The following is a 57,671-nucleotide window of genomic DNA, read 5'->3' as shown; positions in this document are numbered from 1 at the left end:
ACATTCAGCTGGGTAAATTGCAAAAAGGAGACGAAGTTATTGTGCCCGCGAATACTTATATAGCAAGTATTTTGGCGATTCTAGAAGCCGATTTAGTTCCAGTTTTAGTCGAGCCAAAGTTGGAAACCTACAATCTTAATCCTGACTTGATTGAAGAAAAAATCACTTCAAAAACCAGAGCCATTCTAGCTGTTCATTTATATGGGCAACTAGCAGAAATGAATCAGATAAATGAAGTCGCTTTTGCTAATGATTTATTGGTAATTGAAGATGCTGCTCAGTCTCATGGTGCTTTTTTTGAGGTCGAAAGTCAAAAGTCGAAATTCGAAAGCGGGAATACCCAAGCGTACAGTTTTTACCCAGGGAAAAATCTAGGCGCTTTGGGAGATGGAGGGGCGGTAGTTACTAATGACGAAGAACTGGCAAAAGTAGTTTCAACACTTAGAAACTATGGTTCTGAAACTAAATATTATACTGATTATATAGGAGTAAATTCAAGATTGGATGAATTACAAGCCGCTTTTTTGAATGTGAAATTACCGCATTTAGATGCTGAGAATGATAAGCGAAGAGCAATTGCCAAACGCTATTTATCAGAAATTAAAAACGATAAAGTTGTGCTTCCATTTTGGGATTTGTCTACTAATCATGTTTTTCATTTGTTTGTTATTCGAACAAAAAATAGAGCCGAATTACAAGCTTATTTATTGAAAAACGGAATTGAAACCGTAATTCATTATCCTATTCCAGCACACAAACAAAAAGCTTTGAAAAACTGGAATGAATGGTCATTTCCTATTACGGAGAAAATTCACAATGAGGTTTTGAGTTTGCCTTTAAATCCTGCTTTAACAATGAAAGAAATTGATTTTGTTATTGCAACTCTAAATAACTATTAGAGATGACAGACCAAAAATCTTCCTATCTCCAAATTTTAAAAACGACCTCGCTTTTTGGTGGTGTACAGTTTTTAAATATTATCATTTCGATAATTCGTACTAAGCTGATTGCTGTTTTTATTGGTCCAGGAGGAATGGGAATTATTACATTGCTAAATTCAGCTTTAAACACAATAAATGGTGCTACTAGTTTAGGAATTGAAACGAGCGCGGTCAAACACATTTCTGGAGATTATAAAGAGAATGACTTAAAAAGTGTTTCAAGAATTGTGACAATTGTTAGAAAATTGGTTTTGATTACGGGAATATTTGGAACGTTATTAACTGTGGTTTTTTCTTCTTGGTTGAGCACACTTACTTTTGGGAATACCCACTATGCGACTGCTTTTATTTTTATTTCCATTACAGTTTTGTTCAGGCAACTTAGCTCGGGTCAATTAGTAGTTTTGCAAGGATTGAGAAAAATGCGTCTTTTAGCCAAAGCCAATTTTTATGGCAATTTATTGGGGTTGTTGGTCTCAATTCCGTTGTATTATTGTTATCGAATTGACGCTATAATACCCACAATCATAGTGGTGTCTTTATCAGCTTTAGTGTTTTCATTTTACTTTTCGAACCAATTGGGAATACAAAAGGAAGTGATAAATACCAAGCAAGTAATTAGCGAAGGAAAAAATGTTGTTAAATTAGGAATTCTATTAACCATAAGTGGATTACTCACTTTAGTGACAACTTATTTAATTCAAATTTATATTGGGAAAACAGGCGGATTAGAGGAAGTAGGATTTTACAATGCAGGTTTTACGTTACTAAACTCCTATGTTGGGATTATTTTTACAGTCATGAGCACCGATTATTTTCCAAGACTATCTGCCATAAGTGAGGATAACGAGAAAGTAAGAGAAAGCGTAATGCAGCAATCTTATATTTCGATTTTAATAATAACGCCAATCATTATTTTGTTCCTCACCTTTGTTCCTTTGATTGTAAAAGTGATTTATACCGAATCATTTAATTTGATAATTCCGATGGTTTGTTTTGGAATAATAGGGATGCTTTTTAGAGCGGTTTCTTGGTCTATGGGATTTGTTTTAATTGCAAAAGGAGATTCCAAAATGTTTTTGCGAACAGCTATTGGTTTTAATGTTATATCTTTGTTATTGAATATTTTAGGTTATACGTACTATGGATTGGAAGGACTTGGTTTCAGCTTTTTAATCTATTATATCATTCATTTTGTAGGATTAAAAATCATTTCCAAAAAAAGGTATGGGCTGTATTTTGAAAAAGATTTTTACCTTACTTATCTCGTTTGTATTTTTCTATGCGGTATTACTTTTTTATTGAGATATATACCAAATCCGATTGTAAAATACAGTTTAATGTTTATCATGATTTTGGTTTCCGTTAGTTATGTGTTGTTTCACATCAATAAAAAAATGGAGTTGAAATCCGTTTTTAATGCTTTAATCAAGAAAAAAAATGGCTGATATTATTAAAAATCAATATGATAAATTGCGATTGTTTTTTTACAAAATACGATTTTACTATTCCGTAAATTGGACAAAAACACTCTATTTTAATTTTAAAAAATTCCCTTTTGCAACAGCAAAAAAGTTACCTGTATTTTTTTATGGAAAAGTAAAACTTACTTTGATTACTGGCGAAATTGAAATTGCGGCACCCATACTAAGAGGAATGATTGGTTTTGGTCAAGATTATGAAATGAATACAGTGGCTAGCGGAATCGCAGAAATTAATATCACTGGTAAATTAGTTTTTAAAGGGCAGGTGCAATTTGGTAAGGACTATTTCATTTATGTGGGTAAGGATGGGTATTGTGAATTAGGGCATATGGCTTCTTTAGGTTCGAATTCAAAATTAACCTGTATAGAAAAAGTGGTTTTAGGTGATTATGCTCGTTTTGGACCGGAATCTCAGATTATTGATACTAATTTTCATCAAATGATTGACACAAGTACAGGTGAGCGCTACAAAATCACTAGTGCCATTCATATTGGGAATTATAATTATGTAGGAGGAAGAGTTTCGGTTATGGCGGGGACCAACACGCCGGATTATTGTACAATTGCTTCTAATAGTTTGTGCAATAAGGACTATTCGCAACTCGAGCAAAATTGTTTATTGGCAGGAATGCCAGCAAAATTGATACGAACTAATATTTCAAGAGATTGGGATGGAGAACGTATGGCTTTGGAGGCATTTTTAACCGTTCATTAACGCTTTATATAAATGAAAATCGAAGTCTTATTTCTAGATAAATATATTTAGATAGTAAGGCGAAATCTTGATTTTTATAGGCCAAAATCATCTCGAAATGAACGCGTTTTAATAGCGCTTTATTTTCTGTTTTGGAGCGATTGAGGTACATTGCTTTTTTCAAAATAACATAAGTCGAATGGTTGATTTTATTTTTTTTCTTATAAAAATCGGTTCCCATAGAATTGGATACTATTCTTTTTTGAATCAGAATTTCATCAATAAAATCGAATGAATAGTTTCGAGAAGAACGAATCCAAAAATCCAAATCTTCATAAGCTAGGGTTTCATCATATCCTTTTAGATCCTCAAAAACTGATTTTTTAATCATACTGCTAACAGAACAAATGCTATTTCCACCAATAAGAACTGAGGCGTAAATATCGCCAGTAACTCGTTTTTGAATTACTTTTTTATCTTGGTTTACTGCAAAATAATAGGAGTCAAAAAGCCCTTTTTCAGTAATCAAAGCTGCATTACCATAGACAACTCCTAGATTTTTATAGTTGCTATTTTTAAAAGTATTGACTTGAAGACTTACACAATTGGGAAGCAAAACATCATCAGCAGCCAAATCAATAATGTAGGTGCCTTTGGCAAGTTTCAACCCTTTATTAAATGCTTTTGTAATCCCTAAGTTGGTTTTATTAGTTATAAATTGTACCTCTGGATGGTCAACTATCCATTTCTCAATTGTAGTTTTAGAATTATCGGTACTGCAATCATCAATAATAATAAGTTCAATGTTTTTGTACTCTTGTTTGATAACAGATTCTAAGCTTTCCAATACAAACGCTTCCTGATTGTAGCACAAGCAAATAATGGTAACTAATGCTTTATCTTGCATATCTTTTTAAAAGAGTTATATATTTGATACGAAAATAAGAAATCGATAATGATATTGCCTAACAAAAAATATAAAATTGCTTTAATTGGTTACCGTTTGAGCGGTGGCGGAGGTGATAAAGTGATGGCGAATCTGTCTCTTTTTTTCGAAAGTAAAGGAATTGAAGTGCATATTATTACGGTTATCGATGAAGTCTCTTTTCCGTATGCAGGGAAGTTGGTGAATTTAGGTTTGTTGAAAAATAGTTCTAATGGTATTTTCAATAAATTCAAACGATTAACGGCATTGCGAAATTATTTAAATAGCAATGATTTTGATTTTATAATTGATTTTAGGTTTAGAACTAAAGTCATTCAAGAGCTTGTGATTTCGCGATGGATTTACAATACCAAAACCATATTTACGGTTCATAGTTTTTTAATTGATCATTATATGCCTAATATTTCAGGGTTGACACGATTCATGTACAATCATTGTTATGCAAATGTGGCGCTTGTTCCTGATATGAAATCGCTAATCGAACAAAAACATAATTTAAAAAATGTTGTTACGATTCCTAATCCCGTTAACATTGTTGAGGTTAATGAAAAAAGTATAGAAAAGATTGATATAACCTTTGATTATATTATTGCTATCGGCCAGTTTGAAAATCCCATTAAGCAGTTTAATCAGTTGATTTCAAGTTATGGGAATTCTGTTTTGCCTGAAAAACAAATTCATCTTTTAATTTTGGGTGAAGGTGATAGAACTGATTTGGAAATGGCAGTTAAAAAAGTAAAAATGGAAGGTTTCGTTCATTTTTTAGGGTATCAAGACAATCCTTATAAATATTTGAAAGCAGCAAAATTCCTAGTATTGAGCAGTAAAAATGAAGGAATGCCAAATGTTATCTTAGAATCATTGGCTTGTGGCACTCCCGTTGTTTCTTTTGATTGTCCTTCTGGTCCAAAAGAAATGATACATCATCACAAAAATGGAATTTTGGTTGAAAACCAGAATTGGCAAAAACTGACTAGTGCCATTAATGAAATGGTTACAGATGATTCTTTATATCAAAATTGCAAACAGAACACTATAGAAAGTATTAGTCCGTTTCTATTAGAGAATATCGGGCAACAATGGTTAGATTTGATGCAAATAAGTACCAACTAAAAAATGACAAAAATAGAAGCAATTCAATTAATAAAAATTCCTGTCGTAGAAGATGTGCGTGGGAATTTAGGGTTTATTCAAAAAGATGTTTTACCGTTTGAATTCAAGCGGGTGTACTATCTTTTTGATGTGCCAAGTAATGCTTTTAGAGGAGGACATTCGCATATAGAGCAACAGGAAGTATTAATCGCTTTGAGTGGTAGTTTTGAGGTAGTACTCAATGATGGATTCGAAAAGAAATCATTTGGATTAAATAAACCTAATATCGGATTATATATTCCAAACGGGATTTGGAGAGAATTGGAAAACTTTTCCTCTGGCGCTGTTTGTTTGGTTTTGGCCTCGGATGAATTTATTGAGCAAGATTATATTAGAGATTATGATGCATTTATGAGTTCTAAAAAATGAGACTTCTATACATCGTTCCCAGTTGTAATACTGAAGGAGGCGTGGCACGAGTGCTTTCGGTAAAAACAAATAGTCTTATTGAGAAATGGGGATATGACATTCATATTCTTACCCAAAATGATGGAAATACGAGTCCTTTTTATAATTTTAATTCTGGAATTGTATTCCACGATATGATTTTAAAAGGTAGTGTTTTTCAGTTTTTTAAGGATTATATAAATAGTTTAAAACTCCAAATCTCAATTATAAAACCAGATATTATTATTGTTTGTGATAATGGGTTGAAAGCATTTACAATTCCATTTTTTCTCAATTCAAATATACCTTTGGTGTTTGAGTGTCATGGTTCAAAATACATACAAGAAAATAAAATGAAGGCTTCCTTTTTTTTTAAAGGAATTCAATTTTTTAAATATAAATTCAAAAACTTGGGAGCACAAAAATACAAGCGATTTATAGCTTTATCCAATGAGAGTTTACAAGAATGGGATGTGTTGAACTACACCATTATTCCTAATCCATCTTGGTTGAAAGTGACCGCCGATAATCCATTAGAAAATAAGAAAGTAATTACAGTAGCTAGAAATTCGTATGAAAAAGGGCTAGATCGATTGCTGTTGATTTGGCAAAAAACAGCAGTAAAACACCCTGATTGGATTCTAGAAATATATGGTGATGATTTAAAACCATTGGAGACTGTCGCTGAAAAATTAAATATTAATGCTACGGTACGATTCCATAAACCAGTAATGAATATTGAAGAAAAATATAATAATGCTTCTCTGTTTGTAATGACTTCCCGTTTTGAAGGATTTCCCATGGTGCTTATTGAAGCTATGGCGTCCGGTTTACCTTGTGTTGCATATGATTGTCCAGTAGGACCAAGAGCAATTATAACAAATAGAGAAAATGGAATTCTTGTACCGGAAGGAAAGGAGCAGCTTTTTGTAGAACAACTTAGTGTACTTATTGAAGATGCTGTTTTACGAAGACAACTAGGTAAAAAAGCCCGTGAATCAGTTGCCGATTATGATTTGGATATTATAATGTTACAATGGAATGCACTTTTTGAAAATATTATAAAAAATAATTAGCTTCTTTTAATTGTACAGAAATAACCAATTCTAAACAATGTAAAAACAACTAAATTAGGATTGTTTCCTTTCAAGTTTTTGATTAACCTTTTTTCGAAAAAAAGATAGCACTGAGATATTAAATAGGTTAATTTTAAATTGCTCAGCCACTCAAATAAAAAAATTAATTTCACAAACTTTCCGTCAATTTGTCGATTCTCATATAGGAGCATTAAATTTTCTAAAGCTTCTTTTGTTTTTTTTAAATAAACTAAGTTTGTATCGATGTCACCGTGTTCAACAGGGTTTTCAATATGGTTAACTTTGGCTTGTAATAAAGCTAACTGGAAAGAAAGTTGAGTATCGTCATGACCATATTTAATGATGCTTTTGTCAAATTTTACTTTGTTAAAACATTTTTTTTTAATCAAAGTGTTATTAAAAAGTAATGATTTGTAGGGAGTTTTTTTTCGATTTAAGGTTGGTTGATCTTCAATAAATTTACCGTATTTCCATCTTAGTTTTTGAAGATTTGAAGGGCATTTTTCAGGATGTAATCGGCCACCATAAATTACATCACTATCATGAATATTCTCCACGTAATTATGGATATAATTGGTATTCAAAATTATGGAATCACCATCTATGAAAAGTAAATTATCGAATTTAGATTTTTTAGCTAGCGAATTTCTGTTTTCGCGATGGGCAATATTTTTATCTAATGACATAAAATTACAATTTGGGAGTAAATTTATATTTTCATTAAACTGGTTTAGTGGGGATTGAGAGGCATCATCTTGGCAAAGAATTTCAAAATCAATTTCACATTTCATGCATTGCTTTTGCAATTCCTGAACTAAAGGATAGGCATTGTAATTGTATATTGGAATAAGAATGGAGAGCATTACACTGTTCTTTGAACTACTTCAAAGATTTTAGTGTCTTCACATTTCAATGTTTTCGATGGAAATTTCATTAATAAGGCATAATCATGCGTTGCCATTATAATCGTTTTTCCATTAGCATTAATGCTTCTTAAAACTTCTAGAACTTCAGCACTTGTTTGTGGGTCAAGGTTACCAGTAGGTTCATCTGCAAGGATCAACTCAGGGTCGTTAAGTAAAGCTCTAGCAATAGCGACACGTTGTTGTTCACCACCCGAAATTTGATGTGGCATTTTCATTGCGTAGGCTTTCATTCCTACTTTGTCTAAAACCTCGTCAATTTTACGATCCATTTCATTTTTATCAACCCATCCTGTCGCTTTAAGGACAAATAACATGTTGTCTTTGATTGAGCGATCGGGCAATAATTTGAAATCTTGAAATACGATACCAATTTTTCTTCTTAAAAAAGGAATGTCATCTTCTTTTAATGTAACTAGATCAAAATCGACTATATGTCCTTCGCCTTCAGTCAAAGGCATATCAGCATAAAGTGTTTTCATTAAGCTACTCTTACCTGATCCTGTTTTTCCGATGATGTATAAAAATTCACCATGGTTTACTTCCAAGTTTACATTAGATAAAATTACTTTATCTTCTTGATAAATGGTTACGTTTTTTAAAGACAGTACAGTTTGAGACATAATTGAAAAATTGTTTATTGGGTAAAAGTAATTATCAATTGTCAATTATCAATTATCAATTCTAATTTTTTTTATTTTTTGTTAAAACATTTGTTCATAATAAAAGGGAATAACAATTCGTTATACCCGTTAGTTATAATACTTTTGAATATCAAAAAAAAACAAACAAAATGCGTAAACTCTCTTGGCTTTTTCTTTTAATGATTTTTGTTGGCACTTTTACTGTTTCTGCTCAAAAATCAATAATATATACCCATGAATTAAAAGATTTTAATAAGGCAATTTCCTTATTTAATGACAATCAATTTGCTTCAGCCCAAATTATTTTTGAAAAAGTAAACTTGGAAACTACAAATGAAGAAATCAAATCAGATTGTTCTTATTATGATGCATCTTGTGCTATTCGTTTGAATCAAGCGAATGCGGATGTTTTGATGGAGAAATTTGTTGAAGACTATCCAACAAGTGCTAAGAGCAATCAAGCTTTTATAGAAGTAGCGCATTATTATTTTGAACAAGGAAATTATCCTCAAGCCCTAAAATGGTTTGAAAAAGTAGATGAGAGCCAATTAACATATAAAGAGCGCGATAAATTTAATTTCCAAAAAGGGTATGCTTTTTTTAATTCTAAAAATAAAAAAGAGGCTACCACTTATTTTAATAAAGTGGTAAATTCAGCTGAATATGGTTCTCAAGCTAAATACTACTTGGGTTTTATAGCCTATGAAGGAGATGATTATAAAGAGGCGACCAAATATTTTGATGCGGTTTCAGGCGAAGAAAAGTACAAAGAAAAACTGTCGTACTATCAGGCCGATATGAATTTTAAATTAGGAAATTTTCAAAAAGCAATTGATTTAGGACAAAAGGCAATGTCAAAGTCGAACGCATTGGAAAAGTCTGAATTAAATAAAATCATTGGAGAAAGTTATTTTAATTTAAAACAATATGATAAAGCCATCCCTTATTTAGCGGATTATAAAGGTAAAAAAGGAAGATGGAACAATACTGATTTTTACCAATTGGGATACGCGTATTACAAGCAAAATGATTTTGAAAATGCGATTTCTCAATTCAATAAAATCATAAATGGTAAAGATTTTGTAGCGCAAAATGCCTACTACCATTTAGGGCAAAGCTATTTAAATTTAGATCAAAAACAACAAGCGTTGAATGCGTTTAAAAATGCTTCCGAAATGACATTTGATGCTTCTATCCAAGAAGACGCTAGTTTGAATTATGCGAAATTGAGTTATGAAATAGGGAATTCATATCAAACTGTTCCTCAGGTTTTACTGGATTTTATAAAAAAATACCCAAACAATGCAAGTCGTCCAGTAGTCGAAAAACTGTTAATCGATTCTTATATTTCTTCTAAAAACTACAAAGAAGCCTTGGTTTTATTAGAAAAAAATAGAGGGCCAGAAAATAAATTGGCGTATCAAAAAGTGACTTTCTATAGAGGTTTAGAGCTTTATGCAGACAGAAATTATCAAGAAGCGGCCAAGATGTTTAAGAAATCAATAGACGGTCAAATTGATGCAGATTTTACGGCCAGAGCTACTTTTTGGAAAGCGGAAACGGAGTACATTCAAGATGATTACAATAATGCTTTGTTGAGTTATAAGCAGTTTGTAAATGGGCCTCGTGCGTCTTCGGCATCAGAATATAAAAACAGCAATTATAATATTGCTTATACTTATTTTAAATTGAAAGAGTACGATCAAGCGGCTACCTATTTTCAAAATCAAATTGATAAAGTAAAAGACGATAAAGTGAGATTGAATGATTCTTATTTGCGTTTAGGTGATTGCCGATTTGTTAGTTCTAAATATTGGCCAGCAATGGAAGCGTACAATAAAGTAATTGAATTAAAAGGTGTTGATGCAGATTATGCTTATTATCAAAAAGCAATTTGTTATGGTTTTGTATCCAAAAATGACACGAAAATTGAAGAATTAAATTCGTTCTTACAAATGTATCCAAAATCAAGTTACCGTGATGATGCCATGTATGAATTGGCTAATACTTATGTAGCGGCAAACAAACAAGATTTGGCTTTAAAAACATTTGATCGATTAATTGGGGAGTACAAAAACGGAAGCTATACTGCCAAATCAATATTGCGTCAAGGACTGATTTACTATAATTCGGATAAAAGTGAACTAGCTTTAACAAAATTTAAAAAAGTAGCGGCTGATTTTCCTAAAACTCCCGAAGCACTTGAAGCCGTTTCAACTGCTAGATTGATATATGTTGATGGTGGAAGAGTTAATGAGTATGCTACTTGGGTGAGAACCTTAGACTTTGTGGCGGTTACTGATGCGGATTTGGATAATGACTCGTATGAGTCAGCTTTGAAACAATTTGAGCAAAATAATAATAAGCAGGCCATTTCTGGATTTAGTGCTTATATTTCTAGTTTTCCAAGAGGAATTCATTCACTTCAAGCTAATTTTTATTTGGCGCAAGCCTATTTCTCTGAAGGACAAAAAGACAAGTCAGTGGCTAATTATCAATATGTAATTAGTGAACCTAGAAGTGAATTTACGGAACAGTCTTTGGCTAGATTATCCCAAGTGTTGTTAGATAACAATCAAAAAGATAAAGCAATTCCAGTTTTAGTTCGTTTAGAAAACGAATCGGATTTTCCTCAAAACAAAGTATTTGCTCAATCAAATTTGATGAAGTGTTATTACGATAAAAAGGACTATGGAAATTCTGTTATTTATGCGGATAAAGTATTAAATAATCCTAAAACAGATGATAATGTTCGTTCGGATGCGCAAATTATTATTGCTCGTTCAGCAATGCAAACAGGTGATGAAGCTAAAGCGAGAGCGGGATATGCAAAAGTGCTGACCATTGCTAAAGGAGAACTAGCCGCTGAAGCATTATATTATGATGCCTATTTTAAAAATAAAGATTCAAAATATGAAGCTTCAAATGTGACGATTCAAAAATTAGCAAAAAACTATTCTAGTTATAGATTTTATGGATCGAAAGGATTGATTCTAATGGCGAAAAACTTTTATGGACTAAAAGATAGTTTTCAAGCGACTTATATTTTAGAAAATGTGATTAAAAATTTCACTGATTTTTCAGATGTAGTTGCTGAGGCGCAAAATGAATTAGATAGAATTAAAGCCGAAGAGTCTAAAACAAATTCATCAATAACCAATTAGGAATATTTAAAACAACTGTGATGATGCCGTTGTTGTGAATTTAAAATTATTAAAAAATGACGATTCCTTTTTATATTGTAGATGTATTTACCAAAAAAAAATATGCGGGAAATCAACTGGCAGTTTTTTTAAATGCGACTGATTTAACGACTGATCAAATGCAGCAAGTGGCACGCGAAATTAATTTTGCCGAAAGTACATTTGTAACTGCTATAGCACCTGAGAATAATAAAGCAACAATTAGAATTTTTACTCCAGCGCATGAAATGCAATTTGCTGGGCATCCAATAATAGGAACTTCATGGGTTTTGATGAATAAAGTATTCAAACACCATCCTAAGGGGATTAAATTAAATGTTCCAATAGGAGAAATTCCGGTTAGGCAAACTCCGGATTTAGTTTGGTTGAAAGCCGCACAGCCTGATTTTCTAGATGTTTTAATGAAGGAAGATTTTGCTTCATTTAGTAATTTAAGTGTAACTGATTTTGATACTCGTTTTGAAATTCAAGAAGTAACTACTGGAAGTGCTTTTGTCATGGTGCCTCTAAAAAATAGAGAGACATTAAAAGCAGTTGAATTGGATAAAGATAAAACAGCCGAGTGGCTTAAAGCAAAATGTAAAACGGAACATAGGGCTTTGTATTTTTTTAGTTTAGAAAATGAAGTGCTAACCAGTAGAATGTTGTGTATTGAAAATAATCAGCTTATAGAAGATGCAGCGACAGGAAGTGCTAGTACTTGTTTGCAAGCTTTTTTATTGAAATACCATGCAGATGAAATAAATATGGTGAATAACCAGGGAGAATATATCAATAGAAGTTCTCAAATATATTTTGAAGGAAAACGAGAAGAGCCTCTTTTTGACATTAATATCGGTGGAGAAACTCAGTTTGTAGCACAAGGTGAATGGGAAGTAGATTAAAAAAATAAAAATAGTAGTAAAAAAAGATAATGTATAAAATGCAGGAGAGGGTAAATAACTTTTAATCGCCTTTTTTATAATAAAACAAAAAAATATGAAATTGAATTTCCAAAATAAAATTACAATTGTACTACTTTTAGTAGCTTTTCAGTTTTCGTTTGCTCAAAAAAAAGAGGACAACATAGGATCTGAAGTAGTAAATGTAGTGAAGCCATATACTCCAACTATTTCGGATGCTTTCAAAGTACAAGAAACTCCAGTGCTGGATGATGAAGGTAATGCTAAAAAAGAAACAATTAAGTACTCTATTTTTTCTTTCCCAGTAGCTTCTACTTTTACTCCTTCAAAAGGAAAAGCAGAAGGCGTTGACAAAACAAAGCAAGCGCATTTATATAATAATTATGCAACATTAGGATTTGGGAATTATAGAACGCTGAATGCCGAGTTGTTTGTTAATCAAGAGTTAGGGAGTAATGATTATGTAGGCGGAATGTTTCGCCATCTTTCATCTCAAGGTGGAATTAGTGGAGTAGAATTAGATGACCGTTATTATGATTCTGCTATTGATTTGACTTATGGTGCTAATTATAGCGATATGTCATGGAATGTTGATTTAGGATACCAAAACCAAATTTATAATTGGTATGGATTGCCAACAGAGTTTGGTAGTAGACTTTCTTCTTCAGATAGAGCAATGTTAATTGATGGTATAAATCCGCAACATGTTTACAATACCTTTTCGTTAGGTTCAAAAATTGATTTTAATGAAGGAATTCTAGACAATGCAAGTTTGAAATTCAATCATTTTACAGATACTTTTGGTTCTGCTGAAAATCGTTTTTATGTTAAACCTTCGTTGAAGTTCAATATAATGGACGAAGCGATAAAAACAAATATAATTGTGGATTATGTGGGTGGAAGTTTTGATAAGAATTACCAAAACACCAATTCACAAGTTATAAAATACGGTTTCACTAACTTTGGTATTTCACCTACTTTTGTAATGCAAGAGAACGATTGGACTTTGAATCTGGGTGCTTCTTTATTTTATAGCTTAGACAATGAGCATAGTAATAATAAGTTTTTTGTCTATCCTCAAATCAACGCTTCTTATAAAGTGGTTGGAGACTTAATGATTTTTTATGCAGGAGCCGAAGGAAATTTAGAGCAAAATTCTTATATGGATTTTGTGAATCAAAACTCATTTTTATCTCCTACTTTAAATATTGCGCCTACAGACAAACAATATGATATTTTTGCTGGATTAAAAGGGAAAATTACAAATAATGTGAGTTATAACATTAAAGGGTCATATGTGAACGAAAGAAATAAAGCGTTGTTTAGAAGCAATGATTACAATGAAAATGCTTCCAATGAAAATTATGCTTTTGGGAATTCAATGCAGGTGGTTTATGATGACATGAGAACATTGAGTTTTACGGGTGATTTAAAAGCTAATTTTTCAGAAAATGTTACTTTTGGTATCAGCGGAACGTATAATAGTTATACGAATGATTTTCAGCAAGAAGCATGGAATTTGCCAGAACTGAAATTAAATTCAAATATTGATTTTAATATTACACCACAATGGTTTGCAGGTGCTACTGTTTTCTATGTTGGGGAACGTAAGGACATGAAATTCAATACTAATTTCACGGTGGATTCTACTCCAATAACTTTAGATAGTTATTTTGATGTTAATGCACATGTAGGTTATAAATACAATGAGCAATTAACTGGGTTTATAAGAGCTAATAATATTACGAATCAGTCGTATCAAAAATGGTTGAATTATCCTGTTCAAGGTTTTCAAATCGTAGTTGGAGCTAATTATAAATTTGATTTTTAATCGATTTAATTTCTAAGACAAATAAAATAGGCTTCCTGATAAGGAAGCCTATTTTTTTAGGTTTAATAAATTATTATTCTGAGAAAGGAATAGCAATTCTCACTTTGTCCCAACCCATATTCAATTCAATTCCCTTATCCGTTTTGGTAAAAACCATAGAAAGTGATTCAAGTGATTCTTTTCCTTCGGTTACAGGAACGGTTAGTCTCGCTACATCATTTTCTTCTTTATAAAAATAAGCTCCCCAAACATTTAAGTCTTTGTTGATAATAACAGTGTACTTGTCTTTTTCAGGAATGGTATATAATGTATAAGTACCCGCTTTAATTTTAGTGCTTCCTAGAGTTACATCCTTAAAAAAAGTAATTTCTGTAGCTTCATTAGCACCAGTTCTCCATACTTTTCCGTTTGGAGCTAGTTCGTCTAAACTACGTCCTTTTAGTTGAGGTCTGCTGTAGGTTACTTTAGCAATTTTGGCAGGATTTTTATAATCAGTAGGGAATGAGGCGACGTCCATCGGACTTTTATCTAGGTCGGGAAATTTTTGAGCATTTGCATTCGAAGATAAAAGCAATGTAAAAGCAAAGGCTACTGTAGCTACAAGTGTCGATTTTTTCATAGTATGTATTATAAAGTTATATGATTAGAATGTTAAAATTATCAATTGTCTTTTTATAAAGTTAAAAATTCATGTTAAAATTTAGTAAATAAATGAGTTGGAGTTTGGAAAATATGGCGCAATTTTGGAATAATACGTTAACTTTGGTCGCATGAAGTAGCGAACTCAGTGATATTTCAATTAGTGCTCTATCTATTATAAATTTAAAAAGAAACATGACATTTAAACAAAAAATACATCAGTACTACTTACAATTGGTTCAAGATAGAATGGATGTTTTTAGAGATATGATAACGGCACTTACTGAAGATTCTAAGAATGATGCCAAAGGATCTGCTGGGGATAAACATGAAACAGCGCTGTCCATGATGCACATCGAACAAGAAAAACTCAATACTAAATTGAAGGAAGTGCTTACTCAAAAAGCAGTACTGGATAAAATTGATTCGACTAAAACCGCTGAAACTATTATTGTGGGTAGCTTAGTTAAAGCCAATGGGATTTATTTGTATCTCAGTTTAGCACTGCCAAAAATTACTATTGAAGGAGTTAATGTAATTGCTTTGTCACCTCAATCACCATTGGGAAGTAAACTAATGGGGAATAAAGTAGGGTTTGGGTTTGAGATTAACACTACAAAGTATTTGATAGAAGCTATTTCATAATGATAAATTATGATTTTTAACTTGCTAACGATTTTTAATAGCTTTTGATTACTAATTTAATTTAAAACATCGATTTAAGTTTTAATTTATAACTATAATTGCTGTTAGTGTTTTTCAAATGTAACTGTTATTGCATCTTTGCTTCATCAAAAAAAATAAAATCAAAAAAATTATAAAAATATAGTGTTATGTGTGGAATCGTATGTGCCTTTGATCTAAAACAAAAAGCAGAAGTTTTAAGACCGCAAGTATTAGAAATGTCTAAAATTATTCGTCACCGTGGACCGGACTGGAGTGGAATTTATAGCAATGAAAAAGCGATTATGTCTCATGAGCGTTTGGCGATTGTGGATCCAGCTTCAGGAAAACAACCATTGTTTAGTGAAGATGGTAAATTAGTTTTGGCTGCCAATGGAGAAATCTATAACCATAGAGCATTACGCAAACAATTTGAAGGGAAATATAACTTTCAAACAGAAAGTGACTGTGAAGTTATTCTAGCACTTTACAAAGAAAAAGGGCCTCATTTTATAGATGAAATGAACGGGATTTTTGGATTTGCAATTTATGATGTAGATAAAGATGAGTATTTTGTAGCTCGTGACCATATGGGGATTATTCCATTATATATTGGTTGGGACCAACATGGGACGTTTTATGTGGCTTCTGAATTGAAAGCTTTAGAAGGATATTGCACAAAAATACAATTGTTTCCTCCAGGACATTATATGACAAGTAAAGATGGTGAATTTGTGCAATGGTATAAAAGAGACTGGACAGAATATGATGCTGTAAAAGACAATGAAACAAACATTCAAGATATCAAAGTAGCGCTTGAAGCTGCGGTTCACAGACAATTAATGAGTGATGTGCCTTACGGAGTATTACTTTCTGGAGGATTAGATTCATCGATTACTTCGGCTGTAGCTAAAAAATATGCTCAAAAACGTATAGAATCAGGAGATACTGCTGATGCTTGGTACCCACAATTGCATTCTTTCTCTGTAGGACTAGAGGGTTCTCCAGATTTAGCAGCTGCTCAAATAGTGGCAGATCATATTGGAACCATTCATCATGAAATTAAGTTTACTATTCAAGAAGGTTTAGATGCTGTTAAAGATGTAATTTACAACTTAGAAACGTATGATGTAACTACGATTAGAGCATCGACACCAATGTGGTTAATGGCAAGAGTGATTAAATCAATGGGGATCAAAATGGTATTGTCAGGTGAAGGTGCTGATGAGTTGTTTGGAGGGTATTTATACTTCCATAAAGCACCAAACGCACAGGAATTTCATGAAGAAAACGTACGTAAATTAGGAAAACTACACATGTACGATTGTTTAAGAGCAAACAAAAGTTTAGCAGCTTGGGGAATTGAAGGGCGTGTGCCATTCTTAGACAAAGAGTTTATGGATGTGGCAATGCGAATCAACCCACAAGATAAAATGATTAACAAAGAACACCCAATGGAGAAATGGGTAGTACGTAAAGCATTTGAAGAGATGTTGCCACCAAGTGTAGCTTGGAGACAAAAAGAACAGTTTAGTGATGGTGTTGGATACGGTTGGATTGATAAGTTAAAAGAAGTAGTAGCTGTTGAAGTTTCTGATGAACAATTAGCAAATGCTAAATATAAGTTTCCATTACAAACTCCAACATCAAAAGAGGAATATTACTACCGTTCTATTTTTACAGAACATTTTCCAAGTGATGCAGCCGCTTTATGTGTACCACAAGAAGCAAGCGTAGCTTGTAGTACAAAAATTGCATTAGAGTGGGATGAAGCATTCAAAAACATGAACGATCCTTCTGGAAGAGCAGTGGCTAATGTTCATACTGATTCTTATGTAAAAGCATAATTTTAAAATTATTTATTGATTAAAAAATGCTCCCAAATTTTGGGAGCATTTTTTATTTAGCCATTTTAGAAAATAATTTAAGAGCATTTTTTTATATAAGTCTTCTTTTTTATATTAGCCAATCTAAAATACACACCATGAGACGTTTTGTTGTCATCCTTATATTGTTTTCCCTTAGTTCTTGTTTAAAAAACATGAAGACTTCGGTTGATTTGATTGTTACAGACGCAACTATTTATAAAGTTGACAAAGCTTTTGACACTGCTCAAGCTATGGCAATCAAGAATGGTAAAATTGTTGGAATAGGTTCGAATGCTCAAATACAAAATAATTTTCAATCAGATAAAAATGTAGATGCAAAAGGTAAATTTATTTATCCAGGTTTAATCGATGCGCATTGTCATTTTTATGGTTTTGGACTAAGTCTGCAAGAAGTTGATTTACGTGGGACAAAAAGTATGATAGAGGTGATACAGCGCATTCAAGCTTTTCAAAAAGAAAAAAAATCAAATTTCATTGTTGGAAATGGATGGGACCAAAACGATTGGAGTGTAAAAGAATTTCCTTCCAAAGCTATTTTAGATAAATATTTCCCTGATACGCCTGTGGTACTGAATAGAGTAGATGGTCATGCAATAATTGTAAATAGTAAAGTTTTGGCATTGGCTGGAATTACAAAACATACAAAAGCGGTGGGTGGTCAAATTGAAATTAAAGACGGTGAGCCTACAGGGATTTTAATTGATAATCCGATGGAGTTGGTTTTTAATATAATTCCAAAACCAAGTCGTAAAACTCAAATTGCTGCTTTACTAGATGCTGAAAAGGTAATGTTTGATTATGGATTAACTACAGTAAATGATGCGGGTTTAGATCCAGATATTATCAATTTAATGGATAGCTTGCAAAAGGCAAAAGCGATGAAATTAAATGTTTATGCTATGGTTACCGCTAATCAAAAAAACATTGATTTGTATTTGAAAAAAGGAATATACAAAACAGATAATTTAGATGTTCGTTCTTTTAAAATGTACGGTGATGGTGCTTTGGGATCTCGTGGTGCTTGTTTACACAAAGCATATTCGGATATGCCGAAGCAGTTTGGAGCATTGCTTTCGTCGATAACTCAGTTGAAATCAGTTGCGCAACAAATAGCTAATTCAGACTTTCAATTGAATTCGCATGCTATAGGTGATTCGGCAAATACAGTTTTGCTGAAAATCTATAAAGAAGCATTAACAGGTAAGAAAGATCGCAGATGGAAGATAGAACATGCTCAAGTTTTGAGAGAACAAGATTTTGATTATTTCAAGACGGGAATTATTCCTTCGGTACAACCCACACATGCAACTTCAGATATGTATTGGGCAGGAGATCGTTTAGGAAAAGACCGATTAAAGAATGCATATGCTTATAAAAAATTATTGGACAAAGCGGGAGTTATTGCATTAGGTACTGATTTTCCGGTTGAAGAGGTAAACCCCATGTTGACTTTTCATGCAGCGGTAGCAAGAAAAGACAGTAAGGGATATCCAAAAGGAGGTTTTCAAATGGAAAATGCATTGACTAGAGAAGAGACTTTGAAAGGAATGACGATTTGGGCTGCTTACTCTAATTTTGAAGAAAAAGAAAAAGGAAGTCTAGAAGTTGGGAAATGGGCAGATTTTGTTATTTTTGATAGAGATATTATGAAGATTATTGATAGCGAAATTCTGGAGATGAAAGCATCTAGGACGTATATAAAAGGGGTTAAAGTAAAATAAAATGCAGTTTGTAAAAAGAGGTTGAGAGTAGATAACATAATGATCGATTTTGCATGCTTTTGTATTACATATTTGATGTAAATCTACTTTTTTTGTAATTTTTTATAATTAAATACTAGTATTGTCTTTTGTATTTGTAACTGATGGTACATCTTTGTTTTATTAAGGTGAATTAAAATATTAATAAATAGATTTATGTGCGGAATATTAGCCATTATAGGGAAAGGTAAAGAGGAGAAACTTGTTATGGAACTTTCTAAAAGAATGTCACATCGTGGCCCTGACGAAAGCGATTTGCATGTTACTGAAAAAGGACATATTTTAAGTCATGAACGTTTGTCTATAATTGACCTACATTCAGGGAAACAGCCTATACAAGGAACTAAATCAGCGTATATGATCCATAACGGAGAGATATACAATCATCAAGAATTGAGAGATGGTATTTTGAAAAATCATACTTTTAGAACTAAATCCGACTCGGAAGTAATTGTTCATTTGTATGAAGAGTTTGGTTATGACTTTTGTAATATGCTTGATGGAGACTGGGCATTTGTAATTGTTGACGGAGATGACTATATCGCTGGTAGAGATCCTATGGGTGTAAAACCGTTATATTATGGATTAGATGAAAGGGGAAGAATTTATTTTTCATCTGAAATGAAATCTATCTCAGATCAATGTAAAACATTTGCAACATTTCCTCCGGGACATTATTATACAGGAAAAACAGGTTTTGTAAAGTACTATCAACCAGAATATGAAGATTATTTAAATGCAGATCAGAATTTAGATTTGATTGCAATAAGAGAATCTTTGACAGAAGCAACCCGCAAGCGTTTAATGAGTGATGTGCCTATTGGGGTATTGCTGTCAGGCGGTTTGGATTCCTCATTAACTTCAGCAATTGCTTCAAGATTATTGGCGGAAAGCGGAAAAAAACTGCATTCGTTTTCTATAGGTTTAGATGTTAATGCACCAGATACCGTTGCTGCAAGAAAAGTAGCTGCTTTTTTAGGGACTGAACATCATGAAATTTACTTCACTGTAGAGGAAGGCTTGGAAGTGTTAGAGAAATTAATATGGAATTTAGAAACCTATGATCTAACTTCGATCAGAGCGAGTACTCCAATGTATTTCTTGTCGAAGGCTATTACGGATTTAGGTGTAAAAGTGGTACTTTCAGGAGAAGGTGCTGATGAGATTTTTGGAGGGTATTTGTATTTTAGAAATGCGCCGTCAGCCGAAGATTTTCAAAAAGAAACAATCGAAAGAGTTCAGAAATTATTTACTGCCGATTTATTAAGAGCGGATAAATCGACAATGGCACATGGATTAGAAACTAGAGTTCCTTACCTGGATAAAGCATTTTTAGATGTTGCTATTCGAGTAAAAGCAGAAGAAAAAATGCCTAAAACATATGATGGTAAAGAAAAATATATTTTAAGAAAAGCATTTGATACACCAGATGATCCTTATCTTCCAGATGATGTTTTATGGAGGCAAAAAGAACAGTTTTCAGACGGGGTGGGTTACAATTGGATTGATGAATTGATAAGTTATTGTTCTTTACAAGTGACTGATGAGCAATTAGCTGGAGCTGCTACAGAGTTTCAATATAATGCTCCAACAACAAAAGAAGCGTATTTTTACAGGTCTATTTTTCATAAATATTTCCCACAACAAAGTGCTGCTCAAACAGTGAGAAAATGGATTCCAAAATGGCAGGAAAATGAAGATCCAAGCGGAAGAGCAAATGCGGCTCACGTAAAAGCAGATATAGAAATTGCAAAAACAAGAATTATTGTTTGATAAAACAACTTTTCATGAAAATAAAGACGTTCTCAGTTTTGAGAGCGTTTTTTTATGTTAAAAAATCAACATTATGTTAATAACTTAACCGCTTAAAACATGATTTTAACGGTTATATAGTTTGTGTTTTTATATATTTGCGTGTTAGACAAATAGTACATTTTTTTTAGAATAAAATATATGAGCGAAGAAATCAAGAAGGACAATTATTCAGCAGATAGTATTCAGGCGTTAGAAGGTATGGAGCACGTAAGAATGCGACCATCAATGTATATTGGGGATGTAGGTGTTCGAGGATTACATCATTTAGTTTATGAAGTAGTCGATAACTCTATCGATGAGGCTATGGGAGGTCATTGCGACACCATAAGAGTAGATATTAATGAAGATGGTTCAATTTCTGTTGAAGATAATGGACGTGGTATTCCAGTAGGAATTCATAAAAAAGAAGGGGTTTCGGCATTGGAGGTTGTAATGACTAAAATTGGTGCCGGAGGTAAATTTGATAAAGATTCTTATAAAGTTTCTGGAGGACTTCACGGTGTTGGGGTTTCTGTTGTAAATGCACTTTCAAATCACTTAAGAGCTACGGTTCATAGCAGTGATGGAAAGGTTTATGAGCAAGAATATGAAAAAGGAAAAGCGCTTTATCCAGTGAAACAAATTGGAGAAACGACAAAAAGAGGAACTATTGTAACTTTTTATCCGGATCCAAGTATTTTTACTCAAACAATTGAGTATTCGTATGATACACTTTCGGCACGTATGCGCGAATTGTCGTATTTGAATAAAGGAATTACAATTACATTTACCGATAAGAGAGAAAAAGATAAAGACGGAAATTTTGTTTGTGAAATTTTTCATTCCGATGAAGGTCTAAAAGAATACATTCGTTATTTAGATGGGAATCGTGAGCCAATTATTGCTCATGTAATCTCTATGGATCACGAAAAAGGAGAGATTCCTGTTGAGGTTGCGTTAATTTACAATACCAGTTATACAGAGAATATTTTTTCATATGTAAATAATATTAATACACACGAAGGAGGAACACACCTGCAAGGTTTTAGAACGGGTCTTACGAGATCATTAAAGAAATATGCAGATGCTTCTGGAATGTTAGATAAATTGAAGTTTGATATTTCAGGGGATGATTTCCGTGAAGGATTAACAGCAATTATATCAGTAAAAGTAGCAGAGCCACAATTTGAAGGGCAAACTAAAACGAAGCTTGGAAACAGGGAAGTAGTTTCGCCGGTAAGTCAAGCGGTGAGTGAAATGATTGAAAATTATTTGGAAGAAAATCCAAATGATGCTCGAATCATTGTTCAAAAAGTTATTCTTGCAGCACAAGCGCGTCATGCAGCTAAAAAAGCGCGTGAAATGGTACAACGCAAAACCGTAATGGGTGGTGGTGGATTGCCAGGAAAATTGTCTGATTGTTCAGAACAAGATCCAGCTAAATGTGAAGTATATCTTGTCGAGGGAGATTCGGCAGGAGGAACGGCTAAACAAGGACGTGATCGTGCTTTTCAAGCGATTTTGCCATTGCGTGGTAAGATTTTGAACGTAGAAAAAGCAATGCATCATAAAGTATTTGAAAACGAAGAGATTCGAAATATTTTTACGGCTCTTGGAGTCACAATTGGTACAGAAGAAGACAGTAAAGCTTTGAATATTTCAAAACTACGTTACCATAAAGTAATTATTATGTGTGATGCCGATGTCGATGGTAGTCATATCTCTACTTTAATCTTAACATTTTTCTTCCGTTTTATGAAAGAACTAATTGAAGAAGGACATGTTTATATTGCTGCTCCACCTTTGTATTTAGTTAAAAAAGGGAATAAGAAAGAATATGCTTGGAATGACTTACAACGTGATCAAGCCAATGAAAGAATGGGTGGAAGCGCAGGAATTCAGCGTTATAAAGGTCTTGGAGAGATGAATGCGGAACAATTGTGGGAAACGACAATGGATCCAAGTTTTAGAACATTGCGTCAAGTGAACATCGATAGTTTAGCTGAGGCAGATAGAGTTTTCTCTATGTTGATGGGTGATGAAGTACCACCAAGAAGAGAGTTTATAGAGAAAAATGCAGTGTATGCAAATATTGATGCATAACCATAAAAACAATTAGTATTGTTTTAGATTAAAATAAAATTAACAAACAACCGATAAACCATAAAATATGAAAGTTACTATTGTAGGGGCAGGGAATGTAGGTGCTACTTGTGCGGATGTGATTTCTTATAGAGGAATTGCAAGTGAAGTAGTGTTATTAGATATTAAAGAAGGATTTGCTGAAGGAAAAGCGTTGGATATTATGCAGTGTGCTACCAATACGGGTTTTAATACTAAGGTATCTGGTGTTACTAATGATTACTCTAAAACTGCTAATAGTGATGTAGTAGTTATTACTTCTGGAATTCCTAGAAAACCAGGAATGACTCGTGAAGAATTAATAGGAATTAATGCGGGAATTGTTAAGACAGTTGCCGAAAATGTACTTGAATTTTCTCCAGAAGCAGTTATTGTAGTTGTTTCTAATCCAATGGATACTATGACATATTTAGCATTAAAATCAACTGGATTGCCTAAAAATAGAATAATTGGTATGGGTGGAGCATTAGATAGTTCTCGTTTTAGAACTTATTTGTCTATGGCTTTAGGTAAACCAGCAAATGATATTTCAGCAATGGTTATAGGAGGACATGGAGATACGACGATGATTCCATTGACTCGTTTGGCTTCTTATAATGGTATACCTGTTTCTCAATTTCTTTCAGAAGAGGCTTTGCAAAAAGTAGCTGCAAGTACTATGGTTGGTGGAGCAACACTTACAGGTCTTTTGGGTACATCAGCGTGGTATGCTCCTGGAGCATCAGTTGCTTTTTTAGTAGATAGTATATTAAACGATCAAAAGAAAATGATTGCTTGCTCTGTATTTGTTGAAGGAGAGTACGGTCAAAATGATATTTGCATCGGAGTACCTTGTATTATTGGGAAAAACGGAGTAGAAGAAATTCTTGAAATTGAATTGAATGATGCCGAAAAAGCATTGTTTGCAAAAAGTGCAGATGCTGTTAGACAGATGAATGATGCCTTAAAAACAATTTTAGCTTAATATTTTAGTCATATAATAGAGAAGACTGCACTTATGCAGTCTTTTTTTTGAGATTAATCAATAAATAAATTGGTTAATCTTAACCTTAATTATATATTTGCTCGGTTTAAAATAAATATCATAATTATTGGGTTTCTATTTTAAGATCAAAAAAATGTTCAAGACTTGTCTTATAGGGGTTAAAGCAAAAATAAATAAATATAAAATAATTAATTTTTAGTAATAATGCAGAATAAAGGACTTATTAAATTTTTCGCAATTCTATTTGCATTGGTAAGTATTTACCAACTTTCTTTCACTTTTGTTGCAAGCAAAGTAAAAAGTGATGCAAAATCTTTTGCAAATGGAAACTCTGAAAAAGAAGTAAAATATTTAGATTCTATTGGTAAGGAAAGTGTATTTAACTTAGGTTTTACCAACTTTACTTTTAATGAAGTAAGTGACAAGCAAATCAATAAAGGTCTTGACTTAGAAGGAGGAATCAACGTGATTCTTCAAATTTCAGTTAAAGATATATTGAAAGGATTATCTAATAATTCTAAAAACCCAGTTTTCAATAAGTCATTAGCTGACGCTACTGCAGATGTTGAAGGAAATAAATCTTTTACAGATAAGTTTTTTGATGCTTTTGAAGCAAATTCTAAAGGAACTGTAAAATTAGCTTCGCCGGATATTTTTGCTAACAGAAGTTTGCAAGGTGAAGGTGGTGTAGATTATCAAATGACAGATGCACAAGTACAAAAAGTAATCAAAAGAAAAATTGATGAATCTGTAGAAAGTGCTTTTGGAGTATTGAGAAAACGTATTGATAAATTTGGAGTAACTCAACCTAATATTCAAAAATTAGGAGAGACTGGAAGAATTCTTGTTGAACTTCCTGGAGCTAAAGATGTAGATAGAATAAAAAAGTTATTACAAAGTACTGCTCAATTAGAGTTTTGGGAAACGTATAAGATTGATGAAATGGGAAGTTTTTTAATGGCTGCAAATGAGTCATTAAAAAATACTGAAGTTTCAAAGGTAGAGACAAAAGCAGTTGTTAAAGATTCTTTGAGTGCTTTATTAACGGATGGTAAAGATTCTGCTTCTACTAAAAAAGGAAATAATCCTTTATTGGATAAAATAATTGGTCAAGGTGGAGGTCCAGTTTTAGGTCTTTTCTCTCCAAAAGATACAGCTACAGTAAATGGATATTTAAAAAGAGCTGATATAAGAGTATTATTAGCTGCTGATCAACGTTACGCTAAATTTGTTTGGGGTAAATTGACAACGATCAAAGATGCTAAAGCAAAAGATGTTGAAGCTGTTGAATTATATGCTTTAAAAGGAAATAGAGATAATATTCCTGCAATGAGTGGTGGTGTTGTTACTGATGCTAAAGATTCATTTGATCAATCAGGAAAGCCTTCGGTTTCTATGCAAATGGACGGACAAGGTGCTAAAGCTTGGGAAGAATTAACAGGAAGAGCTTATACTCAAAAAAGTAATATAGCAATCGTTCTTGATAATATTGTATATTCTGCTCCAGGTGTTTCTAGCGGACCAATTTCTGGTGGTAGATCTGAAATTTCAGGATCATTTGATGTAACTGAAACTAAAGATTTAGCAAATGTTTTGAGAGCTGGTAAGCTTCCAGCTTCTGCTGATATTGTTCAGTCAGATGTAGTAGGACCCTCTTTAGGTCAAGAAGCTATTGACAACGGAACTAACTCAGCACTTGTAGGGTTACTTTTAGTTTCTCTATGGATGTTGGTTTATTATGGTAAAGCAGGTTGGTATGCAAATATTGCTTTGGCAGTTAACTTACTATTCTTATTTGGAATTTTAGCAAGTTTAGGTGCTGTATTGACTTTGCCAGGTATTGCTGGTATTGTATTGACAATGGGTACGGCAGTTGATGCGAATATTATCATATACGAGCGAGCTAAAGAAGAATTAAGAGAAGGAAAATCTTTGAGTGAAGCTGTTGTGGCTTCTTATAGTTGGACAGGAGCAATGCGTTCTATTGTTGATGCGAATGTTACTCACATTTTGATTGGAACAGTTCTTTTTATATTTGGTTCGGGTCCAATTAAAGGTTTCGCAACTACATTATTAATTGGTATTATTACTTCATTGTTTACCTCTATTTTTATAGCTAGGATTTTTATTGATAAAAATATTCTTGGTAAAAATGATTTGTCATTCGTAACAAATTTTTCTAAAAATTTCTTTACTAATTTCCATTTTGATTTCTTAAAAATAAAAAAATGGACGTATTTGTTCTCTGCAATTGTTGTAGTAGTTAGTTTTGTCTCTTTATTTACAAATGGTTTGGATCAAGGAGTAGATTTTGTTGGAGGAAGAACTTTTCAAGTGCGTTTTGAAAAACCAGTTGAAACGGAAGTTGTAAAAGCACAATTGGCAAAAGTTTTTGATGGTAGTGCCGAAGTGAAAGTTTTTGGTAATGACAACCAGTTAAAAATTACAACTAAATATAAAGTACAGGAGCACGGTACAAAAGCGGATGAAGAAGTTAATAAGTTATTATTCGATAATTTAAAAGAATACTATGCTGCTGGATTGACTTATGAGAAATTTGTAAATGCTTATGATGGAAAGAAATTTGGTATTGTACAAGCTTCTAAAGTAGGACCTACAGTTGCAGAAGATATTAAAACGAATGCGTATTGGGCTGTTATTGGAGCTATGTTAATTGTATTTTTATACTTATTAATAAGTTTTAGAAAATGGCAATATGGTTTAGGTGCTATTGCTGCTGTTGCGCATGATGTTATTTTTGTATTAGGAATTTATTCATTATGCTATAAGTTCATGCCTTTTGGAATGGAAATTGACCAACACTTTATAGCTGCGATATTAACAGTTATTGGATATTCTATGAATGATACTGTAATTGTATTTGATAGAGTTCGTGAATTCTTGGATGGTAAAACAAAAGGAACTTTTGGTGAAATTGTAAATAAATCGATTAACTCTACTATGTCAAGAACTATTAATACTTCATTGACTATGATTGGTGTATTATTAATCATGTTCATCTTTGGAGGAGAATCTATTAGAGGATTTATATTTGCTATGTTAGTTGGTATCGTTGTAGGTACTTATTCGTCTTTATTTATTGCAACACCAGTATTGGTTGACACCATATCTAGAGAAGATAAAAAATTAATTGAAAAACAACATCAAGAAAGTTAGTATAACTTTTTTAAATATTTTTAAAGACCCAATTGAAAAATTGGGTCTTTTTTTTTGTCTTAATAAATTGGATTTTATTCAATTTTAATGGTTAAATTTAATAAGGGTATTTATATTTAATCGTTTTTAAATGAATGCATTATGAGTAAAAAAATACATTTTGCGCTATTGGTGTTTTTTTTAATTCATGCTTCTTTTGCTCAAAAAAACAAGAATGATTTATTAGTGGGTTTTTCATACGGTTTTGGACATGAATTGAAAAACAAGAACTATACATTTGAAAATAAATTTTATAAAGCACATGTAGGATATATAGTCAAACAACTAAAGCAATTTAGGTGTGAATTAATTTTGGAGCCAGAAATAAATTTAGCCAATCATAAACTGATCAATCCTCTTTTTATTACCAGTGATGATCCTGATTATTTGGTGAAAAGAGAATATTATTCCAAAACTAATAGAATCAATCAGTACATTTTAAACTTTGGAGTTATTTTAAGAAAGCCAATTTCTAATGCCTTTAGTTTTTTTGTTTTGGGAAGTGTGGGACCTTTAATTTCTGATGTTGAAACTGAACGTTTGGCCAAAGGGTTTGCATTGTCAAATACGTTAGCAATAGGATTTGATTTAGAAATTAACAGTTTTACAATTGAAATCAAGCCTAGTTTTCGACATGTTTCTAATGCAGGCCTAAGTAGTCCTAATCTTGGATTTAATACTCAGAATTTTGAATTTGGTATTTTCTACAAGTTGTAAATTTTATATTTCTTTTCGTATTCTGTTTTTTTTAAGATTTTATTTACATTTTGAAGTGTGTTCTAGGTTTTGTTTGAGTTGGCCATCATTTTAAATGTGTTAATTATTTTATAAAAGTTTCAAATTTTATATATTTACTTCCTATTGATAGAATCGACTATTTGTTTATATCAAATTAAATACCTCAAATAATGAAAAATAGTATCCGGTTATTTGCTTCTCTTTTTATAATTATATTTTTATCTTCTAGTATCATTCATGTGCATGCTAGTGTCAGTTTTTCTGATCTAAAAGAGAGAATTTATTTAATTGCCCCACCGCCTACAGTAAATACCCCCATTAATTTATGTCAAAATAGTACAGCAAGCCCCTTAACAGCTACATCTTCTCCCGGTGGGACTTTAATTTGGTATGGGACAAATGCAATTGGCGGTGTAGGTTCTGCATCTGCACCAACTCCTTCTACAACAACAGTCGGCCAGACAAAGTATTACGTAAGTCAGAACGATGGCACAGGAGAGAGCACTAGGGCCGAAATTGTTGTAAATGTAGTCGCTGATAATGGAGCAGCTATTTTATCTTTCAGGTGTGACCCTACGCAAGCTACAACTACCACTTCTGTTTTTTTTGATTGGGCAAATAACCCGCTTATTTCGAATACTTATAATTATTCGTATACTATTAATGGAGGTCCTACAGTTAGTGGAACCACAGGTGTTTCGCATCAAGAGGTTTTTGGTGTATCACCTGGAGAATCAGCAACATTGACCTTGTCATCTGCAACACATCCTTGTGTTCCTCCACAAACATTGACTTGTACTGTTCCTTGTGGAGCTTCTACGATAACTCCAAATTTTCCTACCATAGCTCCTATTTGTTTTGGATCGGTAGCTCCAATTTTAGGGCCTACGTCTCCAAATAATATTACAGGTACTTGGTTACCGGCTGTCATTAGCAATACAACAAGTGGTAGTTATGTCTTTACACCAAATCCAGTTTTATTTCCTTGTGCTACTACGCAAACTTTAAACGTTACAGTTACACCTTTAATTACACCTACTTTTTCCGGTATTCCAGCAACTGTATGTCAAAATGCTATTGCTCCAGTTTTACCTTCTAACTCAAATAATGTGCCTTCTATTTCTGGAACATGGAGTCCTGCTACTGTAGATACTTCAATTTTGGGCCCGGTTACTTATACATTTACGTCTAACCCTGGGCAATGTACTTCAGTAACTCCTACAATGGTTACTATTACAATTGTTCAAAATGTTACCCCAGATTTTGCTTCAATTGCCCCTTTTTGCTCAGGAACAACAGCACCGATATTAACAAGTACCTCTCCTAACGGGATCGTTGGATCTTGGATGCCTGCTACAATTGACAATACTACTAGCGGATCGTATGTTTTTACACCCAATCCAAATCAATGTGCTAGTTCACAGACATTAAATGTTTCGATTATTCAAAAAGCTACACCCGATTTTCAACCTATCTCCCCTATATGTACAGGGACAGCAACTCCTGTTTTGAATAATACGGCACCAAACGGAATTACTGGTACTTGGTCTCCAGCGACAATTGATAACACCGCTAGTGGAAGTTATGTATTTACACCTAATTCAAATCAATGTGCAAATACGCAGACGCTTAATGTTGTAATTACAGCAGTTATAAACCCTGGATTTGCTTCGTTTTCAGTTTGTTCAGGAAGTATACCTCCAACTTTAAATCAAACGTCTCCAAATGGAATTACAGGGACTTGGTCTCCTGGAATAGTTGATAATATGACAAGTGCTTCATATGACTTTATTCCAGATCCAAATCAATGTGCTAGTGCTCAAACAATCGATGTTACTGTAATACCGTCTAATACTTTAGTTGATTTCACATGGACTGTAACGGAAGCTTTTGCAGAAAATCAAGTAATTACAATTTCAGCTACCGCAGCAGGGAACTATTCTTATATGCTGGATAGTGGACCGCTACAGGATAGTCCAATATTTGAATATGTTTCTTCGGGCTATCATTCTGTAACGGTTATAGACCAAGGAGGGTGTAGTAACCCAATTACAAAATCAAATATTCTAGTAATTAATTATTCAAAATATTTCACTCCAAATGGAGATAGTTATAATGATACTTGGAATATAGCGGAATTACAAGATGAATTGGGTTCTAAAATTTTTATTTTTGATAGATATGGTAAGTTACTAAAGGAAATTAGACCAAACGGAAATGGATGGGATGGTAATTATAATGGGCAGCCAATGCCAAGCAATGATTACTGGTTTGTAGTTGAATATACAGAACAGAATATTTCAAAAAAGTTTAAATCTCACTTTTCATTAAAACGTTAAAAACAAAAAAACTCCCGCCATGGCGGGAGTTTTTTTTAATTCTAAAATGTGTTTTATGTTTAGATAGTAACAGGTTTTTCAGCAGTGAAGATGAAATAAGCACCAATTAATATAAAAGGAATACTGAGCCATTGACCTGTAGAAAGCAAACCTAAGGCACTTTCAAAACCTCCTTGGCTCTCTTTTACAAATTCTACGACTATTCGTACAGTGAATAATAAAACTAGAAAAAGACCAAATAAGAAACCTGATTTTTCTCTTGCTTCTGTTTTCCAATACAAGAAGAACAAGATAGCAAATACAAAAACATAACAAAATGCTTCGTATAATTGTGCTGGATGTTTAGCAGGTACTTGCTCTAATAAACTAGCAAACTTTGGATTAGTTGCTATCGCATGATAAGCTTCTTTTGGATTTGCAATTTGAGTTGCATTAACAGCATCTCTTGGACTAAAATAATCTCTAACAAACTTTATTCCAAATGATGAAGTTGTTTCTTTTCCAACAATTTCTGAATTGAAAAAATTACCTAATCGTACAAAAATTGCTCCACTTGCAACAGCAATAACAACTCTGTCTAAAATCCATAATAAGGGTCTTTTTAGTATTTTTTTGCTGTAATAATACATTGCAATTATGATAGAAATGGCTGCGCCATGACTGGCCAGCCCTTGATATCCAGTAAATTCCCAGCCAGGGATAAAGCCAAACAAATTTTCTACAGCATTTTCTCTAATAGGTAGAAGAATTTCGACTAAATGATTACGATAATATTCCCAATCATAAAAAAATACATGACCTAAACGGGCTCCAAGTAATGTGGCAAGTACAGTCCAAATGAATAAAGAATCTAGTTTTTCTATAGATTCATTTTCTCGCTCATATATATTTTTCATGATATACCATCCTAATCCAAAAGCAATTACAAACATAAGGCTGTAAAAACGGATTATAAAAAAACCAAGATCAATTCCTTCCGATGGATTCCAAACTATATTTAAAGCGTGTGTCATTATTTTTTATTTTATGTAAAAATACATTTTTTGTTAAGAGTTTCAGTGTGAAATTTAAGTTAAAGATTACTTTTTAAGCTTTTTATAACATTCTGATTTTCATTATGCGGTTAAACTTGATTAATGGTTGCATTTCTTTTTTGGAACAGGGTCATAGCCTGTTTTTCCCCAGGGATGACAACTTAAAATTCTTTTTATACCTAGATAACCACCTCGAAATAGACCATGTACTTGTAAAGCTTCAATCATATAAGCAGAACATGTAGGATCAAAACGGCAGGTTGCAGGCATAAGTGGAGATAATACTAATTGATACAATCGGACCAATAGTAAAAAAGGAAAAATGAGGATTTTTGATAGTATAGTTTTGAAGTGTTGCACTTGGTTTCTATTTTTACTTAATGTAATTGACTATCTTAAATTGATCTTTAAATGCTAAAGGTTGTTCCTTCTTTTCCATCTTTCAATTGTATTCCTAAAGCAATTAATTGATCTCTAATTTGATCCGATAGCGCAAAATTCTTATCGGCTCTTGCTTGATTTCGCATGCTAATAAGCATATTAACTGTTCCTTCTAACTTGTCATTACTGTTACTAGCTGAATTTTCGTCTTCTAAGCCTAAAACATCAAATACAAAAGCATGCATAGCTGTTGAAAACAGTTCTAGATCAGAAGCAGTTAATTTTTCTTTTCCGTCATTTAGTAGGTTGATATAACGTACTCCTTCAAATAATTGAGCAATTAAAATAGGAGAGTTAAAATCATCATTCATAGCGTCATAGCAAGATTGTTTCCATGCAGCTATATCAAGTGTACTAGTAGTACTAGAAGTTAGTTGCTTGATAGTATCAATCGCTTCCATCAATCTTTTATATCCTTTTTCGGCAGCAACAATGGCATCGTCAGAAAAATCAAGAATACTTCTATAATGGGCTTGAAGCATAAAAAATCGAGCAACTGATGCCGAAAATGCTTTACTTAATATTGAATTTTCACCAGTCAAAATCTCTCTTGGAAGAATGTTGTTTCCAGTAGATTTTGCCATTTTTTTACCGTTCAAAGTCAACATATTGGCATGCATCCAATAATTTACTGGAGTCTGTCCTGTACATGCTTCATTTTGTGCAATTTCGCACTCATGATGCGGGAATTTTAAATCCATTCCGCCACCGTGAATGTCAAAATGATTTCCTAAGTATTTTGTACTCATTGCAGTACATTCTAGATGCCAACCTGGGAATCCATCACTCCATGGAGACGGCCAACGCATAATGTGTTGTGGCTCTGCTTTTTTCCAAAGCGCAAAATCTTGCGGATTTCTCTTATCCGATTGTCCATCAAGATCACGGGTATTAGCAAGCATATCTTCGATATTTCTTCCACTTAGTCTTCCGTAATGATTTGTTTTATTGAACTTAACAACATCAAAATATACAGATCCATTGGCTTCATAACCAACTCCTGTTTCAATAATTTTTTTGATGATTTCAATTTGTTCAATAATATGTCCAGTAGCCGTTGGCTCAATACTTGGCGGTAAAAAATTAAACGCTTTCAAGATATCATGAAAATCTACAGTATAGCGTTGCACTACTTCCATAGGTTCCAGTTGCTCTAAACGCGCTTTTTTAGCAATTTTATCTTCGCCTTCATCTACATCATCCACAATATGACCTACATCCGTAATGTTTCGTACGTACCTAACTTTGTATTCTAAATGCAATAAATATCTAAAAATAACATCAAAAGACATAAATGTCCTAACATTTCCAAGGTGAACATTGCTGTAAACCGTAGGTCCACATACGTACATTCCAATGTTTCCTTCGTTAATAGGAACAAATGTTTCTTTTTCTCCCGAAAGAGAATTGTATATTTTTAAAGATTGATCGTTATATAGAGGCATTTTTATTTTTTTAGGAGCTATTTCCTGCTTTTCGCTGCAATCTTTTTATTTTTGAAAATAAAAATAAAAAGGATTTTCACTTCAATCAGGGCTAGGGCATTATTTGTTTTAAGTAATCCTTCTAGAATTTTGTTTCTAATTTGATATAATCCAAAAATTCTCTTCTTGCTTGAGGTTCTTTAAATTTACCACCAAATTCTGAGGTTACGGTACTACTTTCAATATCACTAATACCTCTTGAGTTTACACAAAGATGTTTGGCATCAATGACACAAGCAACGTCTTGAGTTCCTAATGCTCTTTGAAGTTCTTGAACTATTTGCATTGTTAAACGTTCTTGTACCTGTGGTCTTTTAGAATAATATTCTACAATACGATTCATTTTTGAAAGTCCAATTACTGTACCATTAGAGATGTAAGCAACATGTGCTCTTCCTATAATTGGTAATAAATGATGCTCACAAGTAGAGTAGAGTGTAATGTTTTTTTCAACTAACATTTCACCGTATTTATAATTATTGTCAAAAGTAGATGCTTTTGGTTTTTTTGCAGGATTCAATCCTCCAAAAATTTCTTTAACAAACATTTTTGCAACACGATTAGGTGTGCCCTTCATGCTATCATCTGTCAAGTCCATCCCAAGGGTAATTAGGATACTTTCAACATCTTTTTTTATTTTTTCAATTTTTTCGTCGTCACTTATTGCAAAAGCATCGTCTCGAACTGGATTTTTTGCACATGAACCAATATGATTATCTCCTATTTCGTCATGAATTTCTTCATTGTTTATCATTAAAAGGTACTGTTATAGTGGGTATATATTTTTAGGCTGTAAAGATAATTAATAAAAACTAAAGAATTTCTATAGGCTTTAATAATAAATGGTCTCTTTTAGACAGTATTGGCAAAGCCTCTACCATTATTATGATAACTAAAAAACAAAGGCAATAACTAAATGGTAGTTATTGCCTTTGTAATTAATAGGTTATGTTTTCAGGAGCACCCTATGGAAAGGATTTTTTTAAAGGTTTCCTTATTTTATTGTACCCTATTTAATTATTTAGAATTATAAGTTGTAATTGCTTCTTTAAGGATGTGTACAGCCGTAATTAAATCTTCTTTTTTCAATACATAGGCTATTCTAACTTGGTTTAAACCAACTCCAGGAGTGGAATAAAAACCAGCAGCTGGTGCTACCATTACCGTTTCACCATTTAAATCGTAAGTTTCTAATAGCCATTGTGCAAAATAATCTGCGTTGTCTATAGGCAACTCTGCGATACAATAAAAAGCTCCTTTCGGAGTAGCTACTTTTACACCCTCTATTTTATTTAATTCGGTAATTAGTGTATCTCTACGTTCTCTATATTCAGAGATTACTTCGTCAAAATAACTTTGTGGCGTGTCTAGAGCCGCTTCACTTGCTACTTGAGCAAAAGTAGGTGGGCTCAATCTTGCCTGTGCAAATTTCATTGCCGTTGCCATTAGTTCTTTGTTTTTTGAAACTATACAACCAATTCTTGCACCACACATACTGTATCTTTTAGAAACAGAATCAATCATAATGGCGTTTTCCTCTAGTCCAGGAATGTTCATTACAGAATAGTGTAAATCACCATCGTAAGTAAACTCTCTATATACTTCATCAGCAATCAAGAATAAATCGTGTTTTTTTACGATTTCTGCTAGTTGCATGATTTCCTCTTTGGAATACAAATAACCAGTTGGATTACCAGGATTGCAAATAAGGATTGCTTTTGTTTTTGGTGTAATTAATTTTTCAAAATCTGCGATAGGAGGTAAAGCAAATCCAGTGTCAATCGATGAAATAACTGGAACTACCGTTACACCAGATGCTGTTGAAAAACCATTGTAATTGGCATAGAAAGGTTCAGGAATGATGATCTCATCTCCTTGGTCCATAGTACTACCCATTGCAAATAACAACGCTTCAGAGCCTCCAGTAGTAATAATGATGTCTTCAAAATTAATTGGTAAACCTTGGTTTTTGTAAAATTGAGATAGTTTAGTTCTATAGCTTTCAAAACCAGCGGAATGACTGTATTCTAAAACTTCTATATCAAAGTTTTTAACAGCATTGATAGCTACTTCTGGTGTTTTTATATCGGGTTGACCAATATTTAGATGATATACTTTATTGCCTTTTTTCTTAGCAATTTCTGAGTAAGGAACTAATTTACGGATAGGTGATTCAGGCATTAAATTACCTTTATTCGATATTTTTGGCATGATTATAATTGTTGAAATGCAAATTTGCGATTTTTTTCTCAATTTTAATAGGCTTATATCCCTTATTTGTTGTTAAATGTGCAATATTTATCTGTTTTTTTAGTAATTTTATATAAATCATTTCTATGAAAAAAAATCTGCTGTATTTTTTTTTACTCCTTTATTCTTTTTCTACTAATGCTCAAGATGGATTTCATTTTGTGAAAAATAGCAATAAAGTAAGTATTCCTTTTAAATTAATAAATAATTTAGTCTTCATTCCATTAAATGTTAATGGGGTTGAGCTGACTTTTTTATTGGATACAGGTGTTGAAGAGACAGTATTATTTAGTTTAGAAGATAAAAAGGAAATCAATTTAAAAAACATTGAAAAAATAAGTTTAAAAGGGTTGGGAAGTGAAGAAGCTGTTGAAGGACTAAAGTCAACTGGGAATTTATTGGAGGTAAAAGAGATGGAATCGCGGAATCATCTTTTGTATATTATTTTGGATCCGGATTTTAATCTGTCATCTCATATTGGAATTCCTGTAAATGGAATTATAGGATATTCTTTTTTTAAAAATAATCTAGTAGAAATTAATTACGATAAAAAAAGAATATTTTTTTACCAGGATAATGGTAAAAACAAGAGAAGGATTGAAAAAAAATATAAAAAATTACCAATTTCCATTGAAAGAGCAAAGCCTTATATTGTTGCAAATGTTATGATTGACTCCGTTAATATCGCTTCAAAATTATTGGTCGATATTGGTAATAGTGATGCGGTTTGGCTTTTTCAAAATGTATCTGATAAAATAAAAGTACCAAACAGAAATTTTGAAGATTATTTGGGTAAAGGTTTTAGTGGAGATGTGGAAGGGAGAAGAGCCCGTATTTCAGAATTTATAATTTCCGATTTTAAATTTTCTAATCTCGTAATAGCATTCCCAGATTCGAATTCTGTGAAGCATGTAAAAATGGTACCCAACAGATTCGGTTCAGTAGGGGGTGAAATTTTAAAAAGATTCTCAATAGTTTTTGATTATCCTAACAATAGCTTGTATTTTAGAAAAGGGAAAGAGTACTTCGCTCCTTTTAATTATAATAAAAGTGGAATTGAGATCAGGCACAGTGGAATGCAATGGGTGCAAGAAACCGTTCATCTTCAGACTGTACCAGTATTGGCGGATACTTTTGATTCAAAAGTGGAAAAGAAAACATCTGATTTTCAATATAAATTTAAATTAAAACCTATTTATGAAATAGCAAACCTTAGGAAAAATTCTCCAGCAGCTCTTTGTGGTTTACAATTAGGTGATGTGATAGTTTCTATCAATTCGAATTTAGCTCATAAATATACATTACAGCAAATCAATTCTTTTTTAAAATCGGAGGATGAAAAATGGATTACTGTAGAAGTATTAAGAGAAGGGGTAGTTTTAAAATTTAAATTTCAACTTCAAAATATTTTGTAAAATAAAACACCTCTTGAACTATTTATCAAGAAGTGTTTTTATGTATTGTTTTAGTTCTTAGTTAGCTATAACCTCACCTTTTATTTTTAAAGGGATTCTACCTTCATCATAATTAACAGCATTAGACTCTACAGTAATTGTTTTTCTAATAGGGCCTGGTACCATGTTGTATTTTACTTCTATTTTGGATGATTTACCTGGTAATATGGTGTCCGTTTGTTTCGATAAAATAGTACAACTCGATGTCGATTGCACAGAGGATATAATAAGAGGAGCATTTCCAGTATTTGTAAATACAAATGCTCTTATACCATTATCTTTTCCTTTTGTAATTGTCCCGTAGTCAATCGTATTATTTTCGTCTTTAAAGTCAATTTTAGCTCCGTTTTGTGCAAATCCAATACTACTGAATAATACGACCACTATTAATGTTGCTATTTTTTTCATTTTAAATTTTATTTAATAAAAGTAAATATACTTTGTTTTAATTAGAGCACAAATTTTTATTTCCCTTTTTATAGTGTACTTTATTATTTACTTTTGTTCCCAATATGAATTGCAATAATTAGACCAAACTATTTTTATGACTTGGTCAGTCGGTTATTCGACTAGTAATCATTGTATTAATAGAATAATTAGATCACTAAATAACGATTAAACGAATTCACTATAAAATGACAATTCCTGCACAATTTGACGCTAAAACTATTGAGAACAAATGGTATGAATACTGGATGGAAAATAATTATTTCCATTCGCAGCCAGACCATAGAACACCTTATACTATTGTAATTCCTCCTCCAAATGTCACTGGAGTCTTGCATATGGGGCATATGTTGAACAATACTATTCAAGATGTTTTGATTCGTAGAGCACGTTTAAAAGGATTCAACGCTTGTTGGGTTCCAGGAACGGATCACGCCTCAATCGCTACAGAAGCTAAAGTGGTGGCTAAATTAAAAGCAGAAGGAATCAATAAAAATGATTTGACTCGAGAAGAGTTTTTGGCACATGCTTGGGATTGGACAGATAAATATGGTGGCGTAATTTTGGATCAATTAAAAAAGCTTGGTGCTTCTTGCGATTGGGAAAGAACAAAATTTACTATGGATCCAGATATGTCAGCATCTGTAATTCGTTCTTTTGTTGATTTGTATAACAAAGGACTTATCTACCGTGGATATCGAATGGTAAACTGGGATCCAGAAGCTAAAACGACTTTATCTGATGAAGAAGTAATTTTCGAAGAACAACAAGGAAAACTATATTACATTCAATATAAAATTGAAGGATGTGAAGACTTCTTGACCATTGCAACGACTCGTCCTGAAACTATTTTTGGGGATAGTGCAATTTGTATTAACCCGAATGACGAACGTTTTGCTCATTTAAAAGGAAAAAGCGCCATTGTTCCTATTTGTGGTCGTATTATTCCTATAATAGAAGATGAATACGTAGATATCGAATTTGGAACAGGATGTTTGAAAGTAACTCCTGCCCATGATATGAATGATAAAACCTTAGGGGAAAAACACAACCTTGAAATTATTGATATTTTCAATGAAGATGCAACAATGAATAGTTTTGGTTTACATTACCAAGGGAAAGATCGTTTTGTGGTTCGTGAAGAAATAGCAAAAGAACTGGAAACATTAGGTGCTTTAGCAAAAACAGAAACCCACTTGAACAAAGTAGGAACTTCTGAAAGAACGAAAGCTGTTATTGAACCGCGTTTATCGGATCAATGGTTCTTGAAAATGGAAGATTTAGTAAAGCCAGCAATCCAATCAGTTTTGGTAGATGGAGATATTAAATTGCATCCAAAACGTTTTGAAAACACCTATGCACACTGGTTGAATAACATACGTGACTGGAATATTTCTCGTCAATTGTGGTGGGGACAACAAATTCCTGCTTATTTCTACGGAGACGGAAAAGAAGATTTTGTTGTGGCTGAATCGATCGAAGATGCTCTAGTGCTTGCGAGAGAGAAAACTTCAAACTCAAAACTTGAAACAAAAGATTTAAGACAAGATGTTGATGCATTAGACACTTGGTTTTCTTCTTGGCTATGGCCAATGTCAGTTTTTGGTGGTATAATGGATCCAGAAAGTGAAGATTTTAAATATTATTACCCAACGAATGATTTAGTAACGGGTCCAGATATTTTATTTTTCTGGGTAGCGAGAATGATTATTGCAGGTTATGAATATACAGGAAAAAAACCATTTACAAATGTCTATTTGACAGGTTTAGTTCGTGACAAACAAAGACGTAAAATGTCTAAATCATTGGGGAATTCACCAGATCCTTTGGATTTAATTGAAAAATTTGGAGCTGATGGGGTTCGTGTAGGATTGCTTTTAAGTGCTTCTGCAGGAAACGACATTATGTTTGATGAAGAGTTATGCAACCAAGGAAAGGGGTTTACTAATAAAATTTGGAATGCCTTTAAATTGATCAAAGGATGGGAAGTATCTGAAAGTATTCCACAACCAGAATCTTCTAAAGTGGCGATAGAATGGTATGAAGCGAAGTTGCAACAAACACTTTTAGAAATCGAAGATAATTTTGAGAAATACAGAATTTCAGAAGCTTTAATGGGAACCTACAAATTAGTTTGGGATGATTTCTGTTCTTGGTTTTTAGAAATGATTAAACCAGCATACCAACAGCCAATTGATAGTATAACTTTTGCGAAAGCGATAGAAATGCTAGAAAATAACTTAAAAGTATTGCATCCATTTATGCCTTTCTTGACCGAGGAAATTTGGCAAATATTAGCTACAAGAACTAAGGAAGAAGCTTTGATTGTTGCTACTTGGCCAGAGATGAAACCATTTAATGCAACTTTAATTACTGATTTTGAAAGCACAATGGAAGTGATTTCTGGAATTCGTACCATCCGTAAGGATAAGAATATTCCATTTAAGGATGCGATTGAATTAAAAGCAATCAATAACGATAAAGTTTCTACTTATTTTGATTCGGTTATCACTAAATTAGGGAACATCACTTCGTTAGAATATGTTACTGAAAAAGTGGATGGGGCTTTATCGTACCGTGTGAATTCTAATGAATATTTTATTCCAATTACTGGAAACATAAACGTTGAAGAAGAAATTGCAAAACTGACAGCTGAATTAGATTATACAAAAGGATTTTTAAAATCAGTTCAAAATAAATTAGCGAACGAAAAATTTGTTGCAGGAGCACCAGAAAAAGTTTTGGCAAATGAGAAGCAAAAAGAGGCAGATGCTTTGGCTAAAATTGAAACTATTGAAAATAGTTTGGCAGGACTGAAATAAAGGGAAGCAGATAACTCAATTTAAAACCCATCTCATTTAAAATGAGATGGGTTTTTTAGATTTATTGCAAAACGAACTCATTTAATAAGTGTAATCAAATAGATGGTAGCCCTATTTTATCGACGAACATCATAGTGATTGTATTTTAAAGGGTATTTTTTCCTTTAAACGATTTATGCGTATTTACGGACAAATTGTTAATATTTTTGTACAGTAATTATTAAATACCACATTTACTACCAATGAAAAAAATATTTAGTTCCACTTACAGAAAAGATTATTTTGACGGATATTCAATAGGTTTAGACCCTTTGTTGCCATTTAGTGGTACAAAAAAGGCAGGTTTTATTGCTGGATTTAAATCAGGACGTTTAGACTATGAACGAATGAATGGATGTATTAGTAACGGAATTCCAAATCGGATTGTTACTGAAAAAGTTTTAGAAGATTTCCTTATTGCAGGCATGTTCGGTTTACCTATAGATGCCGATGAATACACGGCTTATCAAATCAATATAATTTCAAAATGGTATCAAAGTGGTATTGAAAAATATGAGCCTAATGAACATACTAGCCTAGTAGAATTACTGGAAGAGAACGGGATTTTTATGAAATAAATTTTTTAATACTACTCGATTATTAATGCTTTTAAAACTGGAGTTTTCAGTTTTAGGATTTTAGAAATCACTCTTTTTTATTTGTACGATCAATAAGTAAGAAAGTTGGATAGGATAGTACAGCAATAATTATAATAATTACAAAGTTTTTAGTGTCGCTGTAGGCAAAGCCTATTAACAAAGTTAAGGTGGCTATAATCATCAATATCGATGTCCATGGATACCCCCAAGATAAATAAGGTCTTGGTAAATTGGGTTCTTTGGTTCTTAATTTCATTAGTGAGCAATAGGCCAATCCCCAAACAATGACAGACATGAAGGTTCCAAACGAAAACAATATTTCAAATGAACCTATACTAATCAAGAATAGACTAAATAATGAAGAGATTAAAAGCGCCACAATTGGAGTGCCACCCTTATTTATTCTAGTTCCTTTTTGTGTAAAAAAGCCATCGCGACTCAATCCAAATAGTATGCGAGCAGGTATCATCATATAGGCATTCAGAATGCTAATTAAAGAAAAAATGGCAATGACAGTGACTATTATTGAACCATTGTGTCCAAACACAACTTTAGCAACATCTGAAGCTACTAATGGAGAATTAGCCAATGCTGAAACGGGCAATACTTGAAAGAATGCCATATTTATCAATATATATATTACTATAACTATTATAGCTCCAGTATATAAAGATTTGGGGATGTTTTTACTTGGGTTTTTATCTTCTTCAGCAAAAAAGCAAACAGCGTACCAGCCATCATAAGTACCAATAATTAATTGTAGTGATTTAAAGAAACCGAAAACAATTCCCATTTCAAAGAAAGGAGTATCTTTTTCAATAGGATTAAATTTAAATCCCGAATAGATAAAACAAGCAACAATTAAGGCAACAAAAAACAGGACTTTTATTATACTTGTCATTTTTTGTATGAAACTGCCATTTTTTACTCCGCTGACGTGTAATAAGGTAAAGGCGACTAGAAAACCGATGGCTATTACTGTTGTTTGACTTTCAAGACTCGGAAATAAAATAACTAGATATTCACTAATTACGATACAATAAAAAGCGGGAGGGACCACATTAGTAATGTAGTCAAACCAGCCAGATAAAAAACCAGCATAATCACCAAAAGCTCTTTTTATGTAATTGTATGATCCACCAGCTTTGGGAAGCATAGTAGCTAATTCTGCATAGGAATTTGCGCCAACTAAGATATAAAGTCCGCCTAAAAACCAACAGCTAATGATAAGCCAATAATTGTCCAACATGCCCGCGATGGCACCTGGTGTTCGCAGTATTCCTACTCCGATGGTACCTCCAATTAATATTGCAATTCCAAAACCCAAGCCTAAACTTTTTTTCAATTGGTTTTTTTTTGATTTTGTCATAGCAATTTAATTTTTAATAGCTGTAGCAGTAGAAGTGTAACTAGTCTTAGCCTAAAAGAGATTATGATACTTATTATCTATTCACTTTTACGATGTTAAGTTTGTAAGAAAAAGTGTTATTTGAACCAAATATACTAAAAATTTGTATTCTTCTTAAAAGCAAAAAACCCGCCTATTGCTAAACGGGGTTTACTTATTTTTTTCAAAAATGCTAACTAAATAAAAACAAGAATAATAAAGGAAATACAACACCAGCTACTGCTAGTTTCCAACCTCTATTTTTCCAACTGAATTTACCTGCTTTTATCATTATAGTTCCAGTTAAGGCAATAATAATTAGGCTTATCGCAAAAATATCGGAATAATAAATCCAAAAATTGGACGTATTCTTGTGCAATGTCATTGATTGACTTATTATGGGGGTTTTAAAGAAAGAAACAATTTCCCCTTTTCCTGTTTTCATGTCTATTTCGACATCATGACTTTCAAATGAAATTTTATAAGTTCCTTTTCGAACCATTTGACGTCTCATTTTGTCTTCAATTCCTAATTTTTTACCTAAGTCCTTAGCAAAATCTTCGTTTAACCCACTTTCTTCTGGAAGTGGAACTTCAATTGCTTTTGTTTGGGTAGTATATTTTTCAGGATGCCAAGATTCTCTGTGATTCATCATAAGTCCTGATAAAGCAAAGGAAACAATTAACCCGATGTAGAAATAACCTAAGTCGCGGTGTAAATTTCTGAAATTGATTTTTTTCATAGTTCTAGTTCTTTTTAAAAGTAAAAAGAGATAAAAGGGATTGTTTAAAATTTATATTTTAATGAAGTCATTACTTGACGAGGTCCAATGGGATTTACACTATAATTTTCATGTACTGTATAAGCCAATACATTAGCAACATTTGATAATTTACAAAGGATTGAAAATTTACCCCATTCGTAACCTGCAGATACATCTACTGTTGTGTAATCACCAAGAGGGATTTGTCTGTCTCTTATAGTTTGTTCTTGTGTATTGGCATCAATAAGAATTTGGTTGTTCCATCCACCCACACGTTTTCCTATATAGTTTCCAATTGCTCCTATAGAAACTCCTTTTAACAATCCTGATTGTAACGTATAGAAGAAGCTCAAGTTGGCAGTATTAGCAGGTGTTCTTGCTAAACGATCCCCTTCAATAAAACTTCCGTTAAGGCCTGATGTTTTAGTGTATCGCATATCATTGTAGCTGTAACCTGCATTGATATTTAATCCATCAGTTGGTCTTGCAGTAATATCAATTTCGATTCCCTTACTAGTTGTTTCCCCGCTTAATACTTTTATTGAAGTATCTGTATTAAAAGTACCATCGGCTTTGAATTCAGCCGTTTGCGCTAAATTGCTATTGGTAATTTGATAGACAGTAACATTAGCGCTCAATAAACCTTTCCAGAAATCTTTTTTAATTCCTGCTTCATATTGATCAATCAAAGAGGGTTTAATAACTTTTCCATCAACTGTAGTTCCTGAATTTGGAGTGAAAGAATTCGAATAACTCGCAAATAAAGACATGTCTTTGGTTGGTTGGAAAACTAACCCTAATTTTGGAGTAAATGCTTGATCATTTCTTATTTGATCTTCCGTGATTGTTATAGGTGTTGTAGTATAATCATGAGTGGTTGCTTGTGATTCTTGCCATGACCAACGTAATCCTGCTAATACTTTAAATTTATCTGTAATCGAAATCAAATCTTGTGCATATACTCCAAAACTATTCGTGTTTGTTTTTACGATTCTAGTAATATTTCCTTCTGGAATAGCACCACCTTGATCAAAATTTTCGAAATCAAAAATATTTCCAGATCCGTAAGTAGAGGGGGAGAAGCTAAATCGATACGCTTGTGCAAATGAGTTTTCAAAATCAACTCCAGTAAATAATTGGTGTTTTACACTTCCTGTATTAAAACAGCCTTGTAGATTAATTTGTTGCCCAATATTTTGTTCCAGGTTTTTATTTTGTCCCAGTGGTCTGCTCCAATCACCATTATCAGCTGGTTGAATACGCTCTGTCCCTTTTGAAATTCTGTTGTAATCTTGAAAAGAGGTATTGAAATTTAATTTCCAATCTTTGTTAAACTCATGCTTTACTAATCCAGATACACTAGATTGTCTTGTTTGTCCATTAGACCATGTTGCTCCTAAATAAGTACTACGAGGTACATCGGCAATTTCTTTTCCTATGATTCCTGTACCAAAATCGGGTGTCCAATTATCATGTAGGTAATCACCTTGTAATACAATCTCCGTTTTATCACTAACTTTGAAAAGGAACGAAGGATTAATATAATAGCGTTCTTTTTTTACCACATCCCTAAAACTTTCAGAGTTTTCATAAGATCCCGTAAATCGGTATGCAATATAGCTGTTTAAAGGACCGTAAATATCAATAGAGGGTTTATAGAAAGCAAAACTACCTGCTTGCATGCTTATTTCTCCTCCTTTTTCGAATGAAGGTTTTTTAGTCACCATGTTCATAATTCCTCCTGGAGCTACATTTCCAAATAAAAGAGCGGCACTTCCTTTTAAAATCTCTACTTTTTCTAAAGATGATACTTCGGGAACAGATCCGCCACTAAAACGGAACCCATTTTTAAACATATTGTTTGCCGTCATATCATATCCTCTAGACCAGATGGATTCTTGAGCACCACCACGAGCGGAGCCTACATAGGCACCATTTACATTTTTTATAACATCACTTAATCGGATGGCTTGTTGTTGTGTGATGATTTCATTACCAATTATCTGAATACTTTGAGGGATATCTAATGGTTTTAACGATAGTCCAGAAAGTACATTTTCTTTTTTCTTATTGGTACTTCCTTTAAATACAATTACAATTTCTTGTAAGGATTCAATGTTTTCATTTAATTTGAACTCTACGTAGGTCACTGTATTTGGGGATACTTTAATTTCTTTGGATTGTTTTTTTAATCCTTCTCCCTCAATTGTTAAGGTATGAATACCTACGGGGAAATTATCAAATCTAAAGGTTCCATCATTATTTGTTTCACTTGTATAAGCTCCTTTTGCTAATTTAATTACAATTTCTTTCAAAGGATATCCATCAGCAGAAACTATTTTTCCTTGTATAATTCCTTTTTCTTGTGCGTTTACAAAAAGAGTTGCAAATAATAATAATGCTATGATTCTAAGTTGAGCTTTCATTTTATTTAGATTTATTAAAAATAACGGTGCAAATATATAATCTGATTTTGAATTGACAAAGCTTATTTAGATTAAATATCAATAATTATTTTAATTTTTTTTTAAGAATTTGATTGTTAGTCATCTACTATTTTTATTGGATGACAAAAATGTATAATTACGTAATTTTAGTTTTTTTGTTTCTTATTTTTCCCCCACCAAATTAAAGTTCCTGTAACGGGTAAGCTGGCTATTAATAAGCTAATTAGAAAAGCAAATACTTTTCCGGCTAGGCCAAAGATGCCACCAGTATGAATGTCATAATTCATTTTCGTTAGGGTATCTGCAAGTTTAGCATCCTTTTTTCTTCCCCAAATGTGGTTGACCTTAATTTCTTTTAAGGAGTATTGATCAAAATAGCGGTAGTCTATTTTACTGTAGGTTTCTTTATCACTATTTATATTTACTGCTATCGAGGAATTATCATTTTCTGGAGGATGTAATTCTATAGATTCGGCTTTGGGATGTTCTATTTTCATTTTTCCCCAGATAATATCTAGAGGTGAAGCTGGAGCATTTTTTGGTTCTTTTTCTATTTTAGAAATTGGCTCGACATAAACTAAGGATTTTTCGCCCCCTAAAACTTTATAATAAGAAAAAGCAAACCATTGAAATCCCCATATTAATCCTGTTACCGCAAAAATGAAGGCAATCAGCAAAACATAAAATCCAGTAATGTTATGTAAATCGTAATTTTTTCGTTTCCATTTCATCCCTTTTTTCCACTTGAAAGTGAAACGCTGTTTGGCTGCATTTTTGTTTTTAGGGTACCATAATATAAATCCTGAAATGATGAGAATTAGGAATAGTAAAGTAGCTGAGGCAACTACAACTTGCCCAATTTGATCTGGTAACCATAAGTAGTAGTGTCCGTCTAAAATGAAATGAAAAAAACCAGTTTCATTATCGACTGTTTTCAATACTTTTCCAGAATAGGGGTTTAAGTACGTGGTGTAATAATAAGTAGGCTCATAATGAAAAAAAATGGCTTCTGCAGCATCTGTTTTTCTATTGTATTTTAAAGCGTGAATCGTTTTGGTAGGTAGTTGCTTCTGGGCAATCTTGAGCAATTGAGATGGAGGCAAAAAAGGAGATTGTTGTTCTGGGACAAAACGATATTCCTCAGTCAGGTTTTGAATTTCTTCTTGAAAAGCATACAAACAACCTGTAATAGCAATGATAAATACAATTATGCCCGAAGATAAACCCAACCATAAGTGTATTTTCCCTATTCCTTTTTTTAAATTATTATTTTTCATTAGATAAGAATAAAACTCCTCACCGAAATGAGGAGCTTAATTAAACAAAACTGAAACAAAACGAACTAACTTTAAAATTTATATCCAACTGATAAGCGAAAATTAGTACCCGCTTCCGCTTGCCAGTAATACATATCACTATAGCTATAATAGCCACCAGAATACAAGTATTTATTTAAGATATTATTGACAACTAGATTGATAGATACTTTGTTTTTTTGGTAAGAAACTCCTCCATCTAATCGGAAATAATCAGGTAAACTAGCAGTGTTATCTGGTGAGATATACCATGGAGCTCTTTTTACCTGGTATTGATAACCTAGTGAAAAACCAACTCCATTCAAAGTACCTCTGTCTACTTTGTAATTCAACCAAGTATTTTGAATGTGTCTGGTAGTTCCTGCTATTTGGTTTCCTATTATAGATTCATCAGTATCTTTAGTAGTTTTTCCTTCAGTAAAGGCATAGTTAACTATAAGGTCTAAGTTTTTTACGATTTCACCTCTAATGTCAACTTCAAATCCTTTTACTTTTTGTTGTCCACTTTCTCTGCTATACTGCATCCCTCCTGAAGCGTGTTCTGGGTCAGCTGTAAGTACATTATTTTTTGTGATTTGGTAAACTGAAACGACAGAATTCCATTTTCCGTTCAACCAGTCTCTTTTTAAGCCAAATTCAATATTTCCACCTGTTTCAGGATTAAAAGATTTTCCTTGCCAGTCTGTACCATAGTTTTCATTAAAAGATTGATCGTTTACAAAATAGGCTGATGTATTTTTATCAATTGAATAGCTTAATCCCACTCTTGGCGTAAATTTGTTGTTTTTAGCGTTGCCAGCATAAGCATTATATGCTTTAAGTACAGTATATCTTCCTGCTAATGTCAATCGCAGTTTGTTGTCTAAAAACCCCAATTCGTCTTGCACATAAAAAGCTTTGTAGTTATTTTGGTATTTAACACCTCTTTCTTCTAGGCTTTTGCTTCTGTCAAAAGTAGGCGAGGCAGCTAGTGTTCCGTGTACAGGATTGTAAATGTCTAAATCGGGTAAAGCAACAGATTGTGCAAAGTCATGATAGAATGTTTTATCGCTCATATCGATGCCTGATAGTATTTTGTGTGAGATAGCTCCAGTTTGAACTTCACCATTTAAAAATGCTTGACCTACATATACTTTACCTAAAACATCCCAAATACCAGCACCACGTTTAAGAATTGCATCATTAGTAGTATCAAAACCAGTTGGCCACAATGACATCCCTTCTTGCTGGTAATTTAGGTAAGACGTTTGTGCTGTGAATTTCCAATTGTCATTGATTTTATGTTCTACAATAGCAAGAATATTTCTTTCTATCATTTTTGTAGGATCTAAATTAGCTTCGGATGTAGAGAAGCTTCTTGGTAAATCAGCATATCCTCTGTGTGAAAACAAATAATTAGCTCCTATCGCATTTACTTTAGAGAATTGTTGGGTGTATTCAAGTGTAATTGCTGTTTTATCTGAAACCAAATATTTAAGAACAGGGGCAAAGGAATAACGATCATTGAAGTCAAAATCACGGTAACTGTTTTTCTTTTCTCCCATTACATTGATACGGTACAATAATTTTCCGTTTTTGGTCAATTTTCCGTCAAAATCTAATGTCGCTCTGTACATGTCAAAACTTCCTAAAGTCAAACTCGCTTCTCCTTTTGTACGGCCGCTGGGTTTTTTAGTAACTACATTATAAAAACCACTTGGATTTCCATTAGCCAGCATAAATCCGGCAGGCCCTTTTACAAATTCAATACGTTCTACCATACTCATATCCTCAGTTAATGGTCCCCAAGTGGAACTCATATTCATACCGTTTCTAAAAGCAGCTACTTGACTTCCTCTCATCGTTATATTAGCATAATTATCCCAATGCTCTACTCTGGTAGCACCACTTACGTTACGAGTAACCCCTTCTAACATGTCAAATATTTGTTGGTCATTAATTAGTTTTCCAGTGATTACCTGTATGTTTTGAGGAATTTCAATGATGGGAGACTGTAAACGCAACGAGGAAGAAATTCTATTGGTTTTAAAAGCACTTTTATTACTTAGAATTACTACTTGGTTCAGTTCATTGTTTGATAGAGAAAGCGTAATGTCAACAGTGGTTGTTTCGTTATTTTTTACTGCAACTCGTTTTTCAATATCATTGTTTCCAATTAAACTTACAACTAATGTGTATTCCCCTTCGTTTAAATTTTTTAGAATAAAGACACCGTCATTATCTGTAATGGTAGTTTTGTTTTTTCCTTTCAAGGTAATGGATACTCCTTCAGCCGCTTTATTACCGCTGGTATAAACAGTTCCTTTTATTGCTGTTTTTTGCTGCTGACCAAAAGTTGTATTTAAAGAAATTAGTGACAGACAAAGGAGCAATAAGAAAGTGGGTGTTTTTTTATTAAAATAGTGCATATTAAAAAATAATTAAAGTTATAGATTTATTTTTATTTAGAATGAATAAGAATAATGCAAATCTATATTTTAATTTTTATTTAACAATAGTTATTTAGATTAAATAAAAATAAATTTTTTACCCAATTGTTTTACAGTATTTTATGAATCGAAAACAATACTGTTTTTTATATGAAAGGTTGTTGTTTATAATGTATTATGTAAAATGGTCGTTTTTTTATGAATCTTCACCCAAGAATAATTGTCTGAACTGCATACATGAAATAGTAGTATTTAAACTGACTTTTTAAATTTTAGGAGAAAGTGGAAGGAGCATAGAAATTTAGTTTTTAAAATACTTAAATTTACAGCTTCGAATTAGTGCCTATCATTTTTTAAAAAGAGCAGTAATTTTTGAAACCATTCAAAATAAATGATACAATCCTATTTAAAAAAAATACAGCATTCTCCTAAAGGATATAGAATTGCCAACACCGTATTTTTTTTCATCTCGGGATTTGGATATTCTTCTTGGGCATCTCGAATTCCTGCTATTAAAGCGCAATTGCATTTAAGTGAAGCGCAATTTGGAGCCGTTTTATTTGCATTTCCAGTAGGATTGATGTTAACTATGCCATTTACTGGAAGGTTATTGAATAAATATAGCAGTCGGTATTGTATGTTATTAGGTGCCATATTGTTTAATATCGTATTGGCCTTACCTGGTTTTGCTGCTTTTGTTTGGCAATTGGTTATAATCCTCTTGATTTTTGGCTCTTCTAGAAATATTTTGAATTTATCAATGAATGCACAGGCACTTGAAGTTCAAAAACTGTATCCAAAATCAATAATGACTACTTTTCATGCCGTCTGGAGTTTGGCAGGATTTATAGGAGCAGGTTTAGGTTATGTAATGGTTACTCAAAAAATTGCGCCTTCCTTTCATTTGTTGGGAGTAAGTGTTGCAATGATGGCAGTTACAGCATGGGTTTATCCACAAACAATTCATACCGAACCGGTGAAGGAGAAGAAAAAATTCTTTTCGATGCCCGACAAAAACCTGATCAAGTTTGCTATAATTTGTTTTGTGTCGATGGCCTGTGAAAATACCATGTATGATTGGAGCGGAATTTATTTTCAAAACATATTACATGCATCACCAAAATGGACCACAGCAGCTTTTGTTTTTTTTATGACTGCGGTGACATTAGGGCGTCTCTTGGGAGATTATGCCGTATTTAAATATGGTATAAAACCAATTTTATTTTATAGCGGTATTTTTATTAGCTCTGGTTTTTTGATTTGTTTTCTTTTTCCTTTTATTTCGACAACCATAATTGGTTATTTTTTAATAGGAATTGGGGTGTCGTGTGTTGTCCCATTAGTGTTCAGTATCGCTGGAAAATCAAAAAGTTTGAGCAATGGTAGCGCACTAACGTCTATTTCAACTATTGGATATCTTGGTTTTTTGATTGTGCCACCAATGGTTGGATTCATTTCTCAAATTTCGAGTATGAAATGGGCCTTTTTAATAATGGCTCTTTTGGGAATCATTATGATTTTTATGGTCAATAAAATTGCAACCGAAGAAGCATAATTGTATTTTTTCTTAAATCGGTACTATTTAGATTTCGTCATCACATATTTTTCGGAGCTTGGTTTGCCTGATTGCATACCTGAAATCTCCGCTATTAAACTGTCTTTTGAAACGCTTTTGTAGCTTATTTTTTGAGGGTAATCGTGTTTTGGATTTTCAAAAACCAATTCTTTTTCGGTGGTTTTAGTTAGTTTAAAAGGAACCGGTTTGTCTTCATTTTGCCCTTGTACGTTGGCATTATAAGTTAATTCTTCTCCTTTTTGTTGCAATTGAATGGTTTCAAAGTGAATCGTGTCTTTTCCTTTTATGAAATACGATTGCCCTTCATATGTACTGTCATTTACTTTTTCCCAAGTCTCTGATAAATTTCCTTCGGCAGTTTTGTTTTCCCAAGTTCCCAGTAACCAATGGGCAGTTTTTATCTTGTCTTTTTCATTCTTATCAGATGAATCTGATTTCTTGCAGGATAGCAATGTTACGATCAGCAGTAGTAAAGTTATTTTTTTAAACATCTTGATTTCGAATTATTGTTTGTTGAACGGATACAAAATTAGGAAAAATATACACAACTAGCCCAGATAAAAGCGGCATCTCCCGATTTTGAAAAACAAGGCTTTTTCAGCCGTAGTTTTTATGATTGGGAATATAGCGGATAGCTGGAAGAAGCTCCTAAAAAAAAGTATCTTAAATGCTTTCTTTCAAAATAGTATGAACCAATTCTTTGGTTGGTTTTTGATCTTTTAGTTTTACTCGAACCATATCAAAAGGCACTTTGAAATCACAGCCCAGTTTGTAATTGCTGCATCCATAAGCTGTATTTCCTTTGATAACGGTTCCTTTTTGGCATTTGGGACAAGCCAGCGTGTCAGCAGTTGTATTCTTTGCAGGAGCAGGAGCAGCCGTTTTTTTGGGTTCTAATTTTAAATTGAAGTTTTCATCAAATCGCAGTAATCCTTCTACAATTCCTGTATCCGTTTTAAAATCTTTCAAGTTTACAGTGGATCCTTTTTGTAGCAATCGCAGGTATTGATTCTCGGATATTTTTTTCTCCATAAAAGTAAAAGGCAATAAAAAAGTGCAACCCGCTTTATAATCGGTACAACCATAAGCCGACTTTCCTGCTATAATTGTACCTTTTTTACATTTAGGACAGGCTTCTGCCATGATTCCAGCCGCTTTCTTTTTTTCTACTTTAGCTACTTCTTTTTGAATATTACCCACATGCGAAATATTAGCACGTTTGGTTTCACTGCGTACTTCATAGACTAAGGCCTCGACCATGCGTTTCATATTATTGATGAAAGCACCAGCGGTAAAAGTTCCTTTTTCGATATCTTTCAATTGCTTTTCCCAAGATCCCGTCAGTTCCGCTGATTTTACTAATTCATTTTGAATCGTGTCTATCAATTGAATTCCTGTTGGGGTTGGCAATACTTGTTTTTTATTTCTTACAATGTACTGGCGTTTGAACAAGGTTTCAATAATATTGGCTCGTGTTGACGGTCGTCCGATGCCATTTTCCTTCATCAATTCCCGTAAATCTTCATCATCAACTTGTTTACCTGCAGTTTCCATAGCACGCAATAACGTAGCTTCCGTAAACTGATTGGGTGGTTTGGTTTCCTTTTCTAAAAAGGAAGGTTGATGAGGTCCTTTCTCACCCACAGTAAAACTGGGTAATAAATCGGCTTCTTTTTCTTTGGCATTTGGATCTTCAAAAACAACTCGAAATCCTTTTTTTAAGATTTCTTTTCCAGTAGTTTTGAACAGCACATCGGCTGCTTTCCCAATCACTGAGGTATTAGCTACCAAGCAATCATCATAAAATACAGCTATAAAACGCTTTGTAATAATATCATAAACTTGCTGCTGATTGTATTGCAAGTTCGATTGAATTCCCGTAGGAATAATCGCATGGTGATCGGTTACTTTTTTATCGTTGAAAACCTTAGATGATTTTTTAATCTTTTTTTCTAAAAGCGGTTGCGTTAATGCAGCATAATTAGTTAAATTTTGTAAAATACCGGCCACTTTTGGATAGACGTCGTTTGGTAAAAAAGTGGTGTCTACTCTGGGATAGGTGACTACTTTTTGTTCATACAAAGTTTGTACAATTTTAAGCGTTTCATCAGCTGTAAAACCAAATTTTGTATTGCAATACACTTGTAATCCAGTTAAATCAAATAACTTAGGTGCAAACTCATTTCCGTTCTTTTTTTCTACAGAAACAATTTCGAATTCACTTTCTTTGACTTTATTGGCCAAAATTTCTCCGTCTTCCTTTTTCAAAAAACGACCTTCTTCATAGCTAAAAAGTGTTTCTCTATATAAGGTTTGCAATTCCCAATAGGGTTGTGGTTTGAAATTTTCTATTTCCTTCCAGCGATCGACTACCATCGCTAATGTAGGTGTTTGTACGCGTCCTATAGACAATACTTGCTTGTAACCGCCATGTTTTACGGTGTACAAACGGGTGGCATTCATGCCCAGTAACCAATCACCTATGGCTCGCGAAAAACCAGCGTAGTATAAATTATCGTAGTTGGCGGATGGTTTTAAGTTCTCAAAACCTTCTTTAATAGCTTCGGTGGTTAGGGACGAAATCCACAAGCGTTGCACTTCGCCTTTATAGTTGGCTTCGTTCATCACCCAGCGCTGGATCAGTTCTCCTTCTTGTCCCGCATCCCCGCAGTTGATGACTAAAGTGGCCTTGTCAAATAATCCTTTTATAATTTTAAATTGCTTTTGGATTCCTGAATTAGAAACTACTTTAGTCTCAAATTTTTCAGGAAGCATGGGCAAGTTGTTCAAGTCCCAACTTTTCCAATAGGATTTGTAATCGTTAGGTTCTTTCAAGGTACATAAATGACCAAAAGTATAGGTTACCGCATAACCATTGCCTTCATAATAGCCATCATGCTTGGTATTGGCTCCTAAAACGGATGCGATTTCACGTGCTACACTTGGTTTTTCGGCAATACAGACCTTCATTTTCTTCTACTGATTTTGATGGCGCAAATTAGGAATTTAGAAATTGGTATTAAAAAAAAATCGTCGGGATTTATGAACGGGTAGTAAATTGAAAGGTTTTTTAGGAGCAGAATAAATAGGATTTATAAAAACGAATGGTCCTGCTGTCCGCTCTATTCCCGATAATAAAAACTACGGCTAAAAAAGCCTTGTTTTTCTAAATCGGAGATGCCGCTTCCATCAGGGCTATTAATTCCGTTTTATTTTCACAATAACCAAAGATCTAGGATTGTACTATCAGATCATTTATCTTCTCCACAAATGGATTTGTGTGAACCGTCGCAACTGGGCATTTTTTTAGATAAACCGCAAACACAATCATTGATTCCTTTACCGTCAAGAATGCGGGGAATGTATTTTTCTATTCTGGTTTCCCTAGTTTTGGATTGTTTCGCAGCTTCAAAAAACAAGTTATATGCCCGTTGTCGTCCTGGAGTTAAGGATTCAAAAGCTGCTTTTAAAGCTAGGTTTTTATCTAAAATAGCTTTCAGTTCATCTACTAACTCTAATTCTTTATTACTTTTGAAAGCTACTTTTAAACCCGCTTTTTCGACCTCAATCGCTTCATAAATGTAGTTTTTCAGGATAGGTTTTAGTTCCTCAATTTCAGATACATTAGTAAATTTAAAAAAACGGACTGCTTGGCTGTTTTCTCCCGGTTGTACTAACATTCCGTTGGTATCTTGTAGCAACGAACCTTTGAGGAAACTAAGCGCACAAAATGATTTAAAACTGGCTATTAAAACTACGTTGTTCCCTTGAAAACTATAACAAGGCGTGCGCCACTTGAACTCTTCGGTCAGACCACAATCGAGTAACAATTGTCGTAATTGCTCCATTTCGGGCTGCCATTTTTTAGCATTACTAATAAAGTCGTCGACTTTGAGATTCATTGTTGATGTAGTTTTAAATTTTGAAGTAGCTTTTAGTTTTATAAAAGTATAAAAAAACGTTTTGTAAATGCTACAAAGTGCTTTAAATAAATATTTTCACTTGTTTCAAAGTAGCCAAATAAAGAACGTTTGGTTCGATTTGCGGACAGTCCTAATATTAAACTGAAAATAGGCGTTAAATCACGCTATTTATTCGTAAATTAGTAGTAAATATTCACCAATTTATAAACTAAACTGTTTACTATTATGAAAAATCTAGGTCTATTTTTATTGCTATTATCATGCTTTGGACTCCAAAGCTGTAAAAAAGAGCAAAGTCAAAAAGATACTAAAGCTACTGAAGTACAGGCTGAAAATTCTGCCAACGTAGCTTGCTATAAAGCGTTGTATGAAAGTGATACTATCGAAATGAAAATGATTACTTCAAAAGACAATAAAATAACTGGGGATATGATAATGAGTCTTTATGCTAAGCCAAAAAAGATTGGAAAAATCACGGGATCATTCCATGGAGATACGCTATTAGTAGACTATTCTTTTTATCAGGGAGCGGACAAAGTAAAAATATTTAGTAACCCAATGGCATTTCTAAAAAGGGGAGATAGCCTAATTTTAGGAAATGGAAAAATAGAATACTATTTTGGAAAGTCTTATTTTGTTAAAGGGCAACCTATCGATTATGATAATGTAAAATATAAATTAACAAGTGTCGATTGCGTTGATAAATAATCTGCAAGCGAGGAATGAATTATTGTCTTTTCTAACTTAGCTAATACACTAAAACCAACGGTTTAAGAATACGAAATAAGTATTGCTTGAATCGTTGGTTTTTTATATTAAGACCTTTGCTATATTCTTGTCATTCCGAAGAATGAGGGATCTCATCCAGTTTATCCGCGTAGATAATTTATTGGATTTGCTTTTGATCGTGAGATTGCTTCGTTCCTCGCAATGACTTTGTTTGCGGAATTGTATTAATCTTTCTATAACAAATGCGCTAGCCCTGATAGTAGCGGCATCTCCCGATTTAGAAAAACTAGGCTTTTTTTAGCCTTAGTTTTTATTATCGGGAATACAGCGGATAGCAGGAAATAGCTCCTAAAAAAACTTGGAACTTTAAACATTACACTTTAAACAAAAATTTCGTATTTTTGCACTCCAAATAAAGGACTAAGATTATGTTAGATAGACTTCAAATAGTAAAACAACGTTTCGATGAGATATCGGATTTGATTATCCAGCCGGATGTTATTTCTGATCAGAAACGTTATGTGCAATTGAATCAAGAGTATAAAAGCTTGAAAGCATTGGCTGAAAAGAGAGACGAATACGTGCTACTTATGGCTAATATTGATGAAGCAAATGAAATAATTGCTGACGGTAGTGATGCAGATATGACCGAAATGGCCAAGATGCAACTGGACGAAGCAAAGGAAAGATTACCAGAACTAGAGGAAGAAATTAAATTTATGTTGATTCCTAAAGATCCTGAAGATGCGAAGAATGTGATGGTGGAGATTCGTGCCGGAACGGGTGGGGATGAAGCGAGTATTTTTGCAGGGGATTTATTCCGTATGTACACTAAATACTGTGAAGGCCGCGGATGGAGAACGTCAGTTGTGGATATGAATGAAGGAACTTCGGGTGGATTTAAAGAGGTAATCTTTGAAGTTACTGGTGAGGATGTTTATGGAACATTGAAGTTTGAAGCGGGTGTTCACCGTGTGCAACGTGTACCACAAACGGAAACGCAAGGACGTGTGCACACATCAGCAGCGACTGTTATGGTATTGCCAGAAGCAGAGGAATTTGATGTACAAATTGATATGAATGATGTACGTGTGGATTTCTTTTGTTCATCAGGACCTGGTGGACAATCAGTAAATACAACCAAATCGGCAGTGCGTTTGACGCATATTCCAACTGGATTAGTAGCACAATGTCAAGATCAAAAATCACAACACAAGAATAAGGATAAAGCCTTTGGCGTATTGCGTTCTCGTTTATACGAACAAGAATTAGCCAAAAAACAAGCGGAAGATGCTACTACACGTACATCTCAAGTTAGTTCAGGTGACCGTTCTGCTAAAATTCGTACTTACAATTACGCACAAGGCCGTGTAACGGACCATAGAGTTGGTTTAACCCTGTATGACCTAGGAAACATTATGAATGGTGATATTCAAAAAATTGTTGACGAACTAGCATTAGTGAACAATATGGAGAAATTGAAAGAAGCAAGCGAGGTTTTTTAAGAAAATAGCGTAAAAAAATATTGAATACATAAAAATGCCATACTACTAATTAGTGTGGCATTTTTTAGTTTTAGTTCTTGAATTTTTACTTGTTTTCTTTTAGTAGAAGGACTGATTTTTTTAAAACTTCATATTTGGCGATAGCCGAATCGATTTTGGCATCAAAATCATGATTGTCCTCTAATTTGTCAATTTCAGTATTTATTTCAGCTGTTTTATTTTCGAAAGACGTATTAATAGAATCCCAATTTGCTAGTATATCATCAGTATTTTTATGACTGATCGAATCTACAAAACGAACATAATTATTAGTAACTTGTTCTGCTTTTTTTTCTTCTTGGGTTTTGCAAGATACCAAACTAATTGCTATTAAAAAAAATCCTAATAGTGGTATTGAATTTTTCATTCTGGTATTATTATGGTTTTATTACATATATAAGTCTAAAATAGATATGTACTAAACCGTTTTTTAGCACCTTTATTTTGACTGCTTGAAAATCATTAAAAAGGACATTTTTCATACAATTGATCATCGTATTAAACATAGAATTAGTAGTGTAGCAAGCTATTGAATACTCTTATGTTTAGATTGAATGTGCTTTTTAAAATAGTACGGTTTTTTACTGTACATTTAATTCGCTTGCTATTATAAAAAGA

General features: G+C 33.0%; 44 protein-coding genes (2 of these 44 running past the window's edge). 24 read left to right on the top strand and 20 right to left on the bottom strand.

Annotated elements, in window-relative coordinates:
* The 3 genes in view from AB3G34_RS10335 to AB3G34_RS10325 are tightly spaced (at most 2 nt apart) and all read left to right on the top strand, a layout consistent with a single transcriptional unit that may run on beyond the window.
* Window positions 1-899, top strand: the 3' portion of a protein-coding gene (locus AB3G34_RS10335) for a DegT/DnrJ/EryC1/StrS family aminotransferase (protein WP_369752390.1). The gene continues 208 nt to the left of window position 1, outside the view; the window shows 899 of its 1,107 coding nt (coding positions 209-1,107); the start codon falls outside the window, past its left edge; its stop codon occupies window positions 897-899.
* A gap of 2 nt (window positions 900-901) precedes the next feature.
* The gene (locus AB3G34_RS10330) at window positions 902-2,389 is read left to right on the top strand and encodes an oligosaccharide flippase family protein (RefSeq protein ID WP_369752389.1); all 1,488 of its coding nucleotides are present in this window, start codon (window positions 902-904) and stop codon (window positions 2,387-2,389) included.
* Complete coding sequence (locus AB3G34_RS10325) at window positions 2,382-3,140, top strand: transferase (RefSeq protein WP_369752387.1); 759 nt, start codon at window positions 2,382-2,384, stop codon at window positions 3,138-3,140. Before AB3G34_RS10330 ends, AB3G34_RS10325 begins: the two co-directional genes overlap by 8 nt.
* A 4-nt stretch (window positions 3,141-3,144) precedes the next feature.
* Here the strand turns inward: AB3G34_RS10325 and AB3G34_RS10320 are convergent, their stop codons facing one another.
* A complete protein-coding gene (locus AB3G34_RS10320; protein WP_369752386.1) occupies window positions 3,145-4,026 on the bottom strand; it encodes a glycosyltransferase in 882 nt (293 codons plus the stop codon).
* 48 nt (window positions 4,027-4,074) lie between these two features.
* Between AB3G34_RS10320 and AB3G34_RS10315 the strand changes: the two genes are divergently transcribed.
* Genes AB3G34_RS10315 through AB3G34_RS10305 form a run of 3 tightly spaced genes read left to right on the top strand, consistent with a single transcriptional unit; the run spans window position 4,075 to window position 6,680 of the window.
* Window positions 4,075-5,178, top strand: coding sequence for a glycosyltransferase (locus AB3G34_RS10315; RefSeq protein ID WP_369752385.1), 1,104 nt, complete (start codon window positions 4,075-4,077; stop codon window positions 5,176-5,178).
* Between the two features lie 3 nt (window positions 5,179-5,181).
* Window positions 5,182-5,586, top strand: a complete 405-nt coding sequence (locus AB3G34_RS10310) for an FdtA/QdtA family cupin domain-containing protein (protein WP_367771550.1) — start codon at window positions 5,182-5,184, stop codon at window positions 5,584-5,586.
* Window positions 5,583-6,680 (top strand): glycosyltransferase, encoded by a 1,098-nt coding sequence (locus AB3G34_RS10305; protein WP_369752384.1) that lies wholly within the window; start codon window positions 5,583-5,585, stop codon window positions 6,678-6,680. Before AB3G34_RS10310 ends, AB3G34_RS10305 begins: the two co-directional genes overlap by 4 nt.
* Here AB3G34_RS10305 and AB3G34_RS10300 read toward each other — a convergent pair.
* Together AB3G34_RS10300 and AB3G34_RS10295 are read right to left on the bottom strand one after the other, a co-directional pair.
* Window positions 6,677-7,564 (bottom strand): glycosyltransferase, encoded by an 888-nt coding sequence (locus tag AB3G34_RS10300; RefSeq protein WP_369752382.1) that lies wholly within the window; start codon window positions 7,562-7,564, stop codon window positions 6,677-6,679. The genes AB3G34_RS10305 and AB3G34_RS10300 overlap by 4 nt on opposite strands.
* Window positions 7,564-8,247 carry a cell division ATP-binding protein FtsE gene (locus tag AB3G34_RS10295; protein WP_367754669.1) on the bottom strand — a complete coding sequence of 228 codons (684 nt, stop codon included), beginning with the start codon at window positions 8,245-8,247 and terminating at the stop codon, window positions 7,564-7,566. The genes AB3G34_RS10300 and AB3G34_RS10295 overlap by 1 nt, the downstream gene beginning before the upstream one ends.
* A 170-nt stretch (window positions 8,248-8,417) precedes the next feature.
* Here AB3G34_RS10295 and AB3G34_RS10290 point away from each other — a divergent pair, with 170 nt between their 5' ends.
* The 3 genes from AB3G34_RS10290 (at window position 8,418) to AB3G34_RS10280 (ending at window position 14,204) form a co-directional block, all read left to right on the top strand.
* Window positions 8,418-11,432, top strand: a complete 3,015-nt coding sequence (locus AB3G34_RS10290) for a tetratricopeptide repeat protein (protein WP_369752381.1) — start codon at window positions 8,418-8,420, stop codon at window positions 11,430-11,432.
* 56 nt (window positions 11,433-11,488) lie between these two features.
* Window positions 11,489-12,355, top strand: a complete 867-nt coding sequence (locus tag AB3G34_RS10285) for a PhzF family phenazine biosynthesis protein (protein WP_367771537.1) — start codon at window positions 11,489-11,491, stop codon at window positions 12,353-12,355.
* Window positions 12,356-12,449: 94 nt separating this feature from the next.
* Window positions 12,450-14,204: a TonB-dependent receptor gene (locus AB3G34_RS10280; protein ID WP_369752380.1), complete on the top strand. Its 1,755-nt coding sequence runs from the start codon at window positions 12,450-12,452 to the stop codon at window positions 14,202-14,204.
* A gap of 73 nt (window positions 14,205-14,277) precedes the next feature.
* On the opposite strand, the gene AB3G34_RS10275 is transcribed toward AB3G34_RS10280, so the two are convergent.
* Complete coding sequence (locus tag AB3G34_RS10275) at window positions 14,278-14,823, bottom strand: DUF2911 domain-containing protein (protein ID WP_369752379.1); 546 nt, start codon at window positions 14,821-14,823, stop codon at window positions 14,278-14,280.
* 215 nt (window positions 14,824-15,038) lie between these two features.
* On the opposite strand from AB3G34_RS10275, the gene AB3G34_RS10270 reads away from it, so the two are divergent.
* The 9 genes from AB3G34_RS10270 (at window position 15,039) to AB3G34_RS10230 (ending at window position 30,369) form a co-directional block, all read left to right on the top strand.
* Entirely contained in the window at window positions 15,039-15,488 is a 450-nt protein-coding gene (locus tag AB3G34_RS10270; RefSeq protein ID WP_369752378.1) for a hypothetical protein, read from the top strand.
* 188 nt (window positions 15,489-15,676) lie between these two features.
* A complete protein-coding gene (gene asnB, locus AB3G34_RS10265) occupies window positions 15,677-17,353 on the top strand; it encodes an asparagine synthase B (RefSeq protein WP_367771529.1) in 1,677 nt (558 codons plus the stop codon).
* 137 nt (window positions 17,354-17,490) lie between these two features.
* Window positions 17,491-19,116: an amidohydrolase gene (locus AB3G34_RS10260; protein WP_367771526.1), complete on the top strand. Its 1,626-nt coding sequence runs from the start codon at window positions 17,491-17,493 to the stop codon at window positions 19,114-19,116.
* Window positions 19,117-19,311: 195 nt separating this feature from the next.
* Entirely contained in the window at window positions 19,312-20,928 is a 1,617-nt protein-coding gene (gene asnB / locus AB3G34_RS10255) for an asparagine synthase B (RefSeq protein ID WP_367771523.1), read from the top strand.
* Window positions 20,929-21,108: 180 nt separating this feature from the next.
* Window positions 21,109-23,052, top strand: a complete 1,944-nt coding sequence (gyrB, locus tag AB3G34_RS10250; protein WP_367771520.1) for a DNA topoisomerase (ATP-hydrolyzing) subunit B — start codon at window positions 21,109-21,111, stop codon at window positions 23,050-23,052.
* Window positions 23,053-23,119: 67 nt separating this feature from the next.
* Window positions 23,120-24,055, top strand: coding sequence for a malate dehydrogenase (gene mdh, locus AB3G34_RS10245; protein ID WP_367754649.1), 936 nt, complete (start codon window positions 23,120-23,122; stop codon window positions 24,053-24,055).
* 225 nt (window positions 24,056-24,280) lie between these two features.
* On the top strand, window positions 24,281-27,253 hold the full coding sequence (gene secDF, locus AB3G34_RS10240; RefSeq protein WP_367754647.1) for a protein translocase subunit SecDF: 2,973 nt from the start codon (window positions 24,281-24,283) through the stop codon (window positions 27,251-27,253).
* 141 nt (window positions 27,254-27,394) lie between these two features.
* The gene (locus AB3G34_RS10235) at window positions 27,395-28,009 is read left to right on the top strand and encodes an acyloxyacyl hydrolase (RefSeq protein ID WP_367771514.1); all 615 of its coding nucleotides are present in this window, start codon (window positions 27,395-27,397) and stop codon (window positions 28,007-28,009) included.
* 191 nt (window positions 28,010-28,200) lie between these two features.
* On the top strand, window positions 28,201-30,369 hold the full coding sequence (locus tag AB3G34_RS10230) for a T9SS type B sorting domain-containing protein (RefSeq protein ID WP_369752377.1): 2,169 nt from the start codon (window positions 28,201-28,203) through the stop codon (window positions 30,367-30,369).
* A 59-nt stretch (window positions 30,370-30,428) separates the two neighbouring features.
* Here AB3G34_RS10230 and lgt read toward each other — a convergent pair whose 3' ends face one another.
* The 5 genes from lgt to AB3G34_RS10205 all read right to left on the bottom strand — a co-directional run bounded on the left by lgt (window position 30,429) and on the right by AB3G34_RS10205 (window position 35,539).
* Window positions 30,429-31,382 carry a prolipoprotein diacylglyceryl transferase gene (gene lgt, locus AB3G34_RS10225; protein WP_367754641.1) on the bottom strand — a complete coding sequence of 318 codons (954 nt, stop codon included), beginning with the start codon at window positions 31,380-31,382 and terminating at the stop codon, window positions 30,429-30,431.
* Between the two features lie 120 nt (window positions 31,383-31,502).
* The gene (gene yidD / locus AB3G34_RS10220) at window positions 31,503-31,745 is read right to left on the bottom strand and encodes a membrane protein insertion efficiency factor YidD (protein ID WP_369754093.1); all 243 of its coding nucleotides are present in this window, start codon (window positions 31,743-31,745) and stop codon (window positions 31,503-31,505) included.
* A 65-nt stretch (window positions 31,746-31,810) separates the two neighbouring features.
* Entirely contained in the window at window positions 31,811-33,289 is a 1,479-nt protein-coding gene (cysS, locus tag AB3G34_RS10215; protein WP_369752376.1) for a cysteine--tRNA ligase, read from the bottom strand.
* A gap of 121 nt (window positions 33,290-33,410) precedes the next feature.
* Window positions 33,411-34,082 carry a GTP cyclohydrolase I FolE gene (gene folE / locus AB3G34_RS10210; protein WP_367771508.1) on the bottom strand — a complete coding sequence of 224 codons (672 nt, stop codon included), beginning with the start codon at window positions 34,080-34,082 and terminating at the stop codon, window positions 33,411-33,413.
* Between the two features lie 263 nt (window positions 34,083-34,345).
* Complete coding sequence (locus AB3G34_RS10205; RefSeq protein WP_367771505.1) at window positions 34,346-35,539, bottom strand: pyridoxal phosphate-dependent aminotransferase; 1,194 nt, start codon at window positions 35,537-35,539, stop codon at window positions 34,346-34,348.
* Window positions 35,540-35,664: 125 nt separating this feature from the next.
* Between AB3G34_RS10205 and AB3G34_RS10200 the strand changes: the two genes are divergently transcribed.
* Complete coding sequence (locus tag AB3G34_RS10200; protein WP_369752375.1) at window positions 35,665-36,993, top strand: aspartyl protease family protein; 1,329 nt, start codon at window positions 35,665-35,667, stop codon at window positions 36,991-36,993.
* Window positions 36,994-37,050: 57 nt separating this feature from the next.
* Here the strand turns inward: AB3G34_RS10200 and AB3G34_RS10195 are convergent, their stop codons facing one another.
* Window positions 37,051-37,440, bottom strand: coding sequence for a DUF1573 domain-containing protein (locus AB3G34_RS10195; protein ID WP_367754631.1), 390 nt, complete (start codon window positions 37,438-37,440; stop codon window positions 37,051-37,053).
* A gap of 227 nt (window positions 37,441-37,667) precedes the next feature.
* On the opposite strand from AB3G34_RS10195, the gene AB3G34_RS10190 reads away from it, so the two are divergent.
* Both AB3G34_RS10190 and AB3G34_RS10185 read left to right on the top strand, forming a co-directional pair.
* Window positions 37,668-40,301, top strand: coding sequence for a valine--tRNA ligase (locus AB3G34_RS10190; RefSeq protein ID WP_369752374.1), 2,634 nt, complete (start codon window positions 37,668-37,670; stop codon window positions 40,299-40,301).
* A gap of 242 nt (window positions 40,302-40,543) precedes the next feature.
* Window positions 40,544-40,918 (top strand): hypothetical protein, encoded by a 375-nt coding sequence (locus AB3G34_RS10185; RefSeq protein ID WP_367771493.1) that lies wholly within the window; start codon window positions 40,544-40,546, stop codon window positions 40,916-40,918.
* Window positions 40,919-40,985: 67 nt separating this feature from the next.
* Here the strand turns inward: AB3G34_RS10185 and AB3G34_RS10180 are convergent, their stop codons facing one another.
* The 5 genes from AB3G34_RS10180 to AB3G34_RS10160 form a co-directional block, all read right to left on the bottom strand.
* Complete coding sequence (locus AB3G34_RS10180; RefSeq protein ID WP_367771491.1) at window positions 40,986-42,308, bottom strand: APC family permease; 1,323 nt, start codon at window positions 42,306-42,308, stop codon at window positions 40,986-40,988.
* Window positions 42,309-42,519: 211 nt separating this feature from the next.
* Entirely contained in the window at window positions 42,520-43,068 is a 549-nt protein-coding gene (locus AB3G34_RS10175; RefSeq protein ID WP_367754623.1) for a PepSY-associated TM helix domain-containing protein, read from the bottom strand.
* A gap of 44 nt (window positions 43,069-43,112) precedes the next feature.
* Complete coding sequence (locus AB3G34_RS10170; RefSeq protein ID WP_369752373.1) at window positions 43,113-45,515, bottom strand: TonB-dependent siderophore receptor; 2,403 nt, start codon at window positions 45,513-45,515, stop codon at window positions 43,113-43,115.
* A 167-nt stretch (window positions 45,516-45,682) separates the two neighbouring features.
* Window positions 45,683-46,813: a PepSY-associated TM helix domain-containing protein gene (locus tag AB3G34_RS10165; protein ID WP_369752371.1), complete on the bottom strand. Its 1,131-nt coding sequence runs from the start codon at window positions 46,811-46,813 to the stop codon at window positions 45,683-45,685.
* A gap of 71 nt (window positions 46,814-46,884) precedes the next feature.
* Complete coding sequence (locus AB3G34_RS10160; RefSeq protein WP_369752370.1) at window positions 46,885-49,260, bottom strand: TonB-dependent siderophore receptor; 2,376 nt, start codon at window positions 49,258-49,260, stop codon at window positions 46,885-46,887.
* 412 nt (window positions 49,261-49,672) lie between these two features.
* Between AB3G34_RS10160 and AB3G34_RS10155 the strand changes: the two genes are divergently transcribed.
* On the top strand, window positions 49,673-50,836 hold the full coding sequence (locus AB3G34_RS10155; RefSeq protein WP_369752369.1) for an MFS transporter: 1,164 nt from the start codon (window positions 49,673-49,675) through the stop codon (window positions 50,834-50,836).
* 23 nt (window positions 50,837-50,859) lie between these two features.
* Here the strand turns inward: AB3G34_RS10155 and AB3G34_RS10150 are convergent, their stop codons facing one another.
* The 3 genes from AB3G34_RS10150 to AB3G34_RS10140 form a co-directional block, all read right to left on the bottom strand.
* Entirely contained in the window at window positions 50,860-51,348 is a 489-nt protein-coding gene (locus tag AB3G34_RS10150; protein ID WP_367754613.1) for a DUF6265 family protein, read from the bottom strand.
* A gap of 172 nt (window positions 51,349-51,520) precedes the next feature.
* A complete protein-coding gene (locus AB3G34_RS10145; RefSeq protein WP_369752368.1) occupies window positions 51,521-53,827 on the bottom strand; it encodes a DNA topoisomerase 3 in 2,307 nt (768 codons plus the stop codon).
* A 281-nt stretch (window positions 53,828-54,108) separates the two neighbouring features.
* On the bottom strand, window positions 54,109-54,759 hold the full coding sequence (locus AB3G34_RS10140; RefSeq protein ID WP_369752367.1) for a DUF1801 domain-containing protein: 651 nt from the start codon (window positions 54,757-54,759) through the stop codon (window positions 54,109-54,111).
* A 246-nt stretch (window positions 54,760-55,005) separates the two neighbouring features.
* On the opposite strand from AB3G34_RS10140, the gene AB3G34_RS10135 reads away from it, so the two are divergent.
* Complete coding sequence (locus AB3G34_RS10135) at window positions 55,006-55,488, top strand: hypothetical protein (protein WP_367771470.1); 483 nt, start codon at window positions 55,006-55,008, stop codon at window positions 55,486-55,488.
* A gap of 449 nt (window positions 55,489-55,937) precedes the next feature.
* Window positions 55,938-57,014, top strand: a complete 1,077-nt coding sequence (prfA, locus tag AB3G34_RS10130; protein ID WP_367771467.1) for a peptide chain release factor 1 — start codon at window positions 55,938-55,940, stop codon at window positions 57,012-57,014.
* Window positions 57,015-57,099: 85 nt separating this feature from the next.
* Here the strand turns inward: prfA and AB3G34_RS10125 are convergent, their stop codons facing one another.
* Entirely contained in the window at window positions 57,100-57,420 is a 321-nt protein-coding gene (locus tag AB3G34_RS10125; protein ID WP_369752366.1) for a hypothetical protein, read from the bottom strand.
* A 240-nt stretch (window positions 57,421-57,660) separates the two neighbouring features.
* A protein-coding gene (locus AB3G34_RS10120) for a hypothetical protein (RefSeq protein WP_367771462.1) crosses the window boundary here: on the bottom strand, window positions 57,661-57,671 show its 3' portion. The gene runs 289 nt beyond the window's last position; the window shows 11 of its 300 coding nt (coding positions 290-300); the start codon falls outside the window, past its right edge; it ends in the stop codon at window positions 57,661-57,663.

The sequence above is a fragment of the Flavobacterium sp. WC2409 genome, from assembly GCF_041200085.1.
Taxonomy (GTDB): Bacteria; Bacteroidota; Bacteroidia; order Flavobacteriales; family Flavobacteriaceae; genus Flavobacterium.
The sequence above is the reverse complement of the archived record's forward strand: the minus strand, read 5'-3'. Positions and strand labels throughout refer to the sequence as shown.

What these genes read in the sequence shown, in the direction of transcription:
- AB3G34_RS10260 (WP_367771526.1), top strand. Translation starts at nt 17,491, where the DNA reads ATGAGACGTTTTGTTGTCATCCTTATATTGTTTTCCCTTAGTTCTTGT.
- AB3G34_RS10140 (WP_369752367.1), bottom strand. Translation starts at nt 54,759, where the DNA reads ATGAATCTCAAAGTCGACGACTTTATTAGTAATGCTAAAAAATGGCAG.
- AB3G34_RS10200 (WP_369752375.1), top strand. Translation starts at nt 35,665, where the DNA reads ATGAAAAAAAATCTGCTGTATTTTTTTTTACTCCTTTATTCTTTTTCT.
- AB3G34_RS10145 (WP_369752368.1), bottom strand. Translation starts at nt 53,827, where the DNA reads ATGAAGGTCTGTATTGCCGAAAAACCAAGTGTAGCACGTGAAATCGCA.
- AB3G34_RS10315 (WP_369752385.1), top strand. Translation starts at nt 4,075, where the DNA reads ATGATATTGCCTAACAAAAAATATAAAATTGCTTTAATTGGTTACCGT.
- AB3G34_RS10270 (WP_369752378.1), top strand. Translation starts at nt 15,039, where the DNA reads ATGACATTTAAACAAAAAATACATCAGTACTACTTACAATTGGTTCAA.
- mdh (WP_367754649.1), top strand. Translation starts at nt 23,120, where the DNA reads ATGAAAGTTACTATTGTAGGGGCAGGGAATGTAGGTGCTACTTGTGCG.
- AB3G34_RS10305 (WP_369752384.1), top strand. Translation starts at nt 5,583, where the DNA reads ATGAGACTTCTATACATCGTTCCCAGTTGTAATACTGAAGGAGGCGTG.
- AB3G34_RS10190 (WP_369752374.1), top strand. Translation starts at nt 37,668, where the DNA reads ATGACAATTCCTGCACAATTTGACGCTAAAACTATTGAGAACAAATGG.
- AB3G34_RS10300 (WP_369752382.1), bottom strand. Translation starts at nt 7,564, where the DNA reads ATGCTCTCCATTCTTATTCCAATATACAATTACAATGCCTATCCTTTA.
- AB3G34_RS10205 (WP_367771505.1), bottom strand. Translation starts at nt 35,539, where the DNA reads ATGCCAAAAATATCGAATAAAGGTAATTTAATGCCTGAATCACCTATC.
- AB3G34_RS10165 (WP_369752371.1), bottom strand. Translation starts at nt 46,813, where the DNA reads ATGAAAAATAATAATTTAAAAAAAGGAATAGGGAAAATACACTTATGG.
- AB3G34_RS10285 (WP_367771537.1), top strand. Translation starts at nt 11,489, where the DNA reads ATGACGATTCCTTTTTATATTGTAGATGTATTTACCAAAAAAAAATAT.
- AB3G34_RS10230 (WP_369752377.1), top strand. Translation starts at nt 28,201, where the DNA reads ATGAAAAATAGTATCCGGTTATTTGCTTCTCTTTTTATAATTATATTT.
- AB3G34_RS10290 (WP_369752381.1), top strand. Translation starts at nt 8,418, where the DNA reads ATGCGTAAACTCTCTTGGCTTTTTCTTTTAATGATTTTTGTTGGCACT.
- AB3G34_RS10295 (WP_367754669.1), bottom strand. Translation starts at nt 8,247, where the DNA reads ATGTCTCAAACTGTACTGTCTTTAAAAAACGTAACCATTTATCAAGAA.
- secDF (WP_367754647.1), top strand. Translation starts at nt 24,281, where the DNA reads ATGCAGAATAAAGGACTTATTAAATTTTTCGCAATTCTATTTGCATTG.
- AB3G34_RS10155 (WP_369752369.1), top strand. Translation starts at nt 49,673, where the DNA reads ATGATACAATCCTATTTAAAAAAAATACAGCATTCTCCTAAAGGATAT.
- AB3G34_RS10275 (WP_369752379.1), bottom strand. Translation starts at nt 14,823, where the DNA reads ATGAAAAAATCGACACTTGTAGCTACAGTAGCCTTTGCTTTTACATTG.
- AB3G34_RS10185 (WP_367771493.1), top strand. Translation starts at nt 40,544, where the DNA reads ATGAAAAAAATATTTAGTTCCACTTACAGAAAAGATTATTTTGACGGA.
- AB3G34_RS10325 (WP_369752387.1), top strand. Translation starts at nt 2,382, where the DNA reads ATGGCTGATATTATTAAAAATCAATATGATAAATTGCGATTGTTTTTT.
- AB3G34_RS10150 (WP_367754613.1), bottom strand. Translation starts at nt 51,348, where the DNA reads ATGTTTAAAAAAATAACTTTACTACTGCTGATCGTAACATTGCTATCC.
- AB3G34_RS10135 (WP_367771470.1), top strand. Translation starts at nt 55,006, where the DNA reads ATGAAAAATCTAGGTCTATTTTTATTGCTATTATCATGCTTTGGACTC.
- gyrB (WP_367771520.1), top strand. Translation starts at nt 21,109, where the DNA reads ATGAGCGAAGAAATCAAGAAGGACAATTATTCAGCAGATAGTATTCAG.
- AB3G34_RS10280 (WP_369752380.1), top strand. Translation starts at nt 12,450, where the DNA reads ATGAAATTGAATTTCCAAAATAAAATTACAATTGTACTACTTTTAGTA.
- asnB (WP_367771529.1), top strand. Translation starts at nt 15,677, where the DNA reads ATGTGTGGAATCGTATGTGCCTTTGATCTAAAACAAAAAGCAGAAGTT.
- prfA (WP_367771467.1), top strand. Translation starts at nt 55,938, where the DNA reads ATGTTAGATAGACTTCAAATAGTAAAACAACGTTTCGATGAGATATCG.
- AB3G34_RS10320 (WP_369752386.1), bottom strand. Translation starts at nt 4,026, where the DNA reads ATGCAAGATAAAGCATTAGTTACCATTATTTGCTTGTGCTACAATCAG.
- AB3G34_RS10235 (WP_367771514.1), top strand. Translation starts at nt 27,395, where the DNA reads ATGAGTAAAAAAATACATTTTGCGCTATTGGTGTTTTTTTTAATTCAT.
- folE (WP_367771508.1), bottom strand. Translation starts at nt 34,082, where the DNA reads ATGATAAACAATGAAGAAATTCATGACGAAATAGGAGATAATCATATT.
- AB3G34_RS10180 (WP_367771491.1), bottom strand. Translation starts at nt 42,308, where the DNA reads ATGACAAAATCAAAAAAAAACCAATTGAAAAAAAGTTTAGGCTTGGGT.
- cysS (WP_369752376.1), bottom strand. Translation starts at nt 33,289, where the DNA reads ATGCCTCTATATAACGATCAATCTTTAAAAATATACAATTCTCTTTCG.
- AB3G34_RS10195 (WP_367754631.1), bottom strand. Translation starts at nt 37,440, where the DNA reads ATGAAAAAAATAGCAACATTAATAGTGGTCGTATTATTCAGTAGTATT.
- AB3G34_RS10160 (WP_369752370.1), bottom strand. Translation starts at nt 49,260, where the DNA reads ATGCACTATTTTAATAAAAAAACACCCACTTTCTTATTGCTCCTTTGT.
- lgt (WP_367754641.1), bottom strand. Translation starts at nt 31,382, where the DNA reads ATGACACACGCTTTAAATATAGTTTGGAATCCATCGGAAGGAATTGAT.
- AB3G34_RS10330 (WP_369752389.1), top strand. Translation starts at nt 902, where the DNA reads ATGACAGACCAAAAATCTTCCTATCTCCAAATTTTAAAAACGACCTCG.
- asnB (WP_367771523.1), top strand. Translation starts at nt 19,312, where the DNA reads ATGTGCGGAATATTAGCCATTATAGGGAAAGGTAAAGAGGAGAAACTT.
- AB3G34_RS10175 (WP_367754623.1), bottom strand. Translation starts at nt 43,068, where the DNA reads ATGAAAAAAATCAATTTCAGAAATTTACACCGCGACTTAGGTTATTTC.
- AB3G34_RS10125 (WP_369752366.1), bottom strand. Translation starts at nt 57,420, where the DNA reads ATGAAAAATTCAATACCACTATTAGGATTTTTTTTAATAGCAATTAGT.
- AB3G34_RS10310 (WP_367771550.1), top strand. Translation starts at nt 5,182, where the DNA reads ATGACAAAAATAGAAGCAATTCAATTAATAAAAATTCCTGTCGTAGAA.
- AB3G34_RS10170 (WP_369752373.1), bottom strand. Translation starts at nt 45,515, where the DNA reads ATGAAAGCTCAACTTAGAATCATAGCATTATTATTATTTGCAACTCTT.